Annotated in this window: 57 protein-coding genes and 1 pseudogene; 48 read left to right on the forward strand and 10 right to left on the reverse strand. The window is 30.9% G+C overall.

Features of this window, described 5'->3' with window-relative positions; all coding sequences use genetic code 11:
* Positions 1 to 328, forward strand: a 328-nt coding sequence (locus C4R78_RS05870) for a transposase (protein WP_146057656.1), incomplete at its 5' end; no start/stop codon positions are given.
* A 26-nt stretch (positions 329 to 354) separates the two neighbouring features.
* On the opposite strand, the gene C4R78_RS05875 is transcribed toward C4R78_RS05870, so the two are convergent.
* Positions 355 to 1,608 carry a dicarboxylate/amino acid:cation symporter gene (locus C4R78_RS05875; protein ID WP_103896153.1) on the reverse strand — a complete coding sequence of 418 codons (1,254 nt, stop codon included), beginning with the start codon at positions 1,606 to 1,608 and terminating at the stop codon, positions 355 to 357.
* 164 nt (positions 1,609 to 1,772) lie between these two features.
* On the opposite strand from C4R78_RS05875, the gene C4R78_RS05880 reads away from it, so the two are divergent.
* The 10 genes from C4R78_RS05880 to disA all read left to right on the forward strand — a co-directional run bounded on the left by C4R78_RS05880 (position 1,773) and on the right by disA (position 10,859).
* Positions 1,773 to 2,006, forward strand: a complete 234-nt coding sequence (locus C4R78_RS05880; RefSeq protein ID WP_146057671.1) for a hypothetical protein — start codon at positions 1,773 to 1,775, stop codon at positions 2,004 to 2,006.
* Positions 2,007 to 2,010: 4 nt separating this feature from the next.
* Positions 2,011 to 2,163, forward strand: a complete 153-nt coding sequence (locus C4R78_RS09405) for a hypothetical protein (protein ID WP_159945843.1) — start codon at positions 2,011 to 2,013, stop codon at positions 2,161 to 2,163.
* A 95-nt stretch (positions 2,164 to 2,258) separates the two neighbouring features.
* A complete protein-coding gene (locus C4R78_RS05885; RefSeq protein ID WP_103896155.1) occupies positions 2,259 to 2,885 on the forward strand; it encodes an ABC transporter ATP-binding protein in 627 nt (208 codons plus the stop codon).
* Positions 2,886 to 2,889: 4 nt separating this feature from the next.
* Positions 2,890 to 3,666 (forward strand): ABC transporter permease, encoded by a 777-nt coding sequence (locus C4R78_RS05890; RefSeq protein WP_103896156.1) that lies wholly within the window; start codon positions 2,890 to 2,892, stop codon positions 3,664 to 3,666.
* Positions 3,667 to 3,869: 203 nt separating this feature from the next.
* Positions 3,870 to 4,325, forward strand: a complete 456-nt coding sequence (locus tag C4R78_RS05895) for a CtsR family transcriptional regulator (RefSeq protein WP_103896157.1) — start codon at positions 3,870 to 3,872, stop codon at positions 4,323 to 4,325.
* Between the two features lie 20 nt (positions 4,326 to 4,345).
* Entirely contained in the window at positions 4,346 to 4,867 is a 522-nt protein-coding gene (locus tag C4R78_RS05900) for a UvrB/UvrC motif-containing protein (RefSeq protein ID WP_103896158.1), read from the forward strand.
* A gap of 11 nt (positions 4,868 to 4,878) precedes the next feature.
* The gene (locus tag C4R78_RS05905) at positions 4,879 to 5,892 is read left to right on the forward strand and encodes a protein arginine kinase (protein WP_103896159.1); all 1,014 of its coding nucleotides are present in this window, start codon (positions 4,879 to 4,881) and stop codon (positions 5,890 to 5,892) included.
* Between the two features lie 12 nt (positions 5,893 to 5,904).
* Positions 5,905 to 8,349: an ATP-dependent Clp protease ATP-binding subunit gene (locus C4R78_RS05910; RefSeq protein WP_103896160.1), complete on the forward strand. Its 2,445-nt coding sequence runs from the start codon at positions 5,905 to 5,907 to the stop codon at positions 8,347 to 8,349.
* 90 nt (positions 8,350 to 8,439) lie between these two features.
* A complete protein-coding gene (radA, locus tag C4R78_RS05915) occupies positions 8,440 to 9,792 on the forward strand; it encodes a DNA repair protein RadA (RefSeq protein ID WP_103896161.1) in 1,353 nt (450 codons plus the stop codon).
* A gap of 2 nt (positions 9,793 to 9,794) precedes the next feature.
* A complete protein-coding gene (disA, locus tag C4R78_RS05920) occupies positions 9,795 to 10,859 on the forward strand; it encodes a DNA integrity scanning diadenylate cyclase DisA (RefSeq protein ID WP_103896162.1) in 1,065 nt (354 codons plus the stop codon).
* Positions 10,860 to 10,880: 21 nt separating this feature from the next.
* Here disA and C4R78_RS05925 read toward each other — a convergent pair whose 3' ends face one another.
* On the reverse strand, positions 10,881 to 11,276 hold the full coding sequence (locus C4R78_RS05925; RefSeq protein ID WP_103896163.1) for a nucleoside triphosphate pyrophosphohydrolase family protein: 396 nt from the start codon (positions 11,274 to 11,276) through the stop codon (positions 10,881 to 10,883).
* A 220-nt stretch (positions 11,277 to 11,496) separates the two neighbouring features.
* On the opposite strand from C4R78_RS05925, the gene C4R78_RS05930 reads away from it, so the two are divergent.
* The 16 genes from C4R78_RS05930 (at position 11,497) to C4R78_RS06005 (ending at position 26,781) form a co-directional block, all read left to right on the forward strand.
* Entirely contained in the window at positions 11,497 to 11,970 is a 474-nt protein-coding gene (locus C4R78_RS05930) for a CarD family transcriptional regulator (protein WP_103896164.1), read from the forward strand.
* 107 nt (positions 11,971 to 12,077) lie between these two features.
* Positions 12,078 to 13,190: a PIN/TRAM domain-containing protein gene (locus C4R78_RS05935; protein ID WP_103896165.1), complete on the forward strand. Its 1,113-nt coding sequence runs from the start codon at positions 12,078 to 12,080 to the stop codon at positions 13,188 to 13,190.
* Between the two features lie 11 nt (positions 13,191 to 13,201).
* Positions 13,202 to 13,873 (forward strand): 2-C-methyl-D-erythritol 4-phosphate cytidylyltransferase, encoded by a 672-nt coding sequence (gene ispD / locus C4R78_RS05940; RefSeq protein WP_103896166.1) that lies wholly within the window; start codon positions 13,202 to 13,204, stop codon positions 13,871 to 13,873.
* 77 nt (positions 13,874 to 13,950) lie between these two features.
* Positions 13,951 to 15,195, forward strand: a complete 1,245-nt coding sequence (locus C4R78_RS05945) for a sugar ABC transporter substrate-binding protein (protein ID WP_103896167.1) — start codon at positions 13,951 to 13,953, stop codon at positions 15,193 to 15,195.
* Between the two features lie 50 nt (positions 15,196 to 15,245).
* Positions 15,246 to 16,184 carry a carbohydrate ABC transporter permease gene (locus C4R78_RS05950; protein ID WP_103896168.1) on the forward strand — a complete coding sequence of 313 codons (939 nt, stop codon included), beginning with the start codon at positions 15,246 to 15,248 and terminating at the stop codon, positions 16,182 to 16,184.
* Positions 16,185 to 16,188: 4 nt separating this feature from the next.
* Positions 16,189 to 17,043, forward strand: a complete 855-nt coding sequence (locus C4R78_RS05955) for a sugar ABC transporter permease (protein WP_159945845.1) — start codon at positions 16,189 to 16,191, stop codon at positions 17,041 to 17,043.
* Between the two features lie 111 nt (positions 17,044 to 17,154).
* Positions 17,155 to 18,504, forward strand: coding sequence for a sulfurtransferase (locus C4R78_RS05960; protein WP_173689748.1), 1,350 nt, complete (start codon positions 17,155 to 17,157; stop codon positions 18,502 to 18,504).
* 44 nt (positions 18,505 to 18,548) lie between these two features.
* Positions 18,549 to 18,914: a hypothetical protein gene (locus C4R78_RS05965; protein WP_103896170.1), complete on the forward strand. Its 366-nt coding sequence runs from the start codon at positions 18,549 to 18,551 to the stop codon at positions 18,912 to 18,914.
* 89 nt (positions 18,915 to 19,003) lie between these two features.
* Entirely contained in the window at positions 19,004 to 20,068 is a 1,065-nt protein-coding gene (locus C4R78_RS05970) for an efflux RND transporter periplasmic adaptor subunit (RefSeq protein ID WP_103896171.1), read from the forward strand.
* On the forward strand, positions 20,065 to 20,757 hold the full coding sequence (locus tag C4R78_RS05975) for an ABC transporter ATP-binding protein (protein WP_103896172.1): 693 nt from the start codon (positions 20,065 to 20,067) through the stop codon (positions 20,755 to 20,757). The genes C4R78_RS05970 and C4R78_RS05975 overlap by 4 nt, the downstream gene beginning before the upstream one ends.
* Before the next feature lie 12 nt (positions 20,758 to 20,769).
* Positions 20,770 to 21,978 (forward strand): ABC transporter permease, encoded by a 1,209-nt coding sequence (locus C4R78_RS05980; RefSeq protein WP_103896173.1) that lies wholly within the window; start codon positions 20,770 to 20,772, stop codon positions 21,976 to 21,978.
* Positions 21,979 to 22,135: 157 nt separating this feature from the next.
* Positions 22,136 to 24,361 carry a formate C-acetyltransferase gene (gene pflB, locus C4R78_RS05985; protein ID WP_103896174.1) on the forward strand — a complete coding sequence of 742 codons (2,226 nt, stop codon included), beginning with the start codon at positions 22,136 to 22,138 and terminating at the stop codon, positions 24,359 to 24,361.
* 15 nt (positions 24,362 to 24,376) lie between these two features.
* Positions 24,377 to 25,120, forward strand: coding sequence for a pyruvate formate-lyase-activating protein (pflA, locus tag C4R78_RS05990; protein ID WP_103896175.1), 744 nt, complete (start codon positions 24,377 to 24,379; stop codon positions 25,118 to 25,120).
* A 138-nt stretch (positions 25,121 to 25,258) separates the two neighbouring features.
* Positions 25,259 to 26,344 carry a YedE family putative selenium transporter gene (yedE, locus tag C4R78_RS05995; RefSeq protein ID WP_103896176.1) on the forward strand — a complete coding sequence of 362 codons (1,086 nt, stop codon included), beginning with the start codon at positions 25,259 to 25,261 and terminating at the stop codon, positions 26,342 to 26,344.
* Positions 26,334 to 26,543: a sulfurtransferase TusA family protein gene (locus tag C4R78_RS06000; protein ID WP_103896177.1), complete on the forward strand. Its 210-nt coding sequence runs from the start codon at positions 26,334 to 26,336 to the stop codon at positions 26,541 to 26,543. Before yedE ends, C4R78_RS06000 begins: the two co-directional genes overlap by 11 nt.
* A 4-nt stretch (positions 26,544 to 26,547) precedes the next feature.
* Positions 26,548 to 26,781, forward strand: a complete 234-nt coding sequence (locus C4R78_RS06005) for a putative Se/S carrier protein (protein WP_103896178.1) — start codon at positions 26,548 to 26,550, stop codon at positions 26,779 to 26,781.
* Positions 26,782 to 26,794: 13 nt separating this feature from the next.
* Here C4R78_RS06005 and C4R78_RS06010 read toward each other — a convergent pair whose 3' ends face one another.
* Both C4R78_RS06010 and C4R78_RS06015 read right to left on the reverse strand, forming a co-directional pair.
* Positions 26,795 to 27,022 carry a hypothetical protein gene (locus C4R78_RS06010; RefSeq protein ID WP_103896179.1) on the reverse strand — a complete coding sequence of 76 codons (228 nt, stop codon included), beginning with the start codon at positions 27,020 to 27,022 and terminating at the stop codon, positions 26,795 to 26,797.
* Between the two features lie 10 nt (positions 27,023 to 27,032).
* Positions 27,033 to 28,304, reverse strand: a complete 1,272-nt coding sequence (locus C4R78_RS06015; RefSeq protein ID WP_103896180.1) for an aminotransferase class V-fold PLP-dependent enzyme — start codon at positions 28,302 to 28,304, stop codon at positions 27,033 to 27,035.
* 168 nt (positions 28,305 to 28,472) lie between these two features.
* Between C4R78_RS06015 and C4R78_RS06020 the strand changes: the two genes are divergently transcribed.
* The 5 genes and pseudogenes from C4R78_RS06020 to C4R78_RS06040 all read left to right on the forward strand — a co-directional run bounded on the left by C4R78_RS06020 (position 28,473) and on the right by C4R78_RS06040 (position 31,023).
* Positions 28,473 to 28,784 (forward strand): YtxH domain-containing protein, encoded by a 312-nt coding sequence (locus C4R78_RS06020; protein ID WP_103896181.1) that lies wholly within the window; start codon positions 28,473 to 28,475, stop codon positions 28,782 to 28,784.
* 11 nt (positions 28,785 to 28,795) lie between these two features.
* On the forward strand, positions 28,796 to 29,137 hold the full coding sequence (locus tag C4R78_RS06025; protein ID WP_103896182.1) for a hypothetical protein: 342 nt from the start codon (positions 28,796 to 28,798) through the stop codon (positions 29,135 to 29,137).
* 38 nt (positions 29,138 to 29,175) lie between these two features.
* Entirely contained in the window at positions 29,176 to 29,679 is a 504-nt protein-coding gene (locus C4R78_RS06030; protein ID WP_103896183.1) for a gamma carbonic anhydrase family protein, read from the forward strand.
* A 47-nt stretch (positions 29,680 to 29,726) separates the two neighbouring features.
* Positions 29,727 to 30,140: pseudogene (locus tag C4R78_RS09710) on the forward strand ((2Fe-2S)-binding protein); the annotation flags it as partial.
* 58 nt (positions 30,141 to 30,198) lie between these two features.
* Positions 30,199 to 31,023 (forward strand): Mrp/NBP35 family ATP-binding protein, encoded by an 825-nt coding sequence (locus tag C4R78_RS06040; RefSeq protein WP_103896185.1) that lies wholly within the window; start codon positions 30,199 to 30,201, stop codon positions 31,021 to 31,023.
* Between the two features lie 7 nt (positions 31,024 to 31,030).
* Here C4R78_RS06040 and C4R78_RS06045 read toward each other — a convergent pair whose 3' ends face one another.
* From C4R78_RS06045 to C4R78_RS06060, 4 genes are all read right to left on the reverse strand, one after another.
* Positions 31,031 to 31,606 (reverse strand): hypothetical protein, encoded by a 576-nt coding sequence (locus tag C4R78_RS06045; RefSeq protein WP_103896186.1) that lies wholly within the window; start codon positions 31,604 to 31,606, stop codon positions 31,031 to 31,033.
* Between the two features lie 88 nt (positions 31,607 to 31,694).
* Positions 31,695 to 32,894 (reverse strand): iron-containing alcohol dehydrogenase, encoded by a 1,200-nt coding sequence (locus C4R78_RS06050; protein ID WP_103896206.1) that lies wholly within the window; start codon positions 32,892 to 32,894, stop codon positions 31,695 to 31,697.
* A 104-nt stretch (positions 32,895 to 32,998) separates the two neighbouring features.
* The gene (locus C4R78_RS06055; RefSeq protein ID WP_103896187.1) at positions 32,999 to 34,261 is read right to left on the reverse strand and encodes an L-cysteine desulfidase family protein; all 1,263 of its coding nucleotides are present in this window, start codon (positions 34,259 to 34,261) and stop codon (positions 32,999 to 33,001) included.
* Positions 34,262 to 34,274: 13 nt separating this feature from the next.
* Positions 34,275 to 35,126 carry a rhomboid family intramembrane serine protease gene (locus tag C4R78_RS06060; protein ID WP_242971206.1) on the reverse strand — a complete coding sequence of 284 codons (852 nt, stop codon included), beginning with the start codon at positions 35,124 to 35,126 and terminating at the stop codon, positions 34,275 to 34,277.
* A gap of 131 nt (positions 35,127 to 35,257) precedes the next feature.
* On the opposite strand from C4R78_RS06060, the gene hcp reads away from it, so the two are divergent.
* The 5 genes from hcp to C4R78_RS06085 all read left to right on the forward strand — a co-directional run bounded on the left by hcp (position 35,258) and on the right by C4R78_RS06085 (position 39,835).
* Positions 35,258 to 36,895 (forward strand): hydroxylamine reductase, encoded by a 1,638-nt coding sequence (hcp, locus tag C4R78_RS06065; RefSeq protein WP_103896189.1) that lies wholly within the window; start codon positions 35,258 to 35,260, stop codon positions 36,893 to 36,895.
* 77 nt (positions 36,896 to 36,972) lie between these two features.
* Positions 36,973 to 37,539: a sigma-70 family RNA polymerase sigma factor gene (locus C4R78_RS06070; RefSeq protein ID WP_103896190.1), complete on the forward strand. Its 567-nt coding sequence runs from the start codon at positions 36,973 to 36,975 to the stop codon at positions 37,537 to 37,539.
* 63 nt (positions 37,540 to 37,602) lie between these two features.
* Positions 37,603 to 38,151: a ferritin family protein gene (locus C4R78_RS06075; protein WP_103896207.1), complete on the forward strand. Its 549-nt coding sequence runs from the start codon at positions 37,603 to 37,605 to the stop codon at positions 38,149 to 38,151.
* A 100-nt stretch (positions 38,152 to 38,251) separates the two neighbouring features.
* Complete coding sequence (locus C4R78_RS06080; RefSeq protein WP_103896191.1) at positions 38,252 to 38,827, forward strand: 5' nucleotidase, NT5C type; 576 nt, start codon at positions 38,252 to 38,254, stop codon at positions 38,825 to 38,827.
* 75 nt (positions 38,828 to 38,902) lie between these two features.
* Positions 38,903 to 39,835, forward strand: a complete 933-nt coding sequence (locus C4R78_RS06085; RefSeq protein WP_103896192.1) for a phosphotransferase family protein — start codon at positions 38,903 to 38,905, stop codon at positions 39,833 to 39,835.
* 12 nt (positions 39,836 to 39,847) lie between these two features.
* On the opposite strand, the gene C4R78_RS06090 is transcribed toward C4R78_RS06085, so the two are convergent.
* On the reverse strand, positions 39,848 to 41,842 hold the full coding sequence (locus C4R78_RS06090) for a SpoIID/LytB domain-containing protein (protein WP_103896193.1): 1,995 nt from the start codon (positions 41,840 to 41,842) through the stop codon (positions 39,848 to 39,850).
* A gap of 168 nt (positions 41,843 to 42,010) precedes the next feature.
* Between C4R78_RS06090 and C4R78_RS06095 the strand changes: the two genes are divergently transcribed.
* From C4R78_RS06095 to ptsP, 6 genes are read left to right on the forward strand one after another with little or no spacing between them, the layout of a single operon-like run.
* Positions 42,011 to 42,784, forward strand: coding sequence for a DeoR/GlpR family DNA-binding transcription regulator (locus C4R78_RS06095; protein WP_278308553.1), 774 nt, complete (start codon positions 42,011 to 42,013; stop codon positions 42,782 to 42,784).
* A 14-nt stretch (positions 42,785 to 42,798) separates the two neighbouring features.
* On the forward strand, positions 42,799 to 43,728 hold the full coding sequence (gene pfkB, locus C4R78_RS06100) for a 1-phosphofructokinase (RefSeq protein WP_103896195.1): 930 nt from the start codon (positions 42,799 to 42,801) through the stop codon (positions 43,726 to 43,728).
* Between the two features lies 1 nt (position 43,729).
* Entirely contained in the window at positions 43,730 to 44,173 is a 444-nt protein-coding gene (locus C4R78_RS06105) for a PTS sugar transporter subunit IIA (protein WP_103896196.1), read from the forward strand.
* Positions 44,174 to 44,202: 29 nt separating this feature from the next.
* Entirely contained in the window at positions 44,203 to 45,561 is a 1,359-nt protein-coding gene (locus C4R78_RS06110; protein WP_103896197.1) for a PTS fructose transporter subunit IIC, read from the forward strand.
* Positions 45,562 to 45,620: 59 nt separating this feature from the next.
* Positions 45,621 to 45,881 (forward strand): HPr family phosphocarrier protein, encoded by a 261-nt coding sequence (locus tag C4R78_RS06115; RefSeq protein WP_103896198.1) that lies wholly within the window; start codon positions 45,621 to 45,623, stop codon positions 45,879 to 45,881.
* 13 nt (positions 45,882 to 45,894) lie between these two features.
* The gene (gene ptsP, locus C4R78_RS06120) at positions 45,895 to 47,514 is read left to right on the forward strand and encodes a phosphoenolpyruvate--protein phosphotransferase (RefSeq protein ID WP_103896199.1); all 1,620 of its coding nucleotides are present in this window, start codon (positions 45,895 to 45,897) and stop codon (positions 47,512 to 47,514) included.
* Positions 47,515 to 48,258: 744 nt separating this feature from the next.
* Here the strand turns inward: ptsP and rlmD are convergent.
* A complete protein-coding gene (gene rlmD / locus C4R78_RS06125; RefSeq protein ID WP_103896200.1) occupies positions 48,259 to 49,602 on the reverse strand; it encodes a 23S rRNA (uracil(1939)-C(5))-methyltransferase RlmD in 1,344 nt (447 codons plus the stop codon).
* 93 nt (positions 49,603 to 49,695) lie between these two features.
* Between rlmD and C4R78_RS06130 the strand changes: the two genes are divergently transcribed.
* From C4R78_RS06130 to C4R78_RS06150, 5 genes are read left to right on the forward strand one after another with little or no spacing between them, the layout of a single operon-like run.
* Positions 49,696 to 50,154, forward strand: coding sequence for an NUDIX domain-containing protein (locus tag C4R78_RS06130; protein WP_103896201.1), 459 nt, complete (start codon positions 49,696 to 49,698; stop codon positions 50,152 to 50,154).
* Between the two features lie 34 nt (positions 50,155 to 50,188).
* Positions 50,189 to 50,623, forward strand: coding sequence for a cytochrome b5 domain-containing protein (locus tag C4R78_RS06135; RefSeq protein WP_242971207.1), 435 nt, complete (start codon positions 50,189 to 50,191; stop codon positions 50,621 to 50,623).
* Between the two features lie 12 nt (positions 50,624 to 50,635).
* Complete coding sequence (locus tag C4R78_RS06140) at positions 50,636 to 51,508, forward strand: hydrogenase small subunit (RefSeq protein ID WP_103896202.1); 873 nt, start codon at positions 50,636 to 50,638, stop codon at positions 51,506 to 51,508.
* Between the two features lie 9 nt (positions 51,509 to 51,517).
* Positions 51,518 to 52,855 (forward strand): nickel-dependent hydrogenase large subunit, encoded by a 1,338-nt coding sequence (locus C4R78_RS06145; protein ID WP_103896203.1) that lies wholly within the window; start codon positions 51,518 to 51,520, stop codon positions 52,853 to 52,855.
* A 24-nt stretch (positions 52,856 to 52,879) separates the two neighbouring features.
* Positions 52,880 to 53,287, forward strand: a complete 408-nt coding sequence (locus tag C4R78_RS06150) for a hydrogenase maturation protease (RefSeq protein ID WP_278308555.1) — start codon at positions 52,880 to 52,882, stop codon at positions 53,285 to 53,287.
* Positions 53,288 to 53,392 lie beyond the last annotated feature (105 nt).

Below are 53,392 nucleotides of genomic sequence, written 5' to 3' on the forward strand. Positions count from 1 at the left end.
AGAACATTTGAGACATACATACGAATGCAAAGAACTATATAAAGATAGAAGCAAAACCATAGAGAGGGTATTTGCTGACTTGAAGGAGAAGCATGGTTTGCGATGGACAACACTAAGAGGGATAGAAAAAGTGTCCATGCAAGCGATGCTTGTTTGTGCTTGCTTTAACTTAAAGAAGATGGCAAATTGGATGTGGAAGAAGGGACAAAACGGCCCTGGAAAGGGCAAAAATTTCTTTGTATTTATAAAATATTTATCAAAAATGCTTGTAAAAATACTCAAACCCCACTTTTCGTTTTTTGAAAAGTGGGGTTTGTCGACGGTCTGAAAATTCCGGCATATGCCGGAATTTTATTATATTGAGATTGAATTATAAGTGTTTAAGTTAAGTTCCTTTTCAGAATTTGATACAATTAAAGTTCCAACTGCATCTCCAGTTACATTAACGACGGTTCTTGCCATGTCGATTATTCTATCAACTCCAAGGATTATTCCTATTCCTTCAACTGGAAGACCTACAGATTGTAAAACCATTGTTAACATAATCACTCCTACTCCTGGAACTCCAGCGGTTCCTATGGATGATAAGGTAGCTGTTAATATAATCATCAGCTGCTGGGATATAGAAAGGTTAATACCATAAATTTGAGCTATAAATATTGCTGCAACTCCCTGCATTATAGCAGTACCATCCATGTTTATTGTTGCTCCAAGGGGGATTGTAAAGCTTGCTATGGATTCAGGAATTCCTAATTTTTTTTCACAAGTTTCAAGATTTACTGGTATAGTTGCATTACTGCTTGAAGTAGAGAAGGCAACAACCATAACAGGCCAGAATTTTTTATAAAAATTCACTGGGTTGATTTTACCAATTACCTTTAAAAGTAAACCATATATGAAAATTAATTGAATAATTAAAACTAAAATTATTGTTAAAGTATATTTTAATAAAGGAAGAAGAACATCTAGTCCTTGGAATATTATTACATTAGATATTAAGGCAAATACTCCATATGGAGCAAATTGCATAATTATATTTATTATTTTTAGTAAAACTTCATTTGTGCAATTTAATATGTTAAAAAGAGGCTTTCCTTTTTCACCTAAAAGAGAAAGTGAAATTCCAAATAATATTGAAAATACTATTATCTGAAGCATTTCTCCTTTTGTTAATGCTTCAAAGGGATTTGTAGGAATCATATTTACAAAGATATCCATAACAAATGGAGTTTCGGTTTGTTTAAATTCCTTAGGCGTTGGTATGTTTATTCCTATACCTGGTTTTATTATATTGGCAAATATTAATGATAATGTTATTGCAAGGGTTGTGGTTAAAATATAGTATATAAATATTTTTATACCAACACGACCCAGTTTTTTAACATCTTTAATGTTTGCAGTTCCTACTATTAAAGATGTTAAAACTAAAGGAGCAACCAGCATTTTAATTGCTCTTAAAAATACGTTGCCTACAGGAGTTAAAATCCATTTGCTTAAAATTTCATTAAAGCTTTTTGGAAAAATTACATTACCTATTATACCAAACACAATACCTAATATAAGGGCAATTAAGATCTTGTTTGCAAAATTTAAATTTCTTTTATTCAATTTTTACGACCTCCTTATTCAGATAATTTTATAATAATATAGTATCATAAAGGAAATATTAAATCCACAAATGTTTTAAAAATATAACAATTGCAATAAAATAATTTTAAAATGTCGAATTAGGCTTTTAAAAATGCATAGAATAAAAATAAGGAGGGATAATGTTGTCTGATTATAGAATTAATTTTGGAAAAATAATAGGTCCTTATGATACAAATAAGCTTATAGACATGCTTTCTATAGTTAACAAGGATGATGAGCTTGTTATAACCCTTGATGGGTCAGATGGTCATCAAACCGAGGAAGTTAGAAGAATACTTGAGATGAATGGATTTTATGTGACGCAAAAGGGAGGACATGATGACAATAAATACCATATTCATGCGAAAAGAAGGTGATAAAATGAGGTTAAGTAAAAAAATGGTTGGAAAGAGATTTAAATTTAATTATAACCTAGAAAAATATGGTGAGTTTATTCCAAGCTTCAATAGCTGGATGACTCCAGAGGAGCAAAGAAAAAGAGTTGAAAAGATAAATAAAGATCTTGAAGGATAGGGTTTGAAGGTTTTCTTCAAACCCTTTTATTTTATTGTAAAGCCAAAAAAGTTTTGCTATCATTTAATAGAAGTTTTAAAAAGGATGGTGGAAAGATGTTTAAATTAACAAACGTAAAATATAAAAATATATTAAATATTGATTACTTAGAGATAGAAAAAAATAAGATAACTTGTATTATTGGAGAGAGTGGAAGTGGAAAGACTACATTAGTTAGACTTTTAAATAAAATGATATCCTATGATCAAGGAGAAATTTACTTTAAAGAAAGATCCCTTAAAGATTGGGATTCTATAGAATTAAGGAGAAAAGTTTCAATGCTTTCTCAAAACCCAGTTATGTTTAAAGGAAATATAAGGGATAATCTTTTAATTGGTTTGAAATTTTCACAAAGGCCTTTAGTGGAAGATGAAGTTTTAAAGGAAATTTTAAATATAGTAAAACTTGATAAGGACCTTGATGAAAATATTTATAACCTATCTGGTGGAGAAAAACAAAGGGTAGCATTAGGAAGAATTTTGCTATTACCATCCTATGTTTATATTTTAGATGAGCCTACTTCTGCATTAGATGAAAAAACGGAGGATGAGGTTATAAAAGCGATTATTGATTATGTAAAGAAAAACAACAGGAATTTAATAATGGTTACCCATTCTAAAAAGATAGCTATAAATTATGGAGAAAGAGTAATTGAAGTATCTAAAGGAAAAATAAAGGAGTGATATGATGAAGGACATAAGCATTTACCAACTTATTTCATCTTATTTATTTGTTATAATTTTATTGTTTATTGTAAGAAAAAGAGGAATAGAAAGGGAGAAGGAAATATTAATAGCTTCCATTAGAATGAGTCTTCAGCTTATGATTATGGGATATATACTTGTATATATAATAGAGAATCCAAGTCCTTTACTTACACTTTTAATATTAATTTTTATGGAGGGATTTAGTATATATAACATTTATAAAAGGGCTAAGGTAAACATTAAATTTAAACTAAAGATAGCGATTGCTATTTCTATGATTATAGGAACTGTTTTAAGTATAGCTTATTTTTTATTTGTTATTATAAACATATATCCTTGGTTTAATCCAAGATATTTTATACCCATTGCAGGAATGTTTATAGGCAATTCTATGACGGGAGTTTCCCTTGGAGTAAATAGGCTTGTTGATGATATAAGAAAAAGAAAAGACGAGATAGAGGCTGCTTTAATGCTTGGAGCTACACCTAAGATGGCTGTAAAAAATATAATTGATAGTGCTTTTGATTCATCTATACTTCCTACAGTAAATTCTATGGTTGGGATGGGAATTGTGTTTTTGCCAGGGACTATGACAGGTCAAATTTTATCTGGAACGTGGCCTTTAGTGGCTATTAAATATCAAATATCTATAATGCTTGGGGTTTTAGGATCTGTTGCTATAACTGTAATGATATTTCTTTACTTTGGATATAAAACATATTTTAATGATGAAGCACAATTAGTGGTGGATGAATAGGCTACCTGATAGGGTAGTCTATTTTTTTAAAAATACATAAAATTATTAGAAAAAAGCCAAAATTTTAATCTATTTTATTATAATGATATTTTTTGGTTATTAAAGGTTAAATATTGGTGTTGCATAGTATATTGTATGGTATAAAATAGTAATTGAAAGGTCAAAGAAAGTCAAAGTCAAAGTAAGAAACACGAGGTGGTGCTATGGCAAGGCTATCGGACATAATAGAGAATTTTATAAAGAATATGCTAGAAAAAAGTGAAAAAGATTTTCTTGAAATACAAAGAAATGAACTTGCAAATCTTTTTAATTGTGCGCCATCTCAAATAAATTATGTTTTAGAAACAAGGTTTACCATAGATAAGGGTTACTATATAGAAAGCAAAAGAGGTGGCGGTGGATATATAAAAATAACCAAAATAAAACTTAATGAAAATAATTATATAAAGGATGCAATATGGAATAATATAGGTGATGAAATAACTCAGCAACAGGCTGAAGCATATATAGAGCATTTTAAAGAAAGAGGATACTTAACAGAAAGAGAGGCGTTGATTTTAAAAATTGTGGTAAATGACAAAGTTTTAAATAGCCCCCCTGAATTTAAAGATAAAATAAGGGCGGGTATTTTAAAAACAGTTCTTATTTCAATAATTTAATTCCCAAAGGAGGGATGCGTATGTTGTGTCAAAATTGCAATCAAAGGGAAGCAAATGTTCATATAACTAAAATAATAAATGGTGTAAAACAAGAATTACATCTTTGTGAAGAATGCGCAAGACAACAAAATGAGTTTAATATAAACATTATAAATCCTTTTAGCTTTGATTCTCCAATGTCTTTCCAAAACATATTAGAAGGATTTTTTGAAATGATGAACTATGCAAATAAAATACCAGAGCCTGTAACCTGTCCTGTTTGTCATCAAAGCTTTGATGATTTTAAAAGGACAGGAAAAATGGGATGTGCAAGCTGTTATAGAACCTTTAACAATGAAATTACCCCTATAATAAAAAGGGTTCATGGAAACATACAGCATACTGGCAAAGTTCCAAAAAGAACGGGAGGAATACTTAAAATCAAAAGGGATATAGAAAGGTTAAAGGAGGAACTTAGAATAGCTGTAATGAATGAAGAATATGAAAAGGCAGCAAAACTAAGGGATCAAATTAAAGAGCTTGAGTCAAAGCTTGATAAGTAGGAGGTGGTAAAATGTTCTTTAAAAATAACAATAATGATATAGTTTTAACCAGCAGAGTTAGGTTAGCAAGGAATATAGATGGCATTCCTTTTCCACAAAAGTTAAGTGAAAAGGAAGCCAATAAAGTTATAGATCAGGTTGCAGACTCTATATTAAATAGTAACTCAGCAATAGCCCATGAATTTAGGCTTATAAGGCTTAAAGAACTTAGGCCTTTAGAAAGAATTTCGATGGTTGAAAAGCATCTTATAAGTAGAGATCTTATAAATGAATATCAAAAAGGCGCGGTGATTTTAAACAGGGATGAAAATGTATCAATAATGATAAATGAAGAGGACCATATAAGGCTTCAGGTAATATATCCTGGTTTTAAAATAAAAGATGCATATGATTTTGCAAGTAAACTTGATGATTTGATTGAGGAAAAAATACAGTATGCATATGATTCTAAATTTGGGTACTTAACAAGTTGTCCAACCAATGTAGGAACAGGAATTAGAGCATCAGTTATGCTTCACTTACCTGCCCTTACTATGACTGGAAATATAAATAATATATTTAACACCGTCGTTCAAGTTGGAATGACCATAAGAGGAATTTATGGTGAAGGAAGTAATGCTATGGGTAATATATATCAAATATCAAACCAAGTAACATTAGGTCTTACGGAGGAAGAAATAATAAACAATCTTATTGCAGTGACAAAGAAAATAATTGATCAAGAATTGAAAACAAGAGAAATGTTATTTGAGAAAAAGTCGGTTGAAATAGAAGACGATATTTATAGATCTTTAGGAATACTAAAATATTCAAGGATACTTTCAACTCAGGAATGCTTAGAGCTTTTATCTAAGGTAAGATTAGGAATAGAAATGGGAATAATAAAAGACATAGATGTTAAAAAATTAAATGACCTTTTAACCAATGTTCAGCCTGCTACCTTACAGCTTATAGAAGGTAGAGAATTAGACGTCAAAGAAAGAGACATAATAAGAGCTAAAATAGTTAGAGAAACTTTAAGATAAGGAGGGATGGCTATGTTTAATGGATTTACAGAAAGAAGCCAAAGAGTTTTACAACTTTCAGCAGAGGAAGCTAGAAGATTAAATCATAATTACATTGGAACAGAACATCTTCTTCTTGGAATAATAAAAGAGGGGGGCCAAGTTTCAAAGATATTAAAGGATTTTGGTGTAGAGGAAAACAAAGTTAGAGACTTAATAATTGAGATTGAAGGAAAAGGTCAAGAATACTTTAGTTTCCATGAGATACCTTTAACTCCAAGGACTAAAAGAATAATAGAACTTGCAAGAAACGAAGCAAGAGGTTTAAATCATAATTTTATAGCTCCAGAACATATAATGCTTGCACTTTTAAGAGAAGGCGAAGGAGTTGCAATAGCTATATTATCCAAATTAGGCGTTGACATTTCTAAGCTTAGAAGCGAAATTTTAAATAGCTTAAACGTTGGAGATTTAAATCCAGGATATAAAGGAAAACAAGGTGGAACAAAACATAGACAGACTAATACTCCAACCCTTGACCAGTTTGGAAGAGATTTGACTGAACTTGCAAGGGAAGGAAAGCTAGACCCTGTTATAGGTCGTGAAAATGAAACTGAAAGGGTTATTGAAATATTATCAAGAAGAACAAAAAATAATCCATGTCTTATAGGTGAACCTGGAGTTGGTAAAACAGCTATTGCTGAAGGGCTTGCTCAAAGGATAGTTGAAGGAAACGTTCCAGAAATACTAAAGAATAAAAGAGTAGTTACTTTAGATTTATCTGGAATGGTTGCAGGATCTAAGTATAGAGGAGAATTTGAAGAAAGAATAAAAAGGGTTATGGATGAAATAAGAAGAGCAGGTAATGTGATACTTTTCATAGATGAAATTCATACGATTGTAGGAGCAGGTGCTGCTGAAGGAGCTATTGATGCATCTAACATATTAAAACCTGCCCTTGCAAGAGGAGAGATACAGGTTATAGGAGCAACTACAATAGATGAATATAGAAAATATATTGAAAAGGATGCTGCCCTTGAAAGAAGATTTCAACCTGTTTTAGTTGGAGAACCTTCCGTTGAAGAATCAATAAAAATATTAAAAGGATTAAGGGATAAATATGAAGCTCATCATAAAGTAAAAATAACTGATGAGGCTTTAGAAGCAGCGGTTAATTTATCCCACAGATATATAACAGACAGGTTCTTACCAGACAAAGCCATAGATCTTATGGATGAAGCTGCAGCTAAGGTAAGACTTAAGAACTTAACTGCTCCACCAAATGTAAAAAATCTTGAAGAAGAGCTTGAAAGAATAAGAAAAGAAAAGGAAGAAGCTATAAACACTCAAGAATTTGAAAAAGCAGCTCAATTAAGGGATAGAGAAAATGAAATTAAAAATGAACTTGAAAGAATCAAAAATGAATGGCAAAATCAAAAGGATAGTGAAGTTCCAGTTGTGACGGTTGAAGATATTGCAGCTGTTGTTTCAAGATGGACTGGAATACCTGTAAATAAGCTTACAGAATCAGAATCAGAAAGACTTTTAAAGCTAGAAGAAATATTGCATCAAAGAGTTGTAGGTCAGGAGGAAGCAGTTAAAGCTGTTGCAAGGGCTGTAAGACGTGCAAGGGTTGGAATAAAGGATCCAAAGAGACCTATAGGTTCATTTATATTCCTTGGACCTACAGGGGTTGGTAAGACAGAGCTTTCAAAGGCTTTAGCTGAGGCTATGTTTGGCGATGAAAATGCAATGATAAGAATAGATATGTCTGAATATATGGAAAAACATGCAGTATCAAGGCTTATAGGATCACCTCCAGGATATGTTGGATATGAAGAAGGAGGTCAGCTAACTGAAAAGGTAAGAAGAAAGCCATATTCAGTAGTTTTATTTGATGAGATCGAAAAAGCTCATCCGGATGTATTTAACATACTACTACAAATCCTTGAAGATGGTAGGTTGACTGATGGTAAAGGTAGAATAGTTGACTTTAAAAATACTATAATAATTATGACTTCAAACGTTGGTGCTCAAACTATTAAAAAACAACAAACATTAGGCTTTACAGCAACAACTGAAAAGGAAAAGGCAGATTCTTATGAAAAGATGAAGCAAAACGTTATGGAGGATTTGAAAAAGACTTTCAGACCAGAGTTTTTAAACAGAATAGATGAAATAATAGTATTCCATCCACTTGAAGATAAGGATATAGAAAAGATAGCAGACCTTATGTTAAAGAATGTTATAAAGAGATTAAAGGAATTAGATGTTGAAATAACTTATGATGAGGATGTTGTAAAACATCTTGCAAAGCAAGGATTTGACCCAACTTATGGTGCGAGACCTTTAAGAAGAGCTATAACTAGAGCTGTTGAAGATAAACTTTCAGAGGAAATGTTAAAAGGAAACATCCAAAAAGGAGATAAAGTTAGAATGAAGGTTGTAGATAATGAAATAGTATTTGAAAAGGCATAGAGTTTTCTATGCCTTTTTTATATATATTTCTTTACATATAAATTAATATTAAATATAATGTAATTGCTAACTAATTTAGGAAGTGATAGAATGGGAAAGGTAAAAGCTGTTTTTATATGCCAAGAATGTGGGTATGAATCTCCAAAATGGATGGGAAAATGTCCTGCCTGTGAAAGTTGGAATACCTTTGTTGAGGAAATAAAGGGAGAAAAGGTATTAACGCCTATTTTAAAGGTTTCCCCTTTAAAAATAGATGAAATTGAAGTTACTAATGAAATAAGATACTCAACCTCTATGGAAGAACTTGATAGAGTCTTGGGTGGAGGAATTGTAAAAGGTTCATTAGTTTTAGTTGGAGGAGACCCTGGGATAGGAAAATCAACTCTTTTGTTGCAAATGGCTAATAATGTAGCTTCTAATGGTCATTTGGTTTTATATGTTTCAGGAGAAGAATCTGCTAAACAAATAAAGCTTAGAGCAGAAAGATTAAATGTTTTAAGCAGCAACTTGTATGTTTTAGCAGAGACTAATCTAAACAACATTGAAGATGTTATATCAAATCTAAAACCTAGTGTGGTAGTTATAGATTCTATTCAAACTATGTATAAACCTGAACTTCAATCTGCCCCAGGGAGTGTAAGTCAGGTTAGAGAAGCAACTTCTGCTTTTATGAATATAGCTAAAAATTTAAATATAGCTACCTTTATAGTAGGACATGTTACAAAGGAAGGTTCTATAGCAGGACCAAGAGTTTTAGAGCATATGGTAGATACGGTTTTATATTTTGAAGGGGAAAGACATAACACCTATAGAGTTTTAAGGGCTGTAAAAAACAGGTTTGGTTCTACAAATGAAATAGGTGTTTTTGAGATGAAGCAAAGTGGTTTAGAAGAAGTTAAAAACCCTTCAGAAATACTTTTGTCAGGAAGGCCTAAGGATGTTCCAGGGTCTTGTGTTGTATGTTCCATGGAAGGAACAAGACCTATCCTTATTGAAGTTCAGGCATTGACTTCTCAAACTAATTTTGGAATGCCAAGAAGAATGACAACCGGTCTTGATTATAATAGAGTAATTCTTTTAATAGCAGTTTTAGAAAAAAGAGTTGGAATGTATATTCAAACTTATGATGTATATGTTAATCTAGCTGGAGGAATAAAAATAGAAGAGCCGGCTATAGATCTTGGAGTTCTTTGTTGTATTGCATCAAGCTTCAAAAATATTCCAATAGATAACCAGACAGTAATAATTGGAGAGGTTGGACTTACAGGGGAAATAAGAGGAGTTAGCATGATTGAAAAAAGAATATTAGAGGCAAAAAAGCTTGGATTTAAAAGATGCATAATTCCAAAGGAAAATATAAAAGGATTAGACAGTATAGAAGGAATTAAAATCGTTCCTGTTGAAAATGTTTATGAAGCATTAGAAGAAGTTCTAGGGGGATAGTTATGAAAGATGCTAAGGAAGTTGAATTACTAAGTGTTTTAAAACTTTTAGCTCCAGGAACGCCTTTAAGGGAAGGGCTTGAGAATATTTTAAAAGCTAAAACAGGTGGACTTATTGTTATTGGAGATGAGCAGGAGATAAGTAAGCTTTTAGATGGCGGGTTTTATATAAATAGTGAATATTCTCCAGCTTATCTTTATGAGCTTGCTAAAATGGATGGAGCTATAGTTTTAAGCGCAGATTTAAAAAGAATACTTTATGCCAATACACAGATTCTTCCAGATTCTAGTATACCGACTTCAGAAACTGGAACTAGGCATAGAACTGCAGACAGATTTGCAAAACAGACAGGGAATATAGCAATAGCAATTTCTCAAAGAAGAAATGTTATTACTGTGTTTAAAGGAAATATAAAATATGTTTTAAAGGATACAAACATAATTTTAACAAAAGCAAACCAAGCTATACAAACTCTTGAAAGATATAAATCTGTATTTGATGAAGCAGTAACTAATTTATCGGCATTAGAATTTGAAGATTTAGTTACAATATATGATGTAGTGTTGGCAATTCAAAGAAGCGAAATGGTTATGCGTATAGTTAATGAGATAGAAAGATATGTTATAGAACTTGGAAATGAAGGCAGATTAATTTCTTTGCAGCTTGATGACCTTATAGATGAAGTCGAAGAAGATGAGATAAGAATAATTAGGGATTATGTTGTTGACACTAAAGACTATAATGAAGTATACAAGGCTATTAAAAATTTATCATCAGAAGAAATAGTGGAATTATCTGTCATTTGTAAACTGCTAGGATATAACCCTGATAATATGCTTGATACAATGTTATCATCGAGGGGATATAGGATTTTAAATAAAATACCTAAGTTACCTCAAATAGTTGTTGAAAATATGATTAAAACCTTTGGGTATTTTAAAAGAATATTAAATGCAAGTATAGAGGAATTGGATGCTGTTGAAGGAATAGGAGAAGCAAGAGCAAGAACTATAAAAGAATGGCTTAGAAAACTTCAGGAACAGGTTCTGTTAAATAGAAAAATATAAGGACCCGGTTATTCCGGGTCTTTATAACATGCTGAATTTTCCAAGAGTCTCGAGTTTTGCGTTTTGCTTTAGTATAATATCAAATAAATTTAGATCTAATGCGTTGCAAAGGGCAGCTAAGTAAAAAAGGTTATTTCCAATTTCCTCTTCAAGTACTTCTCTGCAATTATCACAAAGTTTCCCTTCGATTTGATAGCTTAAAAATTCTGTTATGTTATCAAGGGATGCATCTTCGGGTATATGTTGTTTTTGAGCATTTATCTTTATACAACCGTGGTATGTTACTGCCTTTGCAAGGGCTCTATTTATTCTAGCATTTGATTCAGCAAGTTTTGTCATTATATCTAAAATGCTTCTGTGTCTTATTAGAGAATCTTGGACTGAGGTTTGGAATTCATCTACTATTATATCCTTCATTTGATTCCACTCCTTGTTGTGTAGTGTTTAATAATATTATAAATATTCAGACAATGCTATGTCAAACATATTATACTAAATTTAAACCTTTATGAGGCAATTTTGTTAAAGTAAAATACAATAATATTAGGCACTTTAATAATTTACAAAAAATCTAGTTATATTTTTATTTTTTTAATTCCTATAAGTTTAACAAAAATGTAAAATAAAGGGTGATATTATGTTTGAAATTAATGAAAAGGTTTTTGTAAAAAGATTTGGAGCAGGCGTTATAAAAAATATACAGGAAAAAGAATTTAACGGAATTATTAAGAAATATTATGAAATTAATTTAATAATTTCAGGTATATGTATTTGTGTGCCTTTTGATGAAGAAAATAAAATTAGAAGGATTATAGATAAAAAAGAAGTCCAAAAGGTCTTTGATGTTTTATCTAAAACTTATGAAAAAATGCCTTATAAATGTATTGAAAGATATAAGCTTTATAAATATGTTTTAGAGAAGGGAGATATACTTGAAATTGCAAAACTAATTAAAAGGTTTTATTTAACCTATAAGCATAAAAAAATCTCAAAGCTTGATAAAAATAGTTTTGATGAATTATTAAACCTTTTATGTAGTGAAATAAGCCTTGCCCTTTGTGAAGATTATTCTGATGTTAAGAAAAAAATTTATGAAATTTTAAACATCTAGTTTTTTAAAATATAGAATTTTGTCAATATTTTTGTTGTTGAAAAACTTCATTTGGTGATGTATATTAATGTATAATATACTTGAAATATACTAATGGAGGTGAATTGATGGTAGAAAAGGTATTTAGATGGATTTTAACACTAGTTGGGTTGGTTTTAGGTTATGCTGTTGCTGAGATATTAATTAAGCTTGATGCTGTAAATAGATTTATAGTATCAGGTGTGTATCATTTAGGATTTATAGCTTTGTTAATGATTTTTTTAGGAATAATATTTTATGTTATATCTCCTTATATAATTAGGCTAATATTTAAAGTTATAGAGATGCTTGAGGTTCCTATTCAAAAAATACCTACGAATGATGTAATCCTTGCAGTTTTAGGGCTTATTATAGGGCTTATCATAGCAAATCTTCTTGTTTCGCCTTTTTCTAAGTTTTTAACAGGAAGCACTATTTTATCAGTAATAGCAAGTGCTGTAACTTTAATATTAAATATAGTTTTTGCTATTTTAGGTATAGACATTACTTTAAAAAAGAAAGAGGAACTTTACAATGTATTTACATTTTTAAAAAGGTTTAGCAAGGATAAAAAGGGAAAGTCAGAAAGCAAGATAGGAATTTCCCAACCCAAAATATTGGATACAAGCGTTATTATAGATGGAAGAATTCTTGATATTTTAAAAACGGGATTTTTAGAAGGGCCAATATTGATACCTTCCTTTGTATTGGAAGAATTAAGGCATATAGCTGATTCCTCTGATAATTTAAAAAGGGCAAGAGGAAGAAGGGGGCTTGATATTTTAAATTCAATTCAAAAAGAAGTTTCTTTAAAGGTGGAGATAATAGAAAAAGATTTTGATAACATTCAGGAAGTTGATAGTAAGCTTTTAAAGCTTTGTCAACTTTATAATGGTAAAATAATTACTAATGATTTTAATCTTAATAAAGTTGCTGAAGTTCAGGGGGTTCCTGTTCTTAATATAAATGAGCTTGCAAATGCAGTAAAGCCTATAGTAATTCCTGGAGAAGAGATGCACATACACATTATAAAAGATGGAAAGGAAGCAGGCCAAGGTGTTGCATATCTTGATGATGGAACTATGATAGTAGTTGAAGGTGGTAAAAAGCATGTAGGAGAAGCTGTAAATGTTGTTGTAACATCTGTCCTACAAACAGCTGCTGGAAGAATGATTTTTGCAAAGTTGAAAAATGTGTCATAAGAGGTGATACTTTGGTTTCGGCTGTTATAGTTGCTGCAGGAAAAGGGAAAAGGATGGGGCTTGGATTTAATAAAGTTTTTGCTAAAGTAAAGGGTAAGGAAATAATTGCTTTGACCATTGAAAAGTTTTATGCTTCTTCATATGTTAATGAGATAGTCGTGGTAGTTTCAGAGGATGAAGTAGAATTTTTTAAGGAAAATATACTAAAAAGATATAATTTTAATAATGTAAAAATAGCAAAAGGAGGAGAAGAAAGGCAATTTTCTGTATACAATGGACTTTTAGCGTGTTCTTCTTCTGATATAGTTTTAATTCATGATGGTGCAAGGCCTAATATAAAGGATGATATGATAAAAAGGTCAATTGATGGAGCGTTAAAATATGGTGCTACGACTTTAGCTGTTCCTGTTATTGATACTATAAAAATTGTTGAAGATGGTTTTTCGGTTGAAACCTTAAATAGAAATAAACTATATGCCATTCAAACTCCACAGACTTTTAGATATGATCTTATACTAAAGGCCCATGAAAATGCAATAAAAAACGGTATAAAAGCAACAGACGATGCTACACTTGTTGAAATGTTAGGACATAAAGTAAAAATCATAGAAGGTAGTTATGACAATATAAAGGTAACAACTCCAAAGGATATTCTAATCCTTGAGCTTTTGGCCACTATATAGTGGCTTTATTTTTTTGTCATAAAACTTTAGATGTAAAAATATATAAGTTATAGATACATAAAAAGGGGGATGGGGAAATGAAAAAATTTTTAACTTTTTTGCTTTGTTTTACTTTTTTAGTTTCACTTTTTACAGGTTGTAGCTCCACTTCTCAAAAGTCTACTCAACAGCAGGTTACAATCAATATTTGGGAGCAGATGGAGGAGAATGTAGATAAGACTTTTGACGAACTTGTTAAAAAATTTGAGGAGCAAAATCCAAATATAAAGATAAAGAGAGTTCACTATAAAACAGAAGATTTAAGAAATCAATTTCAAACAGCAGTTTTATCTGGACAGGGACCGGAATTAATTTTTGGACCAAATGATAATATAGGGCCTATGTCTCTTGGTAACTTAATTTTCCCCCTTGATGATTTACTTGGATCAGAGTATTTTCAAAAGTATGATTCTCAAGTTCTTGATACTGTAAAACTTGATGGGAAAATATGGGCTGTTCCTTTAGTAAATGGGAATAATATAAGCATGCTTTATAATAAAAAATTGGTTTCAAGAGCCCCAGAAAAGTTTTCAGAAATAATAGAGCTTGCTAAAAAATATAACGATGGTAAAACGTTTGCTCTTGTATATTTCTTAAATGAACCCTATTGGTTTGTTCCTTTTCTTGGAGGATTTGGGGGAAAGGTATTTGATGATAAAGGAAATATAACTTTAAACACTCCAGAAATGATTAAAGCTTTAAAGTTTGTTCAAGATTTAAAATTTAAATATAAAGCCGTTCCAAAGGATGCAGATTATAATGTTGCTGATACTCTATTTAAGGAAGGAAAAGCTGCAGTTCTTTTAAATGGTGCATGGTCCTTTACGTCATATACTCAAGTTAATGGTCTTGATTTTGATGTAGCGCTTTTCCCAAAGATAGATGAAACAGGCAACTACTGTTTACCATACTATGGTTCAAAGGGATTTTCAGTTTCGGCAAATGTTAAAGACGAAGTAGTAAAGGATGCTATTAAAAGGTTCTTTGATTATATAGCTCAAAAAGATGTTCAGGTTAAGCTTTCAAAGGCATTTGCACAAATGCCAGCAACAAAAGAAGCGTTAGAAGATCCTGAAATTAAAGCCGATAAATTTATAAAAATGTCTATGGAACAGATGAGACATGGAGTTGCAATGCCTATAAGAGCTGAAATGAGGGCAGTTTGGGATGCTATAAGGCCAGAGCTTGAAAATGTTATGGCGGGCAAAAAAACTCCAGAAGTTGCTGCAAAGGATATGCAAACAAAGGCAGAAGAACTTGCAAAGAGTTTAACAAAGCAATAATTGTTAAGGTCTGGATTTTATCCAGACCTTAATTTTAAGGAGGGGGATGTATGAAATTTAAACAAACGAATAGAGGGATATATCAAAAATGGTGGACGCCTTATGCTTTTATATTTCCGGCATTTTTGGTTGTGCTGTTTATAATATTTATTCCTTTGATTTTTGAGTTTATGATAGCTTTGTTTGATATAAGGCTTCAAAACATTAGACTTTTAAGGGATGTGGGAATTAACATATTTAGTTTTCCTAAGATAATGAAAAATCAATTTCTTGGTTTTGGGAATTATGCTGAAATACTAAAGGACAAGTTATTTTACAGGACTTTTTTAAGAACTGTTATATGGACATTTACAAATGTGTTTTTTCATGTGGTAATAGGCGTATGGCTTGCTATTCTTTTAAATAGAAAACTTCCTGGAAAATCCGTTTTTAGAGTATTGCTTATTCTTCCGTGGGCGATGCCTCAATATATTGCAGCAATTACTTGGAAAGGAATGTTTAACTATGAGTTTGGAGCAGTTAATCTAATTTTAAATAAACTTGGTATTGAAAAAATAAACTGGCTTGGAGATCCTACATATACTTTAATGGCAGCTATAATTACAAATATATGGCTTGGAGTTCCGTTTATGATGATGGTGGCTTTGGGAGGACTTCAAAGCATACCTAGTGATCTTTATGAATCTGCTGATATTGATGGGGCTTCTTCATGGCAAAAATTTAAAAATATTACTATACCCATGTTAAAACCTGTAATGGTTCCAGCTATAATATTAGGAACTGTTTGGACTTTTAATATGTTAAATATAATATACATAATGAAGGATGGGCTTCCTGGAGATGATGTTAACATACTTATAACTAAAATGTATAGGGATGGGTTTGATTTATATAGGTATGGATATGCTGCAGCTTTGTCTGTTATAATATTTATCATTTTAACTTTGTTTAGTATAGCATATCTAAAGGCAAATCAAAATGAGGAGTGATATTATGAGAAAAAGCGATTATTTTGAAAGAACGGATTCTAAAATAAAGATTTTATTTATTTACATTACTCTTATAATTATGTCTTTATTAGCCATATATCCAGTTTTAAATATATTGTCTTCATCTTTAAGACCTTCAAACCAGCTTTTTTCAACGTCTTTAAAGATTATACCTGAAAATGCAAGTTTAATGAATTTTAAAACTGCTATATTTAAAAAGCCTTTAGTAAGGTGGATTTTAAATAGTATGATTGTTTCTTTTATATCTATGTTTATAAGTATAGTTTTTTCTGCAACTTCTGCTTATGCTTTTTCAAGATACAAATTTTTAGGGAAAAAAAGTGGAATGATAATTCTTTTAGTAACCCAAATGTTTCCTGCAGCAATGCTTTTACTGCCTTTAAATATCCTTCTTACAAATATGGGACTTTCAGAAAAGTTATGGGCCTTGACTATTCCTTATATTTCAAGTTCTGTTCCTTTTAGCATATGGCTTTTAAAGGGATATTTTGATACTATTCCAACTTCAATAGAAGAAAGTGCTTATGTTGATGGGGCATCTGTTCTAACTACATTTTATAAAATAGTTCTTCCTCTTTCAAAACCTGCCCTTGCGGTAGCTTCTATATTTTGTTTTATGAATTCATGGTCAGAGTACATAGTTGCAAGGGTTTTGATTCACGATGAAAGATTATATACTCTTCCTTTAGGGCTTGTAACTTTACAAGGTCAGTATAATACGGAGTGGGGAGTATATTCAGCCTGTGCAATATTAACTTCTATTCCTGTTATGATAATATTTTCATATCTTTCTAAATATTTGATTGGAGGTTTAACTATAGGAAGTATAAAAGAATAAAATAGAATTTATAGATTGAGCAATATATTGTAATAGATTTTATCTATTTTATTTTGATGCCTCCTCCATGTTAAAATAACCTTGAATTTTCAAACTTAGGAGGGGGTTATCTTGAAGAAACTATTTTCAATGATAATAGCTTTATTTTTTAGTATTTCTTTGTTTTCATCTTGTTCACAACAAGTTGAAAACCAAAGCATTTCAAATTTTAAAACTATTACAACTCAGGAGCTTAAGGATAATTTAAACAATAGTAATTACATAATTGTGGATACAAGAATTAACGATGCATTTAATGGCTGGAAATTAGATGGTATAGAAAGAGGAGGCCACATAAAAGGAGCAACAGATTTTTCATCTTATTGGCTTGATGTAGACATAAAGGATAAAGAAGCAAAACTTTTAGAAATTGCAAAGAATAAAGGAATAACTCCTGATAAAAATGTTGTTTTATATGATGCTAATGGCAAAGATGCGTTAAAAGTAGCAGAATTTTTAAGCAAAAATGGTTTTAAAAATATTTATATATATGACGTAAAACAGTGGGCAAAGGATAAAAATCTTCCAATGGAAAGCTATAAAAATTATTATATGTTAGTTCCTGCAAAGTGGGTAAAGGATTTAATAGATGGTAAAAAGCCAGAAACTTATAAAGGAGGGCCTTTTAAAATATTTGAAGTAAGTTGGGGAGAAGAATCAAAGGATCATAATGAAGGGCACATTCCAGGGGCTGTCCACATAAATACAGATGAAGTAGAAGAAGGGCCTATGTGGAATAGGCTATCTGATGATAGGCTTGAAAAGTTTGCATTAAGAAATGGTATTACTACGGATACAACGGTTGTGCTTTATGGAACTGATTCAATGGCTGCCTTTAGAGTTGCTGTTATACTAAAGTATATGGGGGTTAAGGATGTTAGAGTTTTAAACGGAGGACTTCAAGCATGGAAAAGAGAAGGATATGAACTTGAGACTAAAAAAAATCAGAAAACTCCTGTTAAATCCTTTGGAGCCAAGATCCCAGTTAATAAAGATTATATTATAGATCTTCCTGAGGCTAAAGAGATATTAAAGGATAAAGAAGGAAGTTGCCTTGTTGATATTAGAAGCTGGGATGAATATATTGGAAAAACATCTGGCTATGATTATATAAAAGGTAAAGGACGTCCTCAAGGAGCGGTATGGGGACATGCAGGAACAGATCCAAATAATTTGCAAGATTTTAGAAATATAGATAATACAATGAGAAATGCAAAGGAAATTTTAGAATTTTGGAAAGAGTGGGGTATAACTCCAGATAAAAGGCTTGCTTTTTACTGTGGAACCGGATGGAGAGCTGCTGAGGTTTTATGGTATGCTGATGTTATGGGACTTGAAAGGATTTGTCTTTATGATGGTGGATGGAATGAATGGTGTAATACAAAAGGTCTTCCTATTGAAGTTGGGGAGCCAAAAAGGTAAAATGAGGATGCAAAGGCATCCTTATTTTTTTAGAAGGTGATAGAATGAAAGTTTTAAGAAATATTTTATTTTTAATTCAAATGTTTTTAATAGCTTTAGTTGGTGTTTTACAATTTTTTTCTAAAAAAAGAATGGGGGTTGCAAGATATTTAATATTTAAAAATAGCCTATTTGAAAATACCGTATTTAAAGCAGAATTTATTAAGTTTTATCTTATTTTATCAATGTTTTTTTTATTGCTTTCATTAATTGTTTTTTATAAGTTAAAGAAAAAAGCTATATTTCTTATAATTTTAAATCTTGCCTTGATTTTACTTTTGCTTTGTAAGACTTTTAATACCAGATATTTTTTTATTATCATATTGCTTTTAGATATCTTCATTGAAGTTATAAAGTTAATAATAAAATGATTTGCCCCTTTTGGGGCATTTTATTTTTAGTTGCCATAATTTTGAAAAATGATTAAAATAAAAATAAATTTAATAAAAGGGGTGATATTATGAAAAAATCAAAAGTTTTTTTGACTATAACAATTATATTAGCGTTATTTTCTTTGGCTATAGTAACTTTAAATAAAAAAATAAAAAAGGGAATAGAAGTTTCAACGGATGTTGTAAAAAAGGGAGAAATTGTTTCTGTATATTCTACTAATGGTGTTGTTGAATCAAAAAATAAAAAAGAGTATTTTGGTTTTGGGAGTAAAATAGTTAAAGTGTATGTTAAAGAGGGGGATAAAGTAAAAAAGGGGCAAAAACTTATAGAATTTGAGGTTCAGGATCTTTCAAATCAGCTTAAGATTGCCCAAAATCAATATGAGATTGCCAAACTTCAGCTTCAAGCTTTAAAGGAGCAAAAGGAAAGGTTGAGTTTAGATGCTAGGTTGCAGCAGGGACAAAATTTAGACAATCAAATAAAAATTCAAGAAAAACAAGTTGAAATTGCAAGGCTTAATGTTTTAAGCATAAAAGATAATATCAGTAAGCAACAAAGGTATATTACAAGCGATATAGATGGAGTTGTTACATTTTTAAATGCAAAGGAAGGAGCAGTAGCTCAAGGAATTTTAATTACCGTTGAAGATGTAAACAATTTAAATGTGGCTTTAAATATAAATCAGTATGATGTTATAAATCTTAAAAAAGGCCAGGATGTTATAATAAAGTTTTATGATAAAGAGTATAAAGGAGTTTTAGATTACATAAGTCCTGTTGCAACTAAAAGCCAATCTATTCAAGGAACAGATACGGTTATTAAAGCTTATGTAAAGATTCTAGATTTTGGCGATTTAAAACCTGGATTTGATGTTGATGTTGATATAGTAAAGGGTAAAAAGCAAAATGTTTTAAAGATACCTGTTGAAGCTATTATAACAGACAAACATGGCAATGAGTATGTATATATTGTTGAAAATAATATAGCTAAGAAAGTAAAGATAAAAACAGGATTTTCATCAGACGTAGAATCTGAGGTTCAGGGGCTTCATGAAGGGCAAAAAGTAGTATTAAATCCTCCATCAACCCTTTATGACGGAGCAAGGGTTTTTGAAAAGGAAGTGAGAGAATGATAAAGCTTGAAAATATAATAAAGGTTTATTCTACAGGCAAAGTAGAATATACTGCTTTAAAAGGAATAAATCTTGAAGTTAAAAAGGGTGAATACATTTCTATAGTAGGACCTTCAGGCTCAGGGAAATCAACTCTTATGAATATATTAGGATGTCTTGATAGACCAACTGAAGGAAAGTATTATTTAAAGGATGTAGATATATCTTCTCTTTCAGACGATGAACTTGCAAGAATAAGAAATAGAGAAATTGGTTTTGTATTTCAAGCTTTTAACCTTCTGCCAAGGCTTACAGCTTTAGAGAATGTAGAGCTGCCTTTGATTTATGCTGGAGTGCCTTATTCAAAGAGATTAAAGCTTGCAAAGGAGTCTTTAGAAAAGGTTGGTCTTTCAGATAGATTTTACCATAAACCTAATGAGTTATCCGGAGGACAAAAACAAAGGGTTGCTATAGCAAGGGCCATTGTTATGAATCCTTCTATTATTATGGCAGATGAACCAACTGGCAATTTAGATACCCAATCTAGCATAGAAGTTATGAAGATATTTCAAGCTTTAAATGAAGAGGGGGCTACCATTATAATGGTGACCCATGAGATGGATATTGCAAAACATACTAAAAGGGAAATTAGAATAAAGGATGGATGCATTATATATGATAAAAGCGTTGAAAATAGGATAGTTTATTAGGTGGTGGTTTGAATGAATTTATATGAAAGTTTTAAAATAGCTATATCTTCAATATTTGCCAACAAGTTAAGGTCGTTTTTGACTATGCTTGGAATAATAATTGGTATATCCAGCGTTATAACTATTGTTTCTATAGGCCAAGGAGGGCAAAAAGCTATAACCGGAGAATTTGAAAAGATAGGTGTAAACATTATAGAGATTAAAGTTGATAACAATGCAAGTTTAAGCAAGAAAGATTATTTTACTTTAAAAGATGTAAATGTTATTAAATCAAGAATAAAGGAAGTTCAAAATGCTGCCCCTTTTTTTCAACAGATAGGGATTTTAAAAACTGAAAAGGCTCAAAAAAGAGCTTTGTTTATGGCAACTAATAGTGATTTTAATAAAATATATAAGCTTGATATATTATATGGAAGATTTCTTTCGGAAAAGGATGTTTTAACTAAAAGGCCGGTTTTATTAATAGATAATATAAGTGCTAAAAAATTGTTTGGATATGAGGATTGTGTTGGTAAAACTGTAAAGATAGGCAATAATGAAAAAATGATAAGGGCTTTAATTATTGGAGTTTATAAAAATGAAAATGGAGCTCTTGCAGCAAGTTTTGCAGATAACATGCCTATATTTGCATATATTCCTATATCAGTTTCAGAATTTATTTTTGATAAAACTTTTAATATAAATCAAATAGAAGTACTTTTGGAAAATACAAAAGATAGTGAAGCGATTGCAAACAGCATAATAAGGCTTTTAGAATCTATTCACCATAATAAAAATAAATATAAGGCTGAAAATTTAGTAAAACAGCTTGATCAGGTAAATAGAATTCTTTCAATTTTTACAGCTGTAATAGGAGCTATAGCAGGTATATCTCTTATAGTTGGTGGTATAGGGGTTATGAATATAATGCTTGTTTCAGTAACAGAAAGGACAAAAGAAATAGGAATAAGAAAAGCAATAGGTGCAAGAAGACGAGATATTTTAATTCAATTTTTAATAGAATCCCTTATAATATCTTTAATAGGTGGAATAATTGGAATGATGCTTGGAATACTTGCAGCTTATTTAATAGGAAGCATTTTAAATTTTGCGCCAAAGATTAGTATTTCAACTATTTTAATTGCATTTTTATTCTCAAGTGCAGTTGGAATATTCTTTGGAATTTATCCTGCTAATAAGGCTTCAAAACTTGATCCTATAGAAGCATTAAGATATGAGTAGGTATAACCATTTATGGTTATACCTATTTTATTTTAAAACAGTATTCAAAATTGAATATAACAGTTTCAAAAGTTAAGAAAATAACTGAAAAAATCCATTGATACAGAACTTAAAATATTATATAATAATATTAGAGATTATTCCGGGAGGTTATAATATGAGGTTTTTAGAATGGGAAGGATTTAAAGAAGGACGTTGGATGGAAGATATTGATGTTAGAGATTTTATTCAAAAAAATTATACCCCCTATTATGGAGATTCTTCCTTTTTAGCTGGGCCTTCAGAGAGAACAAAAAAGGTTTGGGAAAAGGCAAAAGGTTTGCTTTTAGAAGAAATAAAAAAAGGAGTTTTAGATGTAGATACAGATACTATATCAGGAATAAATGCTTATAAGCCAGGATATTTAGATAGAGAAAACGAGGTAATAGTAGGATTTCAAACAGATGCTCCTTTAAAAAGAATTGTAAATCCTTGGGGCGGCATTAGGATGGCAGTTAATGCTGCAAAAGCTTATGGATATGAAGTAAATCCTAAGATAGTAGAGATATTTACAAAATATAGAAAAACCCACAATCAAGGGGTATTTGATGCATATACAGATGAGATGAGGCTTGCAAGAAAGTCAGGAGTTATTACAGGTCTTCCAGATGCTTATGGAAGAGGAAGGATAATTGGAGATTATAGAAGGCTTCCTTTATATGGCGCTGACTTTTTAATAGAAAAGAAAAAAGAAGATAGACAAAAACTTAATAAAACTATGACAGATGAAGTAATAAGGCTTAGAGAAGAGCTTACAGAACAGATAAAGGCTTTAGAGGAATTAAAGGAAATGGCAGCGTCTTATGGTTATGATGTATCAAGACCTGCAAAAGATGCAAAAGAGGCTGTTCAATGGTTATATTTTGCATACCTTGCAGCAATAAAACAGCAAAACGGAGCAGCAATGTCTTTAGGAAGGGTTAGCACTTTCCTTGATATTTATATTGAAAGGGATTTACAAAGGGGAATTATAACAGAAGAGGAAGCACAAGAGCTTATAGACCAATTTGTTATAAAACTTAGACTCGCAAGACATCTTAGAACTCCAGAGTATAATGAATTGTTTGCAGGAGACCCTACTTGGGTTACAGAAGCTATAGGTGGAATGGGGGAAGATGGAAGAACATTAGTTACAAAAACAAGTTATAGATTTTTACACACTTTAATTAATTTAGGACCAGCACCAGAGCCTAATATGACAGTTTTATGGTCAGTTAATCTTCCAGAAAACTTTAAAAAATTCTGTGCCGAAATTTCTATAAAAACTGATTCAGTTCAATATGAAAATGATGATGTTATGAGACCAATATTTGGAGATGACTATGCTATAGCTTGTTGTGTATCTGCTATGAAGGTTGGAAAGCAGATGCAGTTCTTTGGTGCAAGAGCAAACCTTGCAAAGGCCCTTTTATATGCTATAAATGGTGGAGTTGACGAGGTTTTAAAAGTTCAAGTAGGACCTAAGATGGATTTACCTCAAGGAGAGTATTTAGATTATGATGACGTTATGAAAAGATTTGAAAAAACTATGGCATGGCTTGCCGAACTTTATGTTAATACAATGAATGTAATTCATTATATGCATGATAAATATGCTTATGAATCATTACAACTTGCTTTACATGATACAGATGTTGAAAGACTAATGGCCTTTGGAATTGCAGGACTTTCTGTTACTGTTGATTCTTTAAGTGCTATAAAGTATGCAAAAGTAAAACCAATAAGGGAAGATGGTATAGCTGTTGATTTTGAAATAGAGGGGGATTATCCAAAGTTTGGAAACGACGATGATAGGGTAGATAAGATAGCTGTTGAAATAGTTGAGAAATTTATAAATGAGCTTAAGAAGCATAAGACATATAGAAATGCTATCCATACATTATCTGTTTTAACTATTACTTCCAATGTAGTATATGGAAAGAAAACAGGATCAACTCCAGATGGAAGAAAAAAAGGAGAACCTTTTGCTCCAGGAGCAAATCCAATGCATGGAAGAGATATAAATGGTGCATTAGCTTCCTTAAATTCTGTTGCTAAGATACCATATTCCTGCTGTATGGATGGTATTTCAAATACTTTTTCAATTATTCCTGAGGCTTTAGGAAAGAATTTAGATGATAGGATAAGCAATCTTGTTGCAATACTCGATGGATATTTTAGCCAAGGAGCTCATCATTTAAATGTAAATGTTTTAAATAGAGAAATGCTTGAAGATGCTATGGAGCATCCTGAAAAGTATCCATCCCTTACAATAAGAGTTTCAGGGTATGCTGTAAATTTTGCAAGGCTTACAAGAGAGCAACAACTTGAGGTAATAAAAAGAACCTTCCATGAAAGAATATAAGAAAGGATGTTTGAAATGATAACGGCAAAAGTTCACTCTATAGAAACTATGGGACTTGTAGATGGACCGGGAATAAGAGTTGTTGTATTTATGCAAGGATGTAGACTAAGGTGTTTATATTGTCATAATCCCGATACTTGGGATTTAAAAGGAGGATTTGAAGTTACAGTTGAAGAGCTTTTAAATAAAGTTAAAAGGTATAAAGTTTATTTTCAACGTTCAAATGGAGGGGTTACTTTATCTGGAGGAGAGCCTCTTTTACAGCCAGATTTTGTTATAGAATTTTTTAAAAGATGTAAACAAGAAGGTATTCATACAGCATTAGATACATCAGGCTATGGAATAGGAAAATATGACGAAATCTTAAAATGGACAGACTTAGTTTTACTTGATATTAAGCATATAAATGATATAGAACATAAAAAACTTACAGGATTTAACAGACACGGCTTTTTTGAGTTTTTAAATTCTGTAAAAAGAAATCAAAATAAGCTTTGGATAAGACATGTTGTGGTTCCTAAAATAACCGATGGAGAAGATCATATAAGAAAACTTGCAAGGTTTATAAACTCAATACCTAATGTTGAAAGAGTTGAGCTTTTGCCTTATCATGTTCATGGAGTTAATAAATATGAAAGTATGAACATTGAATATAGGTTAAAGGAAGTTCCTCCTCTTGATAAGGAAAGGTTAGAAAAATTATATTCTATATTAAATGAAGAGTTGTATGATAAAAAAATACAAAAAATTGCAATGTAAAAGTAGGTGCTTTGCGCCTACTTTTTTTTGATATAAAAAATAAATAACATTCAAAATATTTATAAAAATTAACTATTTTTAATATTTATGATTTTGTTATACAATTTAACTTGAAAACAAAAGATGAGGGGGATGGATATGCAGGATAAAAAACATATAATAATTAATGGACTTATAGTGGGAATTTTATCAGTCTTACTTGTGAAATTTGGAAATCCAGTTAATATGGGGATTTGTATTGCTTGCTTTATAAGGGATATAGCAGGAGGACTTGGATTACATAGGGCAGAAGTTGTTCAATATATAAGACCAGAGATAATAGGCATTGTTATAGGTGCGTTTTTAATGTCTTATGGCAAGAAGGAATTTTATTCAAGGGGAGGCTCTTCGCCCTTTGTAAGATTTGTTCTTGGTTTTATAGTAATGATAGGCGCATTAATGTTCCTTGGTTGTCCTTTAAGAATGGTATTAAGAATAGCTGGAGGAGATTTAAATGCTGTTGTTGGACTTATAGGATTTGTTGTAGGGATATACATAGGTATAATTTTCTTAAATAAGGGATTTACATTAAAAAGAACATATAATTTAAATAAAGCTGAGGGATTTTTATTTCCTTTGATTAATTTAGTTCTTTTTATAATTTTGATTTTATCTCCAACGTTTATATTTTTTAGCCAAAAGGGTCCAGGTTCTATGCATGCACCTATTTTATTATCCTTAATTGTAGGGCTTATAGTAGGAGCTTTTGCACAAAGAACTAGGTTATGTATGGTAGGTGGTATAAGAGATCTTATCTTATTTAAAGATTGGTACTTAATATCGGGATTTATATCAATTTTTGTTGCAGCCTTAGTTGGTAATATGTTAATAGGAAAGTTTAACTTAGGTTTTGTAAAACAGCCTGTAGCCCATAATGATGCTTTGTGGAATTTTCTAGGAATGACACTTGCAGGTTTTGGCTCAGTTTTACTTGGAGGCTGTCCATTAAGACAACTTATTTTAGCGGCAGAAGGAAACATAGATTCAGTTATAACTGTAATTGGAATGCTTCTTGGAGCAGCATTTGCTCATAATTTTAAGCTTGCTTCTTCCCCAGATGGTCCTACATTAAATGGAAAGATAGCTGTTGTTATAGGATTTATTGTAGTAACTTTAATAGGATATTTTAACATTGAAAAGGATTTAAATGTTAAAATAAAAGGGGGAATTAAAATTGAAGGATAATATAATAGATGCAAGAGGAAGGGCATGTCCTGAACCAGTTCTTATGACTAAAAAAGCCATGGAATCTTATTCTTGTGTTAAGGTTTTGGTTGATAATGTTACTGCAAGGGAAAATATAAAAAGATTTGCAAAGAATAATGGATATAAAATTGATATTTTAGAAAACGATGAAGGAATACTTTTGACTTTAAGTAGGTGAGTAAATGGAATACGTAGTAACTTTTTATACTCAAAATGGTGCTTTTAAGTTTCAAAGATTTTTAAAGGAAAAAGGTATAGAAGTTATGCTTATGCCAACTCCTAGAGTTTTAAGTTCAAGCTGTGGTATAGCAGCAACTTTTAAGTATGAAGGTAATATACAAGGATTTATAATAGAAGAAGTTGAGGGAATTTTCATAAAAGATGATTTTGAATATAAAGTAGTATATAAAGAATAGGAGCAATAAGCTCCTATTCTTTAATTTGGCTATTATTTTCTTCATTTACATGATTTTCTACTTTAAGTGTGCTGCTATCTTTCAAAGTATCCCTTGCTGTTGATTGTCCGAAGTAAAAAGATACTATCATTGTGAATACAGTTAGAAATTCCGTTGAACTTACTACTCCTTTTATGCTAAGGTAGCAAAAAACCGTTGTAAGCATTATGGCTATAATTTTTTTTGTGCTAAACCAAGTCATAATATCACCTTCAATAATTTTTTATAATTATTTTAATGGCTTTTATTAATGTATCTATTTCATCAAAGGTATTATAAAGTCCAAAGCTTAATCTTACCATTCCTGGTCTTTCAAGGTTGGGATTTTTTGCAAATTCTAAAATTTTTTCTTTGTTTATTTTTAAAAGTCTTTGTATATAAGGTTGTGCACAAAAACAACCACTTCTTACTGCTATACCAAAATATTCTGATAAGATTTGGGCTACCTTTGAATGATGAAGGTTTTTAATGTTAAATGGAATAATTGATACTCTATCATAAGTTTTACTGCAGTAAAGTTCCACCTCAGGGATTTGAGATAATCTTTGATTAGCATATTCCAATAAAGAGTTTTCATATTCTTCTATTTTATCCATTCCTATTTTTTGTAAAGTTTCAATTGCAGAAACTAAAGCTATCACTCCCATAAGATTTGGAGTTCCTGCTTCTTCTTTGTAAGGAGGATCCTCCCATATAACAAATTCTTGGGAAACTAATTTTACAGTACCACCGCCTTTATAGTCAGGTTCTCCTTTTTCAAATACTTTTTTGTGTCCAACCAGTGCACCAATTCCAAAGGGAGCATACATTTTATGGCCTGAAAAAGCAACAAAGTCTATGTGTTCATTTGAAAAATGGGGTTTCATGTCAAATTTTTTATGGGGAATAAGTTGAGCACCATCTACTAGAATCATGGCTCCGTATTTGTGGGCAAGTTTTGCAATTTTATAATATGGATTTACATATCCAGTTACATTTGAAGCTCCTGTTACTGTAACAAGCTTAACTTTACCTTCATATTTTTTTAGTTTCATTTCTAAATCTTCGAGGGAAAGTTTCCCACAGTTATCTGTTTCTACATAGTCAACGAAAAATTTTTCTCTCCAAGGAAGGTCGTTTGAGTGGTGTTCCATAAGAGTAGAAAGTATAACGCACTTATCATCTTTACAAAGTCTGTTTGCTAGTTTATTTATAGCTTCTGTTGTGTTTTTAACATAAATTACAGTATCCATCATAGGGTCTGCTCCAACAAATTCCATGACCTTTTTTCTAGATGTTTCGTATATTTCGGTTGATAGGACTGATTTATAACCGTTGCCCCTGTGGATTGACGAGTACCATGGAGCAAATTGGTTTATGCTTTGCATAACGCTATAAAAAGGAGGAGTTGTTGCAGCATTGTCAAAATTTATATACCTAGTTAATTTCCCATTTTTTAAGGGAACTAATGTGTTAACTCCTACTACTAGGTTTCTAAAATTCATATAAACCAACCTCAAGGGCTTTTTATATTATTATATTAAGAATTGTAAAAATTGACATAAATATAAATTTTGTAACCTTTTTTTATCGGTTGAATAAAATAAATATGTCATTAAACAATTGCTAATTTATTCATACAGTGATATAATTAACCAAAAGGAGGGGTGGGTATGCCAAGATTTACAATCGAATTGGATTTTAAAGGAAAAAATAAGGAGATGAGAGGACTAAAAAAGGGATTAACAATTGGAACTTTAGCAGGAGGTTTTATAGGCATTGTTTCAGGAATTTTAACAGCTCCAAAGTCAGGTAAAGAAACAAGGAAGGAATTAAAAGAGTCAGTTAAGGATGTATCCCAAAAAGCTGCTTTAAAGGTAAAGGAAACAGCTCAAACGGTAAAACATAAGTTTAAGGATAATCCAAAGGAAATTGTAATTTATCAAGATTCATCTCAAAATTCACAACAAAATTTAGATGAATAAGAGGTGGATATATGACACTAACGATAACAGCTCAGGGTTTGTTTTTTACTTTAATTTTAGTTTTGTTTATAATAATAACAGTATATCTTGTTAAAACTTTAAAAAATTTAAGCCAACTTATTGAAAACATAAATGTTATTTTACAAGAAAATAAAAAAAGTATAGAGGATTCCCTTGAAAATATAAGTCAAATAACAAGTTCAGCAAAACAAAAAGTAGAATATATTGATAAATTTTTAAATTTTAATGAAGTAGCTACAACCAAAGATGGTGCAGATTTTATATCTATAATAGGTGCTATATTGAGTATAATAAATGAATTAAAAGAATTTTGGACTAAAAAAAGCCGCTAAAAGCGGCTTTTTTATACTAATACTTAGGGGGAGTTTGCATGAAGCACAAATATTTGAATTTTTTGCCTAAAATTCATGAAACTGTTTTTATTGCTGAAGGGGCTCATATTATTGGAGATGTTGAAATTGGAGAGGAGTCAAATGTTTGGTTTAATGCGGTAATAAGGGGAGATGTAAACAGCATAAAGATTGGAAAAGGAACAAATATTCAAGACAATACTACCATTCATGCTTCAACAGGGCAAAGTCCAACTATAATAGGGGATTACGTTACAATAGGGCATAATTGTATTATTCATGGTTGTAAAATAGGAGATTATTCGCTTATTGGAATGGGTTCTATAATTTTAGATAACGCAGAAATTGGAGAATATACGATTATTGGAGCAGGTTCTTTAGTAACTCAAAACAAAAAAATACCTCCAAGGGTTTTATGTATGGGGTCTCCAGCAAAGATTATAAGGGAGTTAACTGATGAGGAAATAGAATATCTTAAAAATTCTGCAAAGCATTATATAGAGCTTTCAAAAAACTATAGGTAGGTGATAACATGGTTTATTCAAGGTCTTGCTGAGGTCCTAAAGCAGCTTCAGTTGAAGCTAAAGTTAAATGCCCTGTTTGTAATTTTGAAGGAGATAGGGTTAGCTTAGTTACAGTTAAACATTTAGTAAAAGAAGAAGAGATACCAGAGGAAGAATATAGTATTTGCCTTAATGAAGATTGTGATGTGGTTTATTATTCTGATAAAACAATATTTACTAAGGACAGTATAAAGGTTCCCGTATGGTTTAAAAAGGATGCTAATCCTAAAATTATTTGCTATTGCAGCAATGTTACAGAAGAAGATATAAAAGCAGCAGTAGAAAATGGGGCAAGAACTTTAAAAGATGTGATAATAATGACAGGTGCTATGAAAAATTGTAATTGTGAAGTAAATAATCCAAAGGGGAAATGTTGCAGCAATGATATAAAAAGAGTTATGGAAAAGTATATTGGCATTTGACAAAAATAATATAAAGAGTTAACATATAAATGTCAAATGCTAAAAATGAGGTGATATTATGTCAAATTGCAATACATGCCCTTCAGCTGCAACCTGCAGCAGTAAAGATGCTGGAACATGTTCAATTAAATTTAACCCGAACAACAACATTAAAAAGGTTATTGCTGTAATGAGCGGTAAGGGTGGAGTTGGAAAATCTACTATTTCAGTTCTTATTGCAAAAAAGTTAAGAGAAAAAGGTTACAAGGTTGGCATTTTAGATGCCGATATAACAGGCCCAAGCATTCCAAGACTTTTAGGGATTAAAGATAAAAGGGCAACAGGTAACGAAGAATTTATTTTTCCTGTGGAAACTGATGATGGAATAAAGGCAATGTCTCTAAACTTTTTAATGGAGGATGAAAATCAGCCTGTAATTTGGAGGGGGCCCATAATAACAGGTGTAGTTCAGCAGTTTTGGAATGAGGTTTTATGGGGGGATTTAGATTATCTTATAATCGATATGCCTCCTGGAACAGGAGATGTTGCAATAACAATAATGCAATCTATTCCGATTACGGGACTTATAATGGTTTCTGTTCCACAGGATTTGGTTTCAATGATTGTTGCAAAGGCTATTAACATGGCAAGAAAGATGAATATAAATGTTTTAGGTGTAATCGAAAATATGAGCTATATCACTTGCCCAGATTGTGGGAAAAAGATTAGATTGTTTAAAGGAGATTTTGAAAAGTTTATAAAGGATTTAGATGTGGAGTTTCTTGGAGAACTTCCAATGAATGAATATATGAATAATTTAGAATTATACAATGAAAATAAAGATAACATTTCAAAGATATTTGAGCCTATAGTAGAGAAAATATTAAAAAAGATAAATGGATAGGATTTTCCTATCCATTTAATATTATTAATACAGCTAAAGTTGAAAATATGCCAACAAATGTTCCAATTACAAGCTCCTTGGATGTATGGCGGTTCATTTTAAGCCTTGCCCACCATGTTAAGGGGAGAGCAATAGAAAATATAAGAGTTTTATATCCAATAAATCTAAAGGTAAAAGTTAAGGGACCAGAGACTCCGCATGCATGACCGCTGGCTTTTATTTTTATAACTTTGTTTATAAAAGTCAAGACAATACTTGATAAAAGATAAGATAGAAATATAATTTTTATTTTATAAGGTGCATTAAGATAAAAAGCTAATATTGTTCCTAGTATATAAGATAATACTCCAAAAATAAAAGCTAATTTTCTTTCACCCTCTCGTCCCTGTGCTTTGATAGATGGAATGAAATTTTGAATAAAGTAGGAGGATATAGGGATTAAAGTTAAAAATATGATGCAAAAATATAACCATTTTACATCGTTGAAAATAAATGTATTTTTATGGATAAATAGAATTGTAAATAATGCAAACATAGGAACAGTAGTAATAATGCTTATTATTTTAGCTAATTTCAGTTGCATAGTACCACCTCAATTTATAAAAATTTTAATAATAGAAGAAATAAAGGATGGACATTTGAATATTGTCCATCCTAAAATAAAACAACTTTTATAGTGAATCTTTATAGATTTCCTTTATTACTTCTCTTGTTGCTGGAATAGGTGCAACGCTTAAGAGGATGTCAAGGCCTGGTGTTGTTAAGGCAAGGTCAGTTAATTTATCTATATCATTTTCACTAAAGCCTAAATCTGTAAGTTTTTCAACAAGTCCCATTTGGCGCAACCAATTTTCCATTGCTTCTGCAGCGTATTCAGCTTCACCTGGAACTCCTAAAAGGTCTGGTGCTATTGGTGATAAAACATCAGCTAAAACTTCTGAACAAACAGGATATATTTGTTTTATAACTGCGGGAAGAAGCATTCCAAGTCCTAATCCATGAGCAAGATCAGGTTTTACAGCACTTAGAGGATGTTCAAGGGCATGTGTAAAGTGTAAAAGACCGTTATCAAATGAAATTCCTGCAATTAATGAAGCATATAATAGGTAATATCTTGCAGTTAAATCTTCAGGATGCATAAGAGCTTGTGGTAAGTATTTTGTTATAAGTCTAAATGCTTCTTTTGCAAGAAGTATTGAGAATGGATTAGTTGTTTTAGTTGTTGCAGCTTCGATAATATGATTCATTGCGTCAACGGAAACATAAAGAGTTTGATTTCTTGGTAGCATAGTCATTAAAGAAGGATCGTCTATTGAATAAAGTGGATATATGCAGTCATATGCTATAGCTGGTTTGTATTCCTTTTCAGGTATGCTTACAACTGCAAATCTATCAGCTTCAGTTCCTGTTCCATGGGTTAAATTTATAGCGATGATAGGAACGGCCTTAGAAGGAGTAAATTTAAATTCATATAAATCTCTGCAATTTTTATCATGATATTCTAAAAGTATTGCCACGCTTTTTGCAGCATCAATAGCGCTTCCGCCTCCAATACCTATAACTGCTCTTGCTCCTAATTCTTTACCAAGCTTTGTAGCTTCGTCAACTTGGTCTGTTGTTGGATTTGGAGTTACTTTATTATAAAGAACATATTGGATTCCATGGGCATTAAAAGCTTCTACAACATGTTTCCATGCACCTGTTTTTTCATAAGCACCTTTACCAGTAACTACAACTACCTTATCAATTCCCCTATTTTTAAGGTCAGCACAAATGTCAAATATTTTTTTAATAGCCCCAACTCCAAAGAATACAGTTGTTTTACATCTTATTTCCCTAACCTCATTTATTGGCATTTTTGATTCCCAAATCACAGCCATCCCCCCCATTGTTATTAATATAACAAAGAACCTAAAATTATTATCTCAGAAATATATTTCCAAGTCAAGAATAATTTTAAAGGGTGCAAAGCACCCTAACATTTACTAATCATTATATTTAATATAACATCATCAGTTATTGACATTCCTTGTGTTCCTATTTTTGCAAGGTTTGCTATTGTCTTTTCTACATCTTCTTCAATAATTCCATCGTGTTTTGAAACTTCAATGTCAGACATAGCTAAGAGGGCAGATTGAACTGCTGCTGAAGCTGAAGTTGCAAGTTTTAAAGCACAGCTTGGCTTAGCACCGTCGCATATCATTCCTGTAAGGTTTGCTATCATGTTTTTTATGGCTTTAACTATTTTATCATATCCTCCGCCAAGAAGATAGGTTATACCACAGCTTGCTCCTATTCCTGCGGCAACACCGCATCCACATACAGAAGATAACCTTCCTAAATGATTTTTAATATGGTAGGTTATTAAATGGCTTATAGCTATAGCCCTTGCTAGTTTTTCTTTATCATATCCTATTTTTTCTGAAACTGCAACTATAGGAAGGATTGCAGTAAGACCTTGATTTCCGCTTCCTGCACTACTCATAACAGGTAAAGTAGCTCCTGACATCCTAGCATCAGATGCAGCAGCAGTTAAAGCCATAGCGTAATTGTTTATATCATCTCCTAAAATTCCTTTTTTAATATTTTCCATTATCGTTTTTCCAACTTTAAGACCATAGTCTTTTGTTAAACCTTCATTGGCTATTTTTTTATTCATTTCTGCGCCATCAATAAGGAAAGCTATATCTTTAAAGTCAATTGATGTTGCAAAATCATATATTCCTTTAACTGAAAGAACTTCATTTTTATTAGATAAAGCTACTTCTTCTGTGTTGTTATTTAAAATTATATTTCCATTTTTCTCTACATAAACTATGTTATTGTGCTTTCCTTTAATAATAACCTTTACATATTCATTTTTAGAATAAAGGATGGCTTCAATATAAAGCTTGTCCTTTGTTTCTTTAAATTTAACTTTAACTTTACCACTTTGCAGAAAGTTTTTAGCTTCTTCTAATATTTTAGGTGTTACATCTTCAAGGAGTTTTAAATCCTTTAAAGAATTTCCCATAATACTTCCAATGGAAGCAGCAATATCAAGCCCTACCATTCCTGTATTAGGAACACCTACGCCCATTCCATTTTTAAATACATTCTTACTAACAAAAACTTCTACTCTTTCAGGAGAATCTTTAAGTTCATCTTTAGCTTTTGCACAGCATAGAGCTACTGCTACAGGTTCTGTACATCCTAATGCAGGTATAACTTCTCTTTTTAATATCTTTAGGTATTCCATTTTATACACTCCTTTACTTTTTATCTTTAGGTTTAAATTCTATTATTTTTGATTTAAGTTCTTCTTCCTCGGTTATGTGAGTATGGTTATAAAGGTGTTTAGAGCAATAGGCATGTTTACCAGCACATTTTGTGCAGTATCTAAATTCCATGGTAGGATCATCTACATCGGTTATACCACAAACTGTACATTTATGATGGTACTTTTTAATTTTGGGGATTTGACTTTGAAATTGTTTTCTTCTTAAATATGATTTCTTTCTTATTTTTATTTTTGTAAATATTTCATGTCCAAAGAAAATTAAAAAGTTAATTACTGAAGATATAGCAGATATTTTTAATGACAAAGATCCAAACAATATAGTATAGAAAAGAGATAACCAATATAAATATCCTATATATTTAACCTTTATTGGAAAAATAAAAAATAAAAGTATTTCCATATTAGGAAATAGATACGAAAAAGCTAAAAATAATGAAAGATTAAGATAAAAAGAAGTTCCTTGGGTATTTGTTATAAACATGGCAATTATAGTTGTTAAAAGGCCTAGAAAGTAATAAATATTAAATTTAAAAGAACCCCAATAGTTTTCAAGGGATGTTCCTATCATGTAGAAAAAATAAAGGGTTATTAAAAGTCCTAAGGGGTTAAATGTAGGTGGAATAAAAAGAAATGTTACAAGACGCCATATTTCACCCTTTAGAATAAGACTTGGGGTAAAGGAAAGTTTTTCGATAATGAAAGGGTTAAATGTAGAAAATATGTATGTTAAAAAGGTTAAAGTAACTACATATAACATTAAATTTTTAATAGAATATTTATAATATTTGTTTTCAAGCTTATAAAGCCATTTCATTTTAATCATCCCTTCGATAGTTTTTGCTAATATTTATTATAACTTAAAATTAAAAAAAATTCATTATGTGATAAAAGTCACAGATTAGCATAAATACAAAAATTATAATTAAGACAGAAAAACTAAGGAGGTGTTGTTTAATGTTTTGTTTTCAATGTCAGGAAGCTTATAAGGGTGTAGGATGTGTATTAAAAGGAGTTTGTGGAAAAACTGATGATGTTGCAAAAATGCAGGACCTGTTAATATATGCTTTAAAAGGAATTTCATTATATAATGTTGTAGCGAAGGAAAACCAAATTCAACTTGAGGAAGTTGATAGTTTTGTAATGGAGGGATTGTTTTCAACAATTACAAATGTAAATTTTGATAAGCAATATTTTATAAATAAAATTAAAGATGCGCTTATGATTAGAGATAAAATTAAGTATGTTTTAAAAGAAAAAGGAGTAAATCTAGATAATATAAATCATGATGCAGCGTTCTGGAATGGAAACGAAATTGATTTTTATAAAAAAGCAGAAGAAGTTAGTATATTGACAGAAAAAGATGAAGACATAAGATCACTAAAAGAGCTTATAACTTATGGTATTAAAGGTATAGCAGCTTATTTATATCATGCTTATCAGTTAGGATTTAAAGATAATAAAGTTTTTGAATTCATTCAAAGGGCTTTAGTTAAGACTTTAGATGATAACATTTCGGTTGATGAATTATTTAATCTTGTAATGGAAACAGGAAAATATGCAGTTGATACTATGGCTCTTTTAGATAAAGCTAATACATCAACATATGGACATCCAGAAATTACAAAAGTTAACATAGGGGTTAGGAATAATCCTGGAATACTTGTAAGTGGACATGATCTTAAGGATCTTGAAGAACTTTTAAAACAAACAGAGGGAACAGGCGTGGATGTATATACTCATGGTGAAATGCTTCCTGCTCATTATTATCCAGCTTTTAAAAATTATTCTCACTTTGTAGGAAATTATGGTAATTCATGGTGGCAGCAGGATAAAGAATTTGAAAGTTTTAATGGTCCTATACTTATGACAACTAATTGTTTAATTCCTCCAAAAGAATCATATAAAGATAGATTGTATACAACAGGTGTTGTTGGATTTGAAGGGGTAAAACATATACCTTTAGGTAAAGATGGAAAAAAAGATTTTACCCAGATAATAGAACATGCAAAGAAATGTAAACCACCTACAGAAATCGAACAAGGAGAAATATTAGGAGGATTTGCCCATAGCCAAGTTTTAGCTCTCTCTGATAAAATAGTAGATGCTGTAAAAAAAGGAGCAATAAAGCGTTTTATTGTAATGGCAGGATGTGATGGAAGAATGAAAGAAAGAGAATACTATACAGAATTTGCAAAAGCTCTTCCTAAGGATACAGTTATTTTAACAGCAGGATGTGCAAAATATAGGTATAATAAATTAGATCTTGGAGATATCAATGGAATACCAAGGGTTATTGATGCTGGACAATGTAATGATTCATATTCACTTGCAGTTATTGCTTTAAAGCTTAAGGAAGTGTTTGGTTTAAAAGATATAAATGAATTGCCTATTTCATATAACATAGCTTGGTATGAACAAAAAGCGGTTACAGTATTACTTGCTTTGCTTTATCTTGGAGTTAAAAACATACACCTTGGTCCAACTTTACCTGCTTTTCTTTCAAAGAATGTTATAAAAGTTTTAGTAGATAAGTTTAATATTGGTGGAATAAATAACGTTGAAGATGATTTAAAAATGTTTTTAAAAGCTTAGGTTTAAATACCTAAGCTTTTTTGTTTAATTAAGAAAAATATGTTAAAATTAAAGAAAAGCTTGTAAGGGGTGCAGTAATGGTTAAAGAAAAGCTTGTAAAAATAAATGGAGAATACATTGTTGTAACTTTTGAGGATATATTTAAAAGGTATAAAAGTATGATACATGATTTTTGTAAAAAGTGGCAACGTAAAGTTGAATATGCTGATCTTTTTCAAGTTGGAAGTATAGGATTATATAAGGCTTTTTTAGATTATGATCTTAGTAAAGATTTAGAGTTTTCAACAGTTGCATATACGTATATAAAAAATGAAATTAGAACTTTTTACAGACAAGCAGTAAAAAATTTTGGATATATTTCGCTTAATCAAAAGGTTTGTGAGGATTCAGATAAAGAGATTGGAGATTTAATAAAAGGGGAAGAATTTGAGTATAAGATTTTAGAGGAAATAACAAAAAAGCAAGATTTAGAAAGAGTTTATAATGCTTTTAGACACCTTACAACACGGCAAGAGGAGATTATAAAAAAGTATTTTTTAGAAGGTAAAACAATGCAGCAGATAGCTGATGAACTAGGATTTCATGTAAGCTATATTGGAAAGGTTATTAAGAATTCAATAAAAAAAATAAAGGATAATATTTAAATGCTTGTTATTCCTCGAAATTTGTGGTAGAATATATAAAAACTTACTATGGGGGGATACGGTATAAAGAAGTTTATTTGCACAGTTTGTGGATATGTTCATGAGGGAGATAATGATCCAGATATGTGTCCGCAATGCAAAGCTTCAAAGGAAAAATTCATGCTCAAGCAGGAAGGAGAACTTGTTTGGGCAGATGAACATAGAATAGGAGTTGCAAAGGGAGTAGATTCTAAAATAATAGAAGAATTAAAAGCTAACTTTTTAGGAGAATGCACAGAAGTTGGAATGTATCTTGCAATGAGCCGACAAGCTGATAGAGAAGGATATCCAGAAGTTGCTGAAGCTTATAGAAGAATTGCCTTTGAAGAAGCTGAACATGCAGCAAAGTTTGCAGAACTTTTAGGTGAAGTTTTAACTAATAGCACTAAGAAAAACTTAGAAATGAGAGTTGAAGCTGAATACGGGGCATGTGAAGGAAAGCTTAAACTTGCAAAAATGGCAAAAGAAATGGGACTTGATGCTATACATGATACTGTTCATGAAATGTGTAAGGATGAAGCAAGGCATGGTGCAGCATTTAAAGGGCTTTTAAAAAGGTATTTTGAAAATTAAGGCCGCACAAAGCGGTCTTAATTTTTTACAATTTATTTACATATTTCTAAAGAAATGTTAATTTATAAATTTTATTATATATTAAGCTGGGGGTGAGAATATGAAAAGATTGAATATTTGTGTTGATATAGATGGAACTATAACAGAACCATTTTATTGGTTAGAACTAGCTAATTATTATTTTAAAAAGAATATAAAGGAAGAAGATATTAAAGAATATGAAATACACAAGGTTTTAGGAATTACAGAGGAGGAATATAATAAGTTTTATGAAGTATACGATGAAGTAATTCATTTTACTGCAAAGCCAAGAAAAGGAGCTGTAGATGTTTTAAATAAACTTTCTAAAAATCATAACATATACTATGTTTCAGCAAGACATCCTAAACTTATGGATATAACAAAAGCTTGGCTTGATATAAATAATATGCCAAAAGGAAACATATATTTATTAGGAAGTCATGATAAGGTTCAAAAAGCTAAGGATTTAAATTGTGATGTATTTATTGAAGATAGATATGAAAATGCTGTAGACCTTGCAAAAAATGGATTTAAAGTTTTATTAATTGATTGTTCTTATAATAAAAAGCCACTTATAAAAGGAATTGAAAGGGTTTATAATTGGGAACAGATATTAGATATAATAACTTCTGAAACTGAAGAAAAAATTGCGTAAATCACCTTTAATGGTGATTTTAATTTTTTTGTTTTGAATTATAATTATAGTAAAAAATGTCTTGGGGGAAGTTTGGTGAAATATAATATTAAGGATATAGCTGAAAATTTAACAAATAAAAAAATAATAAAAATTAAACCTATAGGGCATCATGAGTTAAATAGGCATTATGTCTATGTATTGGAATTTGAAAATTCACCACCTAAAATATTTAAAATATTTGGAAAGAAAAATAGGATGTGCCGAGAAATTGCTGCTCTTAATTTACTAAAAAATAGTAATGTAAAATGTCCTAAAGAGTTTGAATATGGAACACTACCTGATGGTAAAGAATGGATGATTTATGAATATATAAATGGAGATCTTCTTGATAATGTAATTTGTATGATGTCTAAAAAACAGTTATATAAAATATTTATTTCAATAGGAGAAGAGCTTGGGAAAATTCATTCTATAAAAATTTTTGATTTTTTTGGAAGTTGGAATGAAAAGGGAGAAAGTTTGGATAATATAAAAGATTACTATACATACTTTACCAAAAGTTTACAATATCAATATAATGAACTTTTAATTCAGCATATAGAGGATAAACCGCTTTTAATAAAAGCGGCTGAAAAATTGATGGAAAATGCAGATTTAATTAAGAACATAAATGAATCAAGGCTTTGTCATAATGATTTTGACGGAAGAAATATATTAGTAATATGTCAAAATGGGAAGTATTTTATAAATGGTGTTGTCGATTTTGAACAAAGTTTCCCGGGAAATGCTGAAATTGACATTGCAAGGCTTTACTTTAGATATTTTTTAAAATGCAAAGATTTTGAAAAATATTTTTTAATTGGATATGAAAGGTATATGAAAATAGATAAAGGTTTTTTTGAAAGGTTAAATTACTATTTATTAAGAATAGGTTTTGGAATTTGTTGTTGGACTTATCATAAAGCACCTAAATATTATAAGCAAGGATTAGAGTTAGTGAAAAACTATATTAATAAAGTAAAATAGGGTAGATTTTATCTACCCTATTAGTTTAAGTAAAGTATTTTTACCTACAATGCCATCTGGTTTTAATCCTTTTGCTTTTTGAAAACTTTTAACAGCAGCTTCTGTTTGAGGACCGAAGTAACCGGTTACAGAGTTGCTTTTTAAATATCCAAGTCTTACAAGGATATTTTGAAGATTTTTAACATCTTGTCCTTTCATTCCTTTTTTTAAGACTCTGTTTATGTTTAAAGATTGAAGATTCGTATATCCTCTTGTTGTAGCAACATTTGATATAACATTAAATTTAGTTTCAAAATTTGACTCATAAGGTGCATTATTATCTTTTATAGTTGTTTTTACTGTATATTCTCCTATATCCTTTGGAGTAAATATAAAGGTTTTGTTTATGGTAAAATCTTGAGAATAAACTAGAACATTATTTTTAAGTATATCTATCTTATATTGTAATTCTCCACTTCCTCCGCTAGTTGCAATAGTTATAGATACGGGTTTGTTTTGATAAATTGCATTTTTATCAAATATTATGTTAGTGATTTTTGCCGGGCTAAAAACGGTAAATTTAATTTCTTTACAGTCATCGAATTCTTTGGTGGAATATATGTTTTTAATGTAAGTTTTTAATATATATTCTCCAGGGCTATTTAATAAGTATTTAAAAGTAGCATTATTAGAATATCTCAAAGGCTCTATTACTTGTCCATTTTTTAAAATTTCATATCCAAAAAGAATTTCATTTATATTTTCTGAATTTACAATTGGGTTTACTGTTAATTCTTCTCCAATTAAAATTTTATCTTTATTTATATTAACTGAGTTTAATTTTGAAGTTAAAGATTCAATTTTAACTCCATCATAATAAAATAATAGAATTTGATTAAATTTTTGACCTTTATAAGCCCTATTCTTTGCTCCTATTTGACTTAAGCCTACGCCATGACCATATCCTTGTCCTATAAATGTATATTCGTCCCTTAGAACATCATAGGTTATGTCATACATGGTACTTCTAAGACTAAATGCTGTTCTTGGTTGTTCTTTTATAAGGGTTTTTGTAGATTCAATTCCATTAGAATTTAAATAAACTATATTAAGTTTTGAAATTTTATTGCTTTCATTTTTTTGAATAGAATTTAAGTCTATCCTTAAGAATTTTTCATTATCCGATAATATTTTGTTTTGTTTTAATCTTTTATCTATATCTTGAGATGTTAGTTTAACAGGATTTTCAAGCCATTTATAATCGTCAAAATCATCTTTTTTGACTTTAAGATAAGGAAGGTCAGCAGACCAAATGTTTTTAGATGCTTCAGTAAATCCTCCATTACTTGCAGAAAAGTAGGCGGAAATTATTTTTCCATTATAGGTTAAAATAATTCCTTTTGTTTCTTCGACAGCCCTTATAGAATTTTTTTTGTTTTCATCATACCCACCATAAACTTGACAGTGAATTGTATCACAAAGATCATAGCCTTGTTGTTTGTGTTTACCTTTATTAGAAAGGGCATAGCATCTTGCAGCCACTGCCTGTGCTTTTAAAGCTTCTAAAGGGAAAGAGTCGCTCATTTCATATGGAACAACTCCCTTTAGGTAATCTTCAATATCTAAAGTGTTTATTGGAAGTATTAGATTGTTTTTAACAACAAAATCTAAACTTCCAAGGTATTTTCTAGATATAGTTTTAGATTCTGATTCGGTTTGAATAGTTATTGTTAGAGTTACTGTTGTATTATTATTTATAGGAGTAATTTTAACTATTTGATATAAGTTTTCATTTAATAATATTAAGTCGTTAGATAGTAAGAGTGTAAGCTTTGTGCCAGAAGGCATCAAAATTTCATTTACTTTATAATCCCCATTTAAAGTAACTAAAATTTGATTAGATGCCATGCTTTCAAGCCCTATTTTAAAGGGTTCATAATAGGTTAAGCTAAAGTTTGCAAAGACTTTTACGGGTATATATAGTAAAAACATACATGTAATTAAAAAAATTGACAAAGCTTTCTTCATTTTTTCACCCCCTTAATTAATTATATCGTAATTTTATGTAGCTTGCTAAACATTTAATTTAGCAACGTCAATTTATACTTTATCTTGACATTAATTTTCTGACGATTTAAATTAAATTAGTCATAAACGCGCACAAATGTGCATAAATAATAATAGAAATAATCAAAAATGAGATTAGGTGATTATATGTTTGCAGAAGAGAGGAAAAATAAGATAATCGAGCTGATTAAAAGTGGACAAAGTGTAAAGGTATCTGAACTTGCTAAAATGTTCAATGTGTCTGAGTCTACTATAAGAAGAGATTTAAATGAGCTTAAGGTTATTGGTGTAATAGTAAGAACTCATGGTGGAGCTGTAAGTAGCCTTAATACTAATTTTGAACCTTCCTTTATTGAAAAACAGGACAAGTATCTTTATGAAAAGGACTATATTGGAAAGATTGCAGCAAGATTTATTAACGACGGTGATACGATTATTCTTGACTCCGGAACTACAACCCAATGTATTGCAAGATATATTACCGCAAAAAATGTAACTATAATTACAAATTCAGTAAATCTTGCCAATGATCTTTCAAGCAGGGAAGACATTGAGGTTATTATAACAGGTGGGATTATAAGGCCCAAAACAAAGGCTATGGTAGGATTTATTGCTGAAAACACGTTAAAGCAATTTAGAGTTGATAAGGCTTTTATTGGAGCAAATGGAGTCTCAATCAAATATGGAGTTACAACGCCAAATTCAATGGAGGCAAATGTGAAAAGAGCCATGATGGAAAACGCAAAAGAAGTTTACCTTTGTGTAGATAGTTCAAAATTTAATGAAGTAACATTCTCATTGATATGCCCGGTATCGAGGGTAAATTATATCATTACAAATAATATGGAGGATGAAGAAAAAGTAAAATACAAAAAACTTGGTGTAGAAGTTATAACAGAATAAAGGTGGTAGATAAATTGATTTACACAGTTACTTTAAATCCTGCTTTTGATATGACTGTATATTTGGATCAACTTGTAAAGGGAGATGTTAATAGGAGCATTAAAAGTTTAATCGATATAGGGGGAAAAGGTATTAATGTTTCTAAAGTTATTAAATCCCTTGGTGGAGAAAGTATTGTCCTTGGATTTTTAGGACAAGAAAATAGGGGGAATTTTATTAAACAGCTTGATAGGCTCGAAATTAAACATGATTTTATTTATGTAGAAGGTGAAACGAGGACAAATATAAAATTAGTAGAGAATAAATTCGGCATTTTTACTGATATAAATCAAAAAGGGTTTGGGATTACTATAGAGGATATTGATAAATTATTTGAAAAAATAAAGTATTATGCACGGCAAGGAGATATATTTGTATTATCGGGAAGCCTTCCTGAAGGAGCTGATAACAATATCTATTTTGAGTTGATTAAACTTTTAAAGGATATAGGTGCTATAACGATATTAGATGCAGATGGAGAGGCTTTAAAAAATGGACTTTTAGCAAAGCCAGACATAGTTAAACCTAATATTAATGAACTTAGGATGATAATGGATTTTAAAGATGATCTAAATTCCATAGCTTCAGTAGGGAAGAAATTGATAAGCCAAGGCATTGAAAAAGCTGTTATCTCAATGGGAGATAATGGGGCGTTTTATGTAACAAGGGATAAGATATTGTATGCTTATCCTGAAAGGGTGGAGGTTAAAAGCACTGTAGGTGCAGGGGATGCTATGGTGGCATCTATTGCCTTTGGTGAATCTAAAAATATGGAAGATGAGGAAGTTTTTAGATTGGCGGTATCCTCAGCTACAGCTTCAATTATTGAGGAAGGAACAAAATCGCCGAAGTTAGAAAATATTAATAAGCTAATGAAAAAAATTAAAATTGAAAGGTGGATGTAAATTGGATATAAACATGATGTTTTCAAAGGAAAGGATGTCCTTTGATTTAAAAGCAAGAACAAAGGAAGAAGTGATTGATGAGTTAATTGAGATGCTCTACAAGGATGGTAAATTGAAGGACAAAGAATCCTTTAAAAGGGCTGTCCTAAAAAGAGAAGATGAATTTTCAACAGGAATAGGAATGGGAATTGCAATACCCCATGGTAAGGATTCTTCCGTTGTAGAGCCATGCATAACCTTTGGAATATCAAAAAATGGAATTGATTTTGATTCGATGGATGGAAAGCCTGCACATATATTCTTTTTAATCTCTGTTCCAGAAGATGCAGCTGATACCCATCTTCATATACTTAGCTTTATTTCAAGAAAACTAATGCATGAGGATGTTCGACAAAAGCTTTTTAATGCAAAGGATTTTGAGGATGTTATTAATGCCTTCAATTAAATTTAAATATGTTAAAGGGGGATTTTTCTATGAAAATTTTAGCAGTTACGTCCTGCCCCACAGGTATAGCTCATACCTACATGGCGGCGGAGGCATTGCAAATTGCAGCAAAGGAGCTTGGAGTGGACATTAAGGTTGAAACAAGGGGTTCTGTAGGTGCAGAAAACGAAATAACAAATGAGGATATTAAAGGAGCCCATGCAGTTATTTTAGCTGTCGATACAAAGGTTGATGAGGAAAGGTTTAGAGGACTTCCGATTATAAAAGTTAGTGTAAAGGATGCAATAAAGGACCCAAAGGGATTAATTGAAAAAGCTATGGCTATGGAAAAGAAGGAATATGTAGACAAGGTTTTTGAGGCAAAAAAGGAATCTAAGGAAAAGATAACTGGAGCCTATAAGCACCTAATGACTGGTGTTTCTTACATGATTCCATTTGTTGTTGCAGGTGGTATACTTATCGCTTTATCCTTTATGTTTGGTATTAAGGCCTTTGAACAAAAGGGAACTTTAGCTGCAGCCCTCATGGATATCGGTGGTGGCGGTGCTTTCTCATTGATGGTTCCAATCCTTGCAGGTTTTATAGCTTTTTCAATAGCTGACAGACCAGGTCTTGTTCCAGGTATGGTTGGCGGTGTTCTTGCTGGAAAACTTGGAGCAGGTTTCTTAGGTGGTATTATAGCAGGTTTTGCTGCAGGATATGTTGTAGCATGGCTAAAGAAGGTTATTAAACTTCCAAAGACTATGGAAGGGCTTATGCCGGTTTTAATATTACCTTTTCTTTCTACACTTATTGTTGGCCTTGGTATGATTTATATAATAGGTGGGCCGGTAGCTGCGATTAATAACGCTATGGCAAATTGGCTTAAGAATATGAGTGGAGGCAGTGCTATAACTTTAGGTATAATTTTAGGACTTATGATGGCCTTTGACATGGGAGGTCCTGTAAACAAAGCAGCCTATACTTTTGCAGTTTCAACCCTTGCGGCAGGGCAACCATCTATGATAATGGCTGCAGTTATGGCGGCTGGTATGACTCCACCCCTTGGAGTTGCCCTTGCAACCCTTATTGCAAAGGATAAATTTACTGAAGAAGAAAGGGAAGCTGGAAAAGCAGCATTTTTCCTTGGAATATCCTTTATAACAGAAGGTGCTATACCATTTGCAGCAGCAGATCCATTTAGAGTAATACCATCAATAATGGTCGGTTCTGCAGTTACTGCAGCCCTTTCAATGGCATTTAAGTGCACCCTTGCAGTTCCACATGGTGGAATATTCGTATTGCCAATTCCAAATGCTGTGGGAGGATTATTTCTCTATACAATAGCAATAATTATAGGAACCTTAGTTACTGGATTTATGATAGCTGTACTTAAACCCAAAAGATAAATTTAATAAAAGGCAGCGCCTACTGCCTTTTATAATGTAGTAGAATTGGAGGGAATATTATGATAGAAAGAAAAGTAATAATAAAAAATCCTACAGGGCTTCATGCAAGACCTGCAAGCCTTCTTGTAAAAGAAGCCAATAAGTTTAAAAGCGAAATCATGATTAATAAAGGCGGAAAAGATGTAAATGCAAAAAGTATATTGAGCGTATTATCATTAGGGGTATCAAATGGAGATGAAATAATAATAAAAGCAAACGGAGAAGATGAAAAGGAAGCAATGGATGCTATAATAAACTTAATAGAAACATTTGTTGAATGAAGGAGATGTTTTTATGCTAAAGGGCATTGCAGCATCATCAGGAATAGCAATAGGAAAAGCGTATGTAATAAGGGAAGAAGAAAATGCAATTAATAGATATGAAGTGAAGGATACTGAAAAGGAAATAAAAAGATTTCTAGAGGCAATTTTAAAAGCAAAGGAAGAAATAGAATCAATTAAAGAAACTGCAGTTAAAAACTTTGGAGAAGAAAAGGCTTTAATATTTGAGGCTCATCTTATGATTTTAGAGGATGAAGAGTTTAAGGCTTCTGTCATAGAAAAAATAAAACAAAATATTAATGCTGAATATGCAGTTAAGGAAACGGTTGAAATGTTTGAAGGTATTTTTTTGAGCATGGAAGACGAATATATGAGGGAGAGGGCAGCGGATATAAGGGATATTGGAGGCAGAATAATAAGAGCTCTTAAAGGAGAAGAAAAAAGTTCAATTGGCGATATAAAGGATAAATGTATTATAGTTGCAAAGGATTTAACGCCTTCAGATACAGCTCAGCTCAATAGAGAATATGTCCTTGGATTTATAACTGAACTTGGGGGAAAAACATCCCATTCAGCAATTATTGCAAGAGCCCTTGAAATCCCTGCAGTATCAGGGATAAAGGGTGCAACGGAAATATTAAAAACTGGGGATTTAATCATTTTAGATGGGGTAAAGGGAATTATATATATAAATCCTGATGAAAGTCTAATTGATGAATATCAAAATAAAATTCAAAGGGAAATGGAAGAAAAAAGGGAACTATTAATATATAAAGATAGAAAGGTATTGACAAAGGACGGCAAAAGAATTGAAGTTGCAGCAAATATTTCTTCTAAAGAGGAAGTTGATGTTGCTTTAAAATATGGTGCTGATGGGATTGGACTATTTAGGACGGAATTTTTATTCATGAATAGGGAAACAGCACCAACAGAGGAAGAACAGTTTGAGGTTTACAAATACGTTTTAGAAAAGATGGAGGGTAGACCTGTAATCATAAGAACTTTAGACGTTGGTGGAGATAAAAAGATACCTTATATAGATGTTGGGACGGAGATGAATCCATTTTTAGGTTTAAGGGCAATTAGGCTTTGTTTTGAGAGACTGGATTTATTTAAAACGCAGCTTAAAGCGCTTTTAAGGGCTTCAATCTATGGAAATTTAAAAATAATGTTCCCTATGATTTCTAAGGTGGATGAAATAAAAAGGGCGAAGGAGATTTTAGAGGATGTTAAAGCTGAATTGAAAAAGGCAGGACAAAAGTTTTCTGATAAAATTGAGATAGGTATTATGATAGAAGTTCCTTCAGCTGCTATTATATCGGATTTGCTTGCTAAAGAAGTTGATTTTTTCTCTATTGGCACAAATGATTTGATTCAATACACTTTAGCTGTGGATAGGATGAATGAGAAAGTTTCTAATATTTATGAACCGTCCCACCCTGCAGTTTTAAGATTGATTAAAATGGTTATAGATAATGCCCATAAAGAGGGTAAATGGGTTGGGATGTGTGGAGAAATGGCCTCTGACATTAGTATGATCCCCCTTTTAATAGATTATGGAATAGACGAGCTTAGCATGAGTGCACCATCGGTTCTTAAAGTAAAAAAGGAAATATTAAAATCCGTAGACTAAGCATTAGTCTATGGCAGAATGTTGAAAAAGTTATTTTTTGATAAGCCCCGTGAAGGATTTCCCTGGCATTCGCTCATTTCGCTAAGCAATTCTAATTGCTAGAGCTTATGAGAGATGCCTTTTTGAAATCCTATCACGGGGCTCTTGTAAAGTTTAAACAGCAGACAAAATTTGTCTACAATATGCATAGACTGAGCATTAATCTTTGGATTTATTTTTGTATTTTAGATTGACTTTAGTTATGAAAATCCTTTTTTAGTAAAGAATAAAAAATATGATATTATGCTTATCATGAAGCCATATGCCATTGAAATGTTAACTAACAAACAAAAAATTATCGAAAAAATAAAAAAGATTAATGTTCCATATATTTCTACTGGTTTTAAATCATTTTTTAACATGGTTCTTCTCCCTAGTGCCAACCCTTTTATAATAAATTTATTATACCATGTTTTATTTTTAATCTAAATAGTTCGATTTGTTATTCATTAACATGTTAACAAATGAAAAGGCAAATTCATTACTATTGGCTCGTTTTTATTTAATTTATATGCAAGTTAGAAAAACTCTATAAACTTATATTTATGTTTCAAATTATATTCTAAGAAAGAAGACAGTAATTATCACAAACGATTTATAATATTTTTGCGTTAATAATATACTTTCAAATTCTAAATGTAAATATTCATGAAAAAAGCCCATTAAAAAAGGGGTTAGATTGCTCTAACCCTTGAATAAAAGCTATTACCTTTCTATCAATGCAACAGTTTCAATATGTGGTGTATGTGGGAACATATCAACGCATTTTACTTTTTTTACCTCATATCCATTTTCTACGAATATCTTTAAATCTCTTGCAAGGGATGTGGGTTTGCAGGATACATAAACGATTTTTGGTGCTTTAAAATTAATTATTTTATTTATAGCTTTAGGATGAATTCCATCTCTTGGAGGATCAAGGATTATTATGTCAGGTTTTATTTTAAGCTCATCTACTTTTTTAAGAACATCTCCTGCAATAAACTCACAGTTTTCAAGGTTATTAAGTTTTGCATTTTCTTTAGCGGCGTATACTGCTTCTTCAACAATTTCAATTCCAATAACCTTCTTTGCAACAGGTGCCATAATTTGAGCTATTGTTCCTGTTCCTGAATAAAGATCAAATATAACTTTGTTTTTAGTATCTCCTGCAAAGTCTCTAACAATTGAATATAATTTTTCTGCCCCATAGGAATTTGTTTGAAAAAATGAGAAGGCAGTTATTTTAAATTTAAGTCCAAGAATTTCTTCTATTATATAATCGTTTCCATATAATACTTGGGTTTTATCGCTTTGAACAACATCTGATATAGAATCGTTTATTGTATGAAGTATGCCTACTATTTTACTTTGTAGGTTTAAAGAAAGAAGTATTTTGGCATACTCTGATAAATCAAAATTTAGTTGGGATGTTGTAACAATATTTACAAGAATTTGATTAGTTCTAAAAGCCCTTCTTAAAACAAGATGTCTTAAGAAACCTTCATGATTTTTTTTGTTATAGTAGGGAATATTTTCTTGTGAAAAATATAAAAGTGTAGAATCTAAAATTTTATTGAAATCTTCATGAACTATTTTGCAGTTATTTGTTGTAATAACTTCATAAAATTTTCCTTTTTTATGAAGTCCAAGGGATAACTTATTGTTATCTTCTCCAAAAGTAAATTCCATTTTATTTCTATATCCAAATTCTAATGGGCTTTTTTCAATTCCTAAAAAATCATATTTTATTTTTTCACCATTTAAGAGTTTTTTTACTTGCTCTTCTTTTAATTTAAGTTGGAATTCATAGGGAAGGTTTTGATAAGAACATCCACCACAAAGCCCAAATACACTACAAGGAGGATTAATTTCATTAGATGCTTTTTTTAAAACTTCTAAGATTATTCCTTCAGCATAATCTTTTTTGTTTTTTATTATTTTTATTTTAACCTTTTGGCCGGGCACAGCATTTTTAATATATACAGCTTTTTCATTTACATAGGATATTCCTTTATTAGGAAATAGAACATCTTTTATTTCAACTTCATAAATTTCTCCCTTTTTCAAGGTGCATCCTCCTAACATTATTTTATAACTATGAAGTTATTATATAATTATTTATGATAATTCTCAATAAAAATATATTTTGGAGGGAGTATTATGTCAATTAGAAATTCTGCAAAGGCTATTATAATAAAAGACGGAAAGCTTTTATGTACAAAAAACAAAGATGATTTGGGTATTTTTTATCTCTTGCCGGGAGGAGGACAAAATAAAGGAGAAAGCATTATAGATGCTTTAAAAAGGGAAGTTAAAGAGGAAACTGGGGCAGAGATAGAAGTAAAGGATTTAAAATTTGTAAGGGACTACATTGGGAAAAATCATGAATTTAAAGAGTTAGATAAAGATTTTCATCAGGTGGAATATATGTTTATATGTTCTTTAAAAGGAGAAATAAATTATAACTTAGCAAAAGAAAAGGATGATTATCAAATAGGGTTAGAATGGATAGATTTAAAGGATTTGAAAAATGTAAGGATATACCCTAAAAAACTTTCAGAGGTTATAAAAGAAGATGGAAGTTTTGAAAATACAGTATATTTAGGAGATGTAAATTAATATAATTTTATTGTAAAAATAACCTGGAGGTTATATGGAAGATATTTTGAAGTTAAAGAAGGATTTAGAAAAAATTTTATATAAAATAAACCGTCTAAGGACCTTAGAATTTTTATCTTACTGTCCTGTTGAAAAGGATTTTTATAAAAATAGGATTATGGATATGATTGATGATGCATGTTTTAAAATTGATGATATTTTAAAGATTTTAAATGAATATCCAAAGAGAGACTTAAAAGAATTTACTCTTGATGAGCTTTCACAGTTTGATGGAAGAGACGGAAGGCCTGCATATGTTGCAATAAATGGGGTAGTTTATGATGTTACCTTTAATGAAGCTTGGGCAGGGGGAAGCCATTTTGGACTTTTAGCAGGGAAAGATCTTACTGAGGAGTTTAATAAGTGCCATGATCTAAATAAGCTTTTAAAACTTGAAATAGTTGGGAAGATAAAAGAAAGCAATGTTTAGGAGGATTGGAGTTTGAAAAATTGTTTATGGGAAGTTATAAACAATAAGAATTCATTATCTAAAGCACTAGCAGAAGAAGTAGCAGTTCAAATAAGATTTGGAAAAACTAAAAAACCTAATGTAATATGGATAGAAGCTACAGGATGTTCAGGAAATACTATTTCTCTTATGAATGCTGATTATCCAGATTTAATTTATCTTCTTGATAATATGATAAATTTAAAATTTAGCAATAGCCTTATGGTTTGTGATGGAGAAAGGGCTTTTGAAAGTTTTTTAAAAACCCTTAAAGAGGATTTTATTCTTGTGGTAGAAGGAGCTGTTTCAACAAAAGAAGATGGACTTTTTAATATAATTGCAAACTATAAGGGTAATAAAATAACCGCTTATGATGCTATAAAGATGGCAGGAGCTAAAGCAAAAAGTATAATTGCCGTGGGGACATGTGCATCCTTTGGAGGAGTATCGAAGGCATATCCTAATCCTTCTGAGGCAAAAAGTGTTAAAGAAGTTTTACAAAAAGATGTTATTAACCTTCCGGGGTGTCCAAGTCATCCGGAATGGATAATAGGAACACTTGCTTATATTATAACAAATGAAAAAATAGAAGTTGATGATTTAGGAAGACCTTTATTATTTTATGGGTTTACTATTCATGATTTTTGTGAAAGGAGAGTTTATTTTAATAATAGGATATTTGCTAAAAATATAGGAGAACCTTGGTGTATGTTTAAATTAGGCTGTAGAGGTCCGGTTACAAAAACAGATTGTCCTAAAAGAAGGTGGAATAATAAAGTAAATTGGCCTATAGGAGACAACACTCCATGTATAGGGTGTGCTAATGCTTATTTTCCAGATGGAATGGAGCCCTTTATTAGGTTATAGGAGGGAGTTATGGTTAAGCTCATTATAGATCCTATAACAAGGATAAGTGGTTTTTTAGGTGTAGAAGTTGAGATTGAAAAAAATAAAATAGTAGAGGCAAAGGTAGAAGGGAATTTGTTTAGAGGCTTTGAAAAAATATTAAAGGGAAGGTATGCTTTAGATGCAGTTTACTTAACAGAGAGAATATGTGGTATTTGTTCATCAGCCCATGCCCTTGCAGCTACTTTAGCCCTTGAAAATGCTTTAAATTTGGTTCCGACGGAAAATGTAATATATATAAGGGATTTGCTTCATTCTTTTGATATAATACAAAATCATATAAGGCATTTTTATTTGTTTACGGTTCCTGATTATGTGGAATTTGATTTTTCAAGTCCCTTATATGAAACATGTCATAAAGATTATAGGATTCCAGATAAATTAAGCAGAAAGATACAAGAGGATTATTTAAAAAGTATAGAATTTAGCAAACTAGCCCATGTTGGAGTTGCACTTTTAGGAGGAAAAGCCCCCCACAATCATGGTATTTTGCCTGGGATTGTAAGTGTATCCTTAGATAGGTTAAAGATAGAAGAAATAAAATCAATAATAAACAAAATAAAGGACTTTGTAGATAATTGTATGTTAGAAGATGTAAATATAATTTCTATGTATTATGGTGACTATTTTGAAAAGGGGAAAACATATAATAATTTTTTAAGCTTTGGGCTTTTTGATTATGAAGATTTTTATTATGTAAAACCTTCAGTCATTATAAATGGTGTTAAAAGTGACTTTGATGTTAATAAAATACATGAAAACATTAATTATTCGTGGTATGAAGTTCATGATGGGCAAGTTGTTGAGAATATAAAAAAGAAAGGGGCCTATTCTTTTGTAAAATCTCCAAGATATGATAAAATGCCGGTTGAAGTAGGACCTTTAGCTAGGATGATATTAAGTGGAAAATATAATTTAAAAAGCTCCACAATGGATAGGATAATAGCAAGATGCCAAGAGGCATCAAACATATTAAGGATAATGAGTATTATAGTTGAAAGAATAGAGCCTTTTAAAAAAGAGGTAAAGTATGATTTTAAGGTATCATCAGGTCTAGGAATGGTGGACACAACAAGAGGAGCCCTTTTGCATTATGTTAAATTAGATTATGATAAAATTGATGGATATGATATAATAACTCCCTCTGCTTGGAATTTCTCTCCAAGAGATGATTTTTTAGGAACAGTAGAAAAAGCATTAGTAGATACTTTTATTGATGATATAAACGATGTAGTTGAAGTAGGAAGAATAGTAAGAAGTTTTGATCCTTGCATATCCTGTGCAACTCATGTAACTTTAAGGAGATGAAAAAATGGGGTTAAGGTAGTTGGAATAGGCAATATTCTAATGGGAGATGATGGGATTTCTATTTATATTTTAAAAAGAATAAAGGATAGGCTTGAAGATATGAATATAAAAGTTTTTATTGTTGAAACTGATATAAATTTTTTAATAGATATTGTTGAGGAAAACGATATTTTAATTATTGTTGATGCTCTTTTAAGTAAAGGGAAGGTAGGTAGTGTTAACGTGTTTAAGCCCATGATGAATAAAGTATCCTTTTGTCACTCTTATATACCTTGGCATATTATTTTAAATAAAGCTAAGGAAGTTTTTGAAATAGGAATAGAAGTAGAAAATATAGAGTTTAAAATAGGGCTAGGCAAAGCCCTTGAGGATAAAATAGATGATATTGCAGATGATGTATTAAATTCTATAAAAAAACTTTCCATCCATTGAGGATGGAAAGTTCAGACCGTCGACAAACCCCACTTTTCAAAAAACGAAAAGTGGGGTTTGAGTATTTTTACAAGCATTTTTGATAAATATTTTATAAATACAAAG

Source organism: Caloramator fervidus (genome assembly GCF_900108045.1).
Classification (GTDB): Bacteria; Bacillota; Clostridia; order Clostridiales; family Caloramatoraceae; genus Caloramator; species Caloramator fervidus.

Excerpts from the sequence above, each read along its gene's own strand:
- C4R78_RS06020 (WP_103896181.1), top strand. The coding sequence starts at position 28,473 with ATGCCAAGATTTACAATCGAATTGGATTTTAAAGGAAAAAATAAGGAG.
- C4R78_RS06095 (WP_278308553.1), top strand. The coding sequence starts at position 42,011 with ATGAGATTAGGTGATTATATGTTTGCAGAAGAGAGGAAAAATAAGATA.
- C4R78_RS05930 (WP_103896164.1), top strand. The coding sequence starts at position 11,497 with ATGTTTGAAATTAATGAAAAGGTTTTTGTAAAAAGATTTGGAGCAGGC.
- C4R78_RS05925 (WP_103896163.1), bottom strand. The coding sequence starts at position 11,276 with ATGAAGGATATAATAGTAGATGAATTCCAAACCTCAGTCCAAGATTCT.
- radA (WP_103896161.1), top strand. The coding sequence starts at position 8,440 with ATGGGAAAGGTAAAAGCTGTTTTTATATGCCAAGAATGTGGGTATGAA.
- C4R78_RS06010 (WP_103896179.1), bottom strand. The coding sequence starts at position 27,022 with ATGACTTGGTTTAGCACAAAAAAAATTATAGCCATAATGCTTACAACG.
- disA (WP_103896162.1), top strand. The coding sequence starts at position 9,795 with ATGAAAGATGCTAAGGAAGTTGAATTACTAAGTGTTTTAAAACTTTTA.
- C4R78_RS06130 (WP_103896201.1), top strand. The coding sequence starts at position 49,696 with ATGTCAATTAGAAATTCTGCAAAGGCTATTATAATAAAAGACGGAAAG.
- C4R78_RS06145 (WP_103896203.1), top strand. The coding sequence starts at position 51,518 with ATGGTTAAGCTCATTATAGATCCTATAACAAGGATAAGTGGTTTTTTA.
- C4R78_RS05975 (WP_103896172.1), top strand. The coding sequence starts at position 20,065 with ATGATAAAGCTTGAAAATATAATAAAGGTTTATTCTACAGGCAAAGTA.
- C4R78_RS05895 (WP_103896157.1), top strand. The coding sequence starts at position 3,870 with ATGGCAAGGCTATCGGACATAATAGAGAATTTTATAAAGAATATGCTA.
- C4R78_RS05970 (WP_103896171.1), top strand. The coding sequence starts at position 19,004 with ATGAAAAAATCAAAAGTTTTTTTGACTATAACAATTATATTAGCGTTA.
- C4R78_RS06115 (WP_103896198.1), top strand. The coding sequence starts at position 45,621 with ATGATAGAAAGAAAAGTAATAATAAAAAATCCTACAGGGCTTCATGCA.
- C4R78_RS09405 (WP_159945843.1), top strand. The coding sequence starts at position 2,011 with ATGAGGTTAAGTAAAAAAATGGTTGGAAAGAGATTTAAATTTAATTAT.
- C4R78_RS06070 (WP_103896190.1), top strand. The coding sequence starts at position 36,973 with ATGGTTAAAGAAAAGCTTGTAAAAATAAATGGAGAATACATTGTTGTA.
- hcp (WP_103896189.1), top strand. The coding sequence starts at position 35,258 with ATGTTTTGTTTTCAATGTCAGGAAGCTTATAAGGGTGTAGGATGTGTA.
- C4R78_RS05965 (WP_103896170.1), top strand. The coding sequence starts at position 18,549 with ATGAAAGTTTTAAGAAATATTTTATTTTTAATTCAAATGTTTTTAATA.
- C4R78_RS06015 (WP_103896180.1), bottom strand. The coding sequence starts at position 28,304 with ATGAATTTTAGAAACCTAGTAGTAGGAGTTAACACATTAGTTCCCTTA.
- C4R78_RS05935 (WP_103896165.1), top strand. The coding sequence starts at position 12,078 with ATGGTAGAAAAGGTATTTAGATGGATTTTAACACTAGTTGGGTTGGTT.
- pflA (WP_103896175.1), top strand. The coding sequence starts at position 24,377 with ATGATAACGGCAAAAGTTCACTCTATAGAAACTATGGGACTTGTAGAT.
- C4R78_RS06080 (WP_103896191.1), top strand. The coding sequence starts at position 38,252 with ATGAAAAGATTGAATATTTGTGTTGATATAGATGGAACTATAACAGAA.
- C4R78_RS06030 (WP_103896183.1), top strand. The coding sequence starts at position 29,176 with ATGAAGCACAAATATTTGAATTTTTTGCCTAAAATTCATGAAACTGTT.
- C4R78_RS05900 (WP_103896158.1), top strand. The coding sequence starts at position 4,346 with ATGTTGTGTCAAAATTGCAATCAAAGGGAAGCAAATGTTCATATAACT.
- C4R78_RS05950 (WP_103896168.1), top strand. The coding sequence starts at position 15,246 with ATGAAATTTAAACAAACGAATAGAGGGATATATCAAAAATGGTGGACG.
- C4R78_RS05905 (WP_103896159.1), top strand. The coding sequence starts at position 4,879 with ATGTTCTTTAAAAATAACAATAATGATATAGTTTTAACCAGCAGAGTT.
- C4R78_RS05885 (WP_103896155.1), top strand. The coding sequence starts at position 2,259 with ATGTTTAAATTAACAAACGTAAAATATAAAAATATATTAAATATTGAT.
- C4R78_RS06005 (WP_103896178.1), top strand. The coding sequence starts at position 26,548 with ATGGAATACGTAGTAACTTTTTATACTCAAAATGGTGCTTTTAAGTTT.
- C4R78_RS05945 (WP_103896167.1), top strand. The coding sequence starts at position 13,951 with ATGAAAAAATTTTTAACTTTTTTGCTTTGTTTTACTTTTTTAGTTTCA.
- C4R78_RS06090 (WP_103896193.1), bottom strand. The coding sequence starts at position 41,842 with ATGAAGAAAGCTTTGTCAATTTTTTTAATTACATGTATGTTTTTACTA.
- C4R78_RS05980 (WP_103896173.1), top strand. The coding sequence starts at position 20,770 with ATGAATTTATATGAAAGTTTTAAAATAGCTATATCTTCAATATTTGCC.
- ptsP (WP_103896199.1), top strand. The coding sequence starts at position 45,895 with ATGCTAAAGGGCATTGCAGCATCATCAGGAATAGCAATAGGAAAAGCG.
- C4R78_RS06045 (WP_103896186.1), bottom strand. The coding sequence starts at position 31,606 with ATGCAACTGAAATTAGCTAAAATAATAAGCATTATTACTACTGTTCCT.
- C4R78_RS06135 (WP_242971207.1), top strand. The coding sequence starts at position 50,189 with ATGGAAGATATTTTGAAGTTAAAGAAGGATTTAGAAAAAATTTTATAT.
- C4R78_RS06110 (WP_103896197.1), top strand. The coding sequence starts at position 44,203 with ATGAAAATTTTAGCAGTTACGTCCTGCCCCACAGGTATAGCTCATACC.
- C4R78_RS06040 (WP_103896185.1), top strand. The coding sequence starts at position 30,199 with ATGTCAAATTGCAATACATGCCCTTCAGCTGCAACCTGCAGCAGTAAA.
- yedE (WP_103896176.1), top strand. The coding sequence starts at position 25,259 with ATGCAGGATAAAAAACATATAATAATTAATGGACTTATAGTGGGAATT.
- C4R78_RS06025 (WP_103896182.1), top strand. The coding sequence starts at position 28,796 with ATGACACTAACGATAACAGCTCAGGGTTTGTTTTTTACTTTAATTTTA.
- C4R78_RS05910 (WP_103896160.1), top strand. The coding sequence starts at position 5,905 with ATGTTTAATGGATTTACAGAAAGAAGCCAAAGAGTTTTACAACTTTCA.
- C4R78_RS06060 (WP_242971206.1), bottom strand. The coding sequence starts at position 35,126 with ATGATTAAAATGAAATGGCTTTATAAGCTTGAAAACAAATATTATAAA.
- C4R78_RS05890 (WP_103896156.1), top strand. The coding sequence starts at position 2,890 with ATGAAGGACATAAGCATTTACCAACTTATTTCATCTTATTTATTTGTT.
- C4R78_RS05955 (WP_159945845.1), top strand. The coding sequence starts at position 16,189 with ATGAGAAAAAGCGATTATTTTGAAAGAACGGATTCTAAAATAAAGATT.
- pflB (WP_103896174.1), top strand. The coding sequence starts at position 22,136 with ATGAGGTTTTTAGAATGGGAAGGATTTAAAGAAGGACGTTGGATGGAA.
- C4R78_RS06055 (WP_103896187.1), bottom strand. The coding sequence starts at position 34,261 with ATGGAATACCTAAAGATATTAAAAAGAGAAGTTATACCTGCATTAGGA.